A 55860-nucleotide genomic window follows, 5' to 3' on the forward strand; every position below is an offset into this window, starting at 1 on the left:
GCGAACAGACCGACGTAGGGGCCACCGAAGTTCAGGGCATTGCCGATCGACTGGCCCTCGGCCGCGACGATGTCGGCCCCCATCTCGCCCGGCGATTTCAGCAGGCCCATCGACACGGCCTCGGTCACCACGACGATCAGCAGGGCCCCGGCGGCATGGGCGGCCTCGGCAATCTTCGTCACGTCGGTGGCGGTGCCGAAAACGTTCGGGGTCTGGACAACGACGCAGGCCGTGTCCGGCCCGATACGGCTAATCACGTCTGCTTCGGCATCGACGGCGGCGGGCAGAGCTTCGGTCTCGACACCCACGGCATGGACCACGGTCTCGGTCGCCCGGACATAGTGAGGATGCACCCCGCCGGAGATCACCGCCTTGTTGCGGCGGGTCACGCGCGTCGCCATCAGCACGCCCTCGGCCATAGCGGTCGAACCGTCATAGAGTGAGGCATTGGCCACCGGCATGCCGGTCAGGTTCGCGACCTGGGTCTGGAACTCGTACAGATACTGCAGCGTCCCCTGCGCGATCTCCGGCTGATAGGGGGTGTAGCTGGTCAGGAACTCCGACCGCTGGATTACATGGTCCACCGTCGCCGGCACATGGTGCTTGTAGGCCCCGGCCCCGCAGAAGAAGGGCACTGTCCCCGCCGTCGCATTCTTGGCCGCCATGGCCGACAGCGCCCGCTCGACCTCCATCTCGCCCGCCACGCGCGGCAGGTCGACGAAGCCCTCACGCTGCGCCGGTTCGGGCACATCCACGAACAGGTCATCGATGGATTTGGCACCGATCGCGGCCAGCATGGCGGTCCGGTCGTCGGGCGTAAGCGGCAGGTAGCGCATGGCGGGGAGATCCGTGCGGGAGGAAAGGAAGGGTCTTAGAGAGACGAGAGGAAAGCGTCGTAGGCCGCACGATCCATCAGGCCTTCGGTCGCATCGGCGTCCGACACCTTGATCTTGGCGAACCAGCCTTCGCCTTCCGGATCGGCGTTGACGGTTTCCGGCGCACCGGCCAGGGCGGCATTGCCTTCGATGACTTCGCCTGCAACAGGCGCATAGACGTCGGACGCCGCCTTGACGCTTTCCACCACGGCGAAGCTGTCACCCTTGGTGACCGACTTGCCGGCTTCGGGCGTCTCGACGAACACCACATCGCCCAGGGCGTCGGCGGCGTGTTTGGTGATGCCGACGGTGGCGACGTCGCCCTCGAGGCGAACCCACTCGTGATCCTTGGTGAAATGCATGGTCGTCTCTCAGGCTTTGGGTTTGCGATAGTAGCGTTGGGCCACGAAGGGCATGGCGATGACCTCGGCGGCGGCGGGCTTGCCGCGCACGATGACCTTCAGCGCGGTGCCCAAATCGGCAAAGGCAGGTGGCACATAGCCCATGGCGATGTTGCGACCCAGGGTCGGGGAGGGGCCGCCGGAAGTGACCGTGCCGATGACGTTGCCGTCGGCATCGGCGATCTCGGCCCCCTCCCGCGCGGGTGCGCCTTCCTTGACGCTCAGGCCGACACGGACGCGCGACGGGCCAGTGGCCAATTCCTTCAGGATGCGCTCTGCCCCGTTGAAGCTGGCGGCCTCCTTGCGCGACTTCGACAGGGCAAACGTCAGCGCCGCCTCGACGGGCGACGTCGTGACGTCGATGTCGTGCCCATGCAGGGGCAGACCGGCCTCCAGCCGCAGGCTGTCGCGGGCGCCCAGGCCGATCGGCTTGACGCGCGAGTCCTCCAGGATGGTGTTCCAGATGCGCTCGGCCTGATCGCCCGGCACCGAAATCTCGTAGCCGTCCTCGCCCGTATAGCCCGAGCGCGAAACATAGCAGTCGACCCCGAACAGCATCAGACGGGCACAGTCCATGAAGCCCATCTCGGCCAGCAGCGGCTCATGCGCGGCCATGACCTCGGCGGCCTCCGGCCCCTGAATGGCGATCAGGGCGCGGTCTGCCAGAATGGTCAGGTGGGCATCGCCTTCCAGATGGCTGTCCAGGAAGGTGAAGTCGGCGTCCTTGTTGCCCGCGTTGACGACGACGAACAGGCCGTCGTGGTCGGGCTTGCCCGCCATCAGGTCGTCGAGGATGCCGCCCTGGGCGTCCAGCAGGAGGCTGTATTTCTGGCGGCCCTCTTTCAGCGTCGCATAGTCGCCCGGTACGAACCGCTCGAACTGGCTGATCGCGTCCGCGCCGGTGATCTTGCACTGGCCCATGTGCGACACGTCGAACAGGCCCGCATGCTCGCGGGTCCAGCGGTGCTCGGCCAGCACACCCTCATACTGGACCGGCATGTCATAGCCGCCAAAGCCCACCATGCGGGCACCCAGCGCACGATGCGCCGCGTTCAGGGGCGTGGTCTTCAGCATCGCTTCGGTCAGGGTATCGGCCATTCAGGATCTCGCGGTCGCGTGTTGAGGCGGAAAGCTCCGCCGCCGTCTGCGCCCCCGCTGTCCGTGAAGCCTGAGAGATTCCGGTGCCGGAAAGAAGGCACCTTGCTCCGTCGGCGCGATCCGAGGATCGACTTTCCAGCGTCCGTATGTCCTCGCGGTCCGTTTGCCTGAGCGTTTCCGGGGCGGTTGCGCCTTCGGCTCCGACGCCTGAATCAGCCGCCGATCTCTCCCGCGAGAGCGAGCGACTTAAGGCCCCGGAACCGGCGGCAAGTCAAGCTGTGCCAAACGGAACAGGCCCTCGATCCCCGTGTTCTTTCGACACTCCCCGCTAACACAAGGAAATGCTTGCATGTCGATCATCGACAAGATCCTCGGCCGCGATGACGACGCGCCCCGCACCACGCCCGCCAAGCCCGACATGATGATGGGCAAGGTGCTCGACACCCTGGCCGACCTCGGCGGCAAGCCCATCGAAACCCTGTCGCCGCAGGAGGCACGCCAGCAGCCGACGCCGACCGATGCGGTCAAGAAAATCCTGCGCGACACTGTCAAGGACGAGGATCCCACCTTGGGCATCCAGACCCGCGACATCATGATCGATGGAGCCGCCGGCCCCTTGCAGGCCCGCATCTACAGCCCCGATCTCAACGACACCGACCTGAAGCCGCTGATCGTCTATTTCCACGGGGGCGGTTTCGTGATCGCCGATCTGGACGTCTATGACGGTGGCCCGCGTGGCGTGTCACGCTTTGCCGACGCCGTCGTCTTGTCGGTCCACTATCGGCAGGCTCCGGAAAACAAGTTCCCCGCAGCGCACGATGATGCTGTCGCGGCCTGGAAGTGGGCGGTGGCAAATGCCCAGACCATCGGCGGCGATCCCCGCAAGATCGCGGTGATGGGCGAAAGCGCGGGTGGCAACCTGGCCATCAACGTATCCATCGCCGCGCGCGATCAGGGGCTCCAGGCCCCGATGCATCAGGTGCTGGTCTATCCGCTGGTCGGCAACGACCTGAACAACGAAAGCTATGTCGAGAACGCCGACGCCAAGCCGTTGAACAAGCCCATGATCGAATGGTTCGTGAAGCACACCTTTGCCAGCGAGGCCGAAACGGCGGACCCACGCGTCAATGTGGTCGGGGCCGCCAATCTGGCGGGTCTGCCGTCCTCGACCGTCATCCTGGCCGAGATCGATCCGCTTCGGACCGAGGGCGAAAAGCTGGCCGAGAAGCTGGAGGCTGCGGGCAACGACGTGCGCCACAAGACCTTCCATGGCTCGACGCACGAGTTCTTTGGCATGGGTCTGGTCGTGCCCGACGCGGCCGTCGCCCAGCAGTTCGCGGCCCACAATCTGAAAAAGGCCTTCGGCACAGCCATACTGCCGATCTGATCTGATCGCGCCCTTATCGACACCATAAGGTTTTCGTTCGCAGGGCCCCTTATTCGCAGAAGTCCTCGACATCGGGAATGCGGGTGAAGGCGATCTTGGCCCCGATATAGTCTGGCAGACCGGCGTTCGGGCCGATGCTGACGGTATCCTTGCCAAAGCGCCGGTTCAGGGCGTCCAGCGCCTGGGACAGTTTCAGCGACGGGGCGGTCCCGCCCTGATCCGGGGCCTCGCCGAACAGGTCCGTCTGCGCCGCACCGCAAGGCTGAAGGTGATGCACCGCCACCCCGACATAGCTCAGCCGCCCGGACTCCAGCTCCGGCTCGACCTTGCGCCACAGGGTGTCCAGCGCGGTCAGAAGCGCAAAGGTGTCCTGCGTCGGGGCGACCGCACAATGAAGGCCCGCCGTCTCCCAGCCGCGCCGCCCGCTTCGGGGCGTTCCCTTCGGCCCCATGTCCAGATGCAGGCTGACGCTGGCCCCCGTCTGGCCCATGCGCCGTAGCCGCGCCCCGCATTTGACGATCAGCCGCCGCGCCACCGCCTTGGCCTTGGCCGGGGTCCGCATGTCCTGCGCCAGCACATGGCTGTGGCTGATGGAGGCGGGAGGATTGGGCGGCGGCACCTCGCTCTCCAGCCCGTGCAGCCCGCGCCAGATGCGCTCGCCCTCGATACTGTTCCACACGGCGCGGGCCTGTTTTCCGCTCATGGCCCACAGGCCGGCGGTGTCGACCACCCCGGCCTTCCCCAGCCGCGCCAGCATGCGCGGCCCGATCCCCGGATATTTCGACAGCGGCAGATCCAGCAGCGGGCCGGGCAGTTCGTTGGCCCTCAGGATCGTCAGCCCGTCCGGCTTCTTCATTCCGCAGGCCGTCTTGGCCAGAAACCGCGATGGCGCGATCCCCACGGACGAGTGCAGACAATCGCCGACATTCTTGCGGATGCCCGACTGTATCCGCTGGGCCAGGGCCACCGCATTGGCCTCCTGCCGCTCCGGACCGATCAGCTCACAGGAGCATTCGTCGATCGACCCGACCTTCCAGACCGGAATATGCCGGTCGATCTCGGCCATGATCTGCTTGTGGAACTGGACATAGAGGTCCGGCCGGGCCTCGGCGACGATCAGGTCGGGGCAGAGGGCGCGCGCCTCCGACACCCGCATGCCGGTGCGGATGCCATAGGGGCGGCTCTCATAGCTGGCCGCGATGGCCCCGGTGTATTCGCTGGGGGCCGGGCGGACGATGACGGGCCTGCCGCGCCAGTCCGGGTTCATCTGCTGCTCGACGCTGGCAAAGAAGGCGTTCAGGTCGACGAACAGCCAGCGCAGGTTTGCGCCCTCATCATCCTGCTGTGTATCGGCCTGCTCCATGACCGGAACATAACAGGAACAACTGCGAGCGAGGAGTCGGATTCAGCGTGCGTAGGCGTCCAGTTCGGCCAGATATCCAGCCTTGGCCTCCTCGGGCAGGAACGACCCCTCGAAACTGTTGCGGGCCATCTGCACAATCTGCTCGCGCGTCAGCCCTATCGCCTCGGCCAGCTGGCGATAGTTCTCGTTCACATAGCCGCCGAAATAGGCCGGATCGTCCGAGTTCAGGGTGACGTGCAGGCCCCGACGCAGCATCTCCGGCACGGGGTGGTGCTTCAGGTCATCGACGACGCAGAGCTTCATATTGGAAAGGGGACAGACCGTCAGCGTCATCTGCTCCGCCACCAGCCGCTCGACCAGGGATTCGTCCTCCATCGACCGGTTGCCGTGGTCCATACGGTCGATCTTAAGCAGGTCTAGCGCCTCATGCACATAGGCGGGCGGGCCTTCCTCCCCGGCATGGGCGCACAGTTTCAGACCCAGGTCGCGGGCGGCGGCGAACACGCGCTGAAACTTGGATGGCGGATGTCCCAGCTCCGACGAATCCAGCCCCACACCGATGAAATGGTGCAGATAGGGCCTGGCCATCTCCAGCGTGGCGAAGGCCTCCACCTCGCTCAGATGACGCAGGAAGCTGAGAATCAGACCGCTCGAAACCCCCAGCTCCGCCTTGGCCCGATCCATCCCCGCGATCAGCCCTTCGACCACCACACCGAACGGCACGCCGCGATCCGTATGGGTCTGAGGGTCGAAGAAGATCTCGGCGTGGCGCACATTGTCCGCCGCGGCCCGCTTGAAATAGGCGAAGGCCAGATCCTCGAAATCCTGCCGCGTCAGCAGCACCGCCGCCCCCGCATAATAGATGTCAAGGAAGTCCTGCAGGTTCGAAAAGTCATAGGCCGCCCGCACCGCCTCGACGCTGTCATACGGGATTGCCACGCCGTTTCGCCGCGCCAGCTCGAACATCAGCTCGGGCTCCAGCGAGCCTTCGATATGCAGATGCAGTTCGGCCTTAGGCAGGCCGGCGATAAAGGCGTCGAGGGACATGAAGGCTCCGCGGTTCGAACCGTCAGCCTAGCCTACATCCGCTCCGGCGTCGCGATGCCCAGCAGGTCCAGCGCGATCTCCAGCTGATCCAGTGCCGCCTTCGAAAGCGCCAGGCGCGAGGCCTTGGTCGCCGCATCCGGCGCGATCAGCACGGGGCAGGCGGCATAGAATTTCGAGAAACTCTGCGCCAGCCGATAGGCGTGCTCGCTGATCAGATGCGGCATGCGCTTGTCATAGGCCTCGGTCACGGCCTGCGAGAACGCATCCAGCGTCAGGGCCAGATCGCGCTCGGCCGGCTCGCCGATGACGATGGCCCCCGGGGCCAGATCCTGGTCACCTGCCTTGCGCAGCAGGGATTTGATCCGCACCGCTTGATACAGCAGATACGGCCCGGTCTTGCCCTCGAAGCTCATGAACCGGTCCAGGTCGAAGACGTAGCTGGTCGTCCGCGCGTTCGACAGGTCAGCGAATTTCAGCGCCGCGATGGCGACCTTGTGAGCGATGTCCTCGAATTCGGCCTCGGGCAGGTCGTCGCCCAGCTTGGCCTCGCGCAGACGCTCGCGTGCCTTGTCGGTGGCCTGGGTGATCAGATCATGCAGCTTCAGCACCCCGCCCGCGCGGGTCTTAAACGGCTTGCCGTCCGTTCCGTTCATGGTGCCGAAGCCGAGGTGCTGCAGACTGCCCTCGGTCGCATAGCCGGCCAGATAGGCCGCGCGGAACACCTGCTCGAAATGCTCGGCCTGCCGCTCGTCGACGACATACAGGATCAGGTCCGGGTCGATCGCTTTGCGCCTGTCCAGAATGGTGGCCAGGTCGGTCGTGCCGTACATGGCCGAGCCTTCGGAACTGATGACCAGCAGGGGAGGTGGCGACGGAGCCTCGATCACCGAGCCGTCGGCCAGCTTCTTCTTGCGCGTCTCGCCGGGGCGGGCGACGTGAACCACGCGCGCACCATCGTCCTCGACCAGCAGGCCCGTCGCCTCCAGATGGGCGATCATCTCGGCCATGACCGGATCGGCGTCGCTTTCGCCGTTCCACAGGTCGAAGGTCACGCCCAGCGCCCCGAACTCCCGCTCCAGCGCCGTGCGGCTGACCGCCACGAAATGCTGCCACAGGGCGCGATAGCCGGGACGCCCCGCCTGCAGTTCCGCCGTCGCCTTGCGCGCGCGGTCGCGAAACGCCGGGTCTTCCTTGGCCTGACCGGCGGCCTGCGGATACAGCCGCTCCAGATCCTCCAGAGTGACCGGACTGTCGGCCGGGAAGGGGCCATCCCCCTCGACCAGAAACGCCTCGGCCTTGCCCTCATCGCCCACGGCGACGATCAGCAGCCCCATCTGGAAGCCCCAGTCGCCGAAATGGGCGTCGCCCCAGACGGTGTCGCCCCGGAAGCGGAACAGCCGCTTCAGGCTCTCGCCGATGATGGAGCTGCGCAGATGGCCGACATGCATCGGCTTGGCCACATTCGGCCCAGCGAAGTCGATCACGACCTTGCGCGGAGCCTCGACGACGGCTGCTCCCGCATGGGCGGCGTCGCCCGCCACCTGCGCCGCGCGTTCGGCCAGGGCCGCGTCGGCCAGCTTCATATTGATGAACCCCGGCCCGGCCACCTCGACCGAGGCCAGGCGCGGATCGCTCGCCAGGCGCTCGGCCACTTTCGACGCCAGCTCGCGCGGATTGGCCTTCAGCGCCTTTGCGGCGGCCAGGGCTCCGTTGGACTGGAAGTCGGCCAGATCGGGCCGGTCCGACGGCGTCACACGGGCCAGCGATGCATCCACGCCTTCGGCGGCGAAGGCGGCGGCGACCGCTTCGCCCAACTGGGTCCGGAGGTCGCTCATCTACTGGGCCGGAGGCTGGGTCGTGGCCGCTGCGGCGGTCGGAGCCGTCCCGGCATTGATACGGAAGCGGCTGCCGTCACGGTTGAACTGGGCCATCTCCGGTGTCACGTCGAAGCCGACCAGGATTTCGAAGTTGTCGCCACTGGTGGTCAGTTCGGCGCGAGGGATGATGATGGTCTGTTCCTCGGTCACCGACGTCCGGTCCGCGCCTTCGAAGGCGACGGGCAGGTCGAAATAGGTCTTGGCCAGCACGGCCTTGTTCCGCTCCGTCACGGCGATCCAGTAGCGATAGGTGCGACCGTCCGTCTGGGCCTGCGGACCACGCCCCAGGTTGAACAGGATGCGTGTGTCCACCGTGATCGGCTGATCGGCCTGATACATGCAGTTGGAGGTCAGGCCCTCGATCTCGCCCGTGAAGCCCACGTTGGCGGCGGACGGCCGGTCGCCGGTCATCTCGACGTAGCGGGCGGCGTCATAGAGGATCTTCACATAGGGGCAGGGGCCGGCCGCGGCGCGGCGGCTCAAGGGCGCAATCCGCGGCGCGCGGGTGGTGCGTTCGGGCTCTTCGGAAGCCCCCTGTTGTTGTCCCGGACGCTGCTGCGGCGATTGCGCCTGGGCGGCCAGCGGCATCAGGGTGGCCGCGACGATGGCCGAGGCCAGGGACAGTTTCAGGACGCGACGCATCGATGTTTCTTCCAGTCAGCAGGGAGACGCGCGGCGACAGCCTGACGCAGCGCGAACGCTCGCCGCTGATAGCGGCTAAAGCGAGGCGCGGCAAACGCGCCGTGTCGTCAAACCGAGGTGGCGTGACCGCGCTGCAATGACTAGGTTCGCGCCATGACCCTGACAACCGTTGTGCCCCTGTCCGGCAAGCGCCCCCTGACCGTGCGCATGGCCACGCCGCGCGGCTTCTGCGCCGGGGTGGATCGCGCCATCCAGATCGTCGAGCGCGCGCTCGAAAAGTTCGGGACCCCCGTCTACGTCCGCCACGAGATCGTGCACAACAAACATGTGGTCGAGCGGCTGAAGGCCATGGGGGCGGTCTTCGTCAAGGAACTGGATGAATGCCCTGACGACCGGCCCGTCGTCTTTTCCGCCCACGGCGTGCCCAAGTCGGTGCCCGCCACGGCCCGCGAGCGCGAGATGCTGTTCCTCGACGCCACCTGCCCCCTGGTCTCCAAGGTGCACGTCGAGGCGGAGCGTCACCACGCCAACGGCCGCCACATCATCCTGATCGGCCATGCGGGCCACCCGGAGGTGATCGGCACCCTGGGCCAGCTACCGCCTGGCTCCATCAGCCTGGTCGAGACGGTCGAGGATGCGGAGGCGTTTCAGCGTCCGGGCGATGCGCCTCTGGCCTATGCGACCCAGACCACGCTCTCGATGGACGACACCGCCGAGATCCTGGCCACGCTGAAGCGGCGCTTTCCCGAACTGCCCGACCCGCACAAGGAAGACATCTGCTACGCCACCACCAATCGCCAGGAGGCGGTCAAACGTCTGGGCGAGGGCTGCGACCTGGTGCTGGTGGTCGGATCGAAGAACTCGTCCAACTCCGTGCGTCTGGTCGAGGTGGCGCTGAAGGCCGGGGCCGGGTCGGCCGAGCTGGTCGATGACGCCTCCCATGTCGACTGGTCCTGGTTCGACGGCGTCCAGACCCTGGGCATCACGGCGGGAGCCTCCGCCCCCGAGCGCCTGATTTCGGAACTGGTTGAGGCCGTCAGCGCCCGCTTCGATGCGACGGTGATCGAGGACGATGGCGCGCGCGAGACGGTCACCTTCAAACTGCCGCGCCTGCTGACGGCCTGACCGCAAGACGCGCGTCCGCAACAAGCGGAGCTTTTGGCCGACTGTGGCGTTTGCCTTGCGTCAGACGGGGAGCCGACATGTCCATCTTCAAGCCTGCTGTTTGCGCCGCCGCCCTGCTCGCTATCGGTATCAGTGCCTGCAACCGCGAGACCGAGCCGGTCCCGCCGCCCGTCGAGCCTGTACCCCCCATCGCCGACGCCGCCCCCGTCACCGCCCGCTATGTCTGCGACAGCGGCCTGACCATCGGCGCGGCCTATCCCGATCCGGAATCGGCCCAGGTGACTTGGCGCGATCAGGTGCGCGTCCTGCGCAGCGCCCCGATCCCGTCCGGCGCCCGCTATATCGATGAAGGCGTGGAATGGACGCTGAGTACGCGTGACAATATCGAGACAGGCGTTCTGACCCGCGTGGCCTCGGCGGGAGGGGAAGTCCTCGAAACCTGCCGCCGAACCCTGCCGGTCGTGGTGACGGCCCCGCCTGTGGACGAGGCTGCGGCGGCCAAGGCCGCTCAGCCCGCGCTTGGCGGTGTCTTGCCCAGCTCGCCGCCCTGCAAGGGTAGCCAACTGGCGCTGTCGTCCGACGGGGGTGATGCGGGGGCCGGCAACCGCGTGGCCATCATCGGCGTGCGCAATACGGGCACCCAGGCGTGCAGTCTGACCGGCTATCCCGCCGTCACCGTTCAGGACCGCCAGAACCGCACCCTCGGTGCCATCCGCTCCGAGACGACGCCCGGCAGCTATCTTCGGGCCGGTCAAGCCCCGGCCCCGGTCAATCTGGCCCCCAATGCCAAGGCCTTCTTCGACATCGCCTGGAATGTCGTGCCGAACGAAGGTCAGGGCCAGACCACCTGTCCATCGGTCACCCGCATCCGCGCCACGGTGCCGGGCGACGACACCGCCGTGACCCTGGCCCAGACGCTGACGCCCTGTGGCGGGCGCATCCGCATCAGCCCGTTCCGCGCCGAGGCCGAGCCGGAACCCGCCTCCGCCGAGTGAGCCGCAAAAAAGTCTCCCCGGCCCGGCGCAACGCTCGCCGGGGCGCGCTATAAGGCCGTCTTCGCCCGCTGCCAGGACCCCTTTGCCATGACCCAGAGCTACGACCTGATCGTCCGGGGCGGCGAGGTCGCCAATCATGCCGGGCGTGGCCTGGCCGACGTCGGCGTACGTGACGGCCGCATCGCCTTCATCGGCGACCTGTCCCAGGCTTCGGCGGGAGAGGTGGTCGACGCCGCCGGCCTGACCGTCCTGCCCGGCGTCATCGACACCCAGGTCCACTTCCGCGAGCCGGGACTGGAGTGGAAGGAAGACCTCGAAACCGGCTCGCGCGCCGCGGCCCTGGGTGGTGTCGTCGCCGTGTTCGAAATGCCGAACACCAATCCCAACACCACAGATCCCGCGACGCTGGAAGACAAGCTGGCCCGCGCCCGCGACCGGATGTGGACCGACCACGCCTTCTACATCGGCGGCACCCACGGCAATGCGGCGTATCTGGGCGAGCTGGAGCGGCTGCCCGGCTGCTGCGGGGTCAAGGTCTTCATGGGGGCCTCGACCGGCGACCTGCTGATCGCCGATGACGACGGCGTGCGCGAGGTGCTGTCCAATGTCAGCCGCCGCGCCACCTTCCATTCCGAGGACGAATACCGCCTGGCCGAGCGCCGCGGCCTGGCCCGCCCCGGCGACTGGACCAGCCACACCGATGTCCGCGACGCCGAAAGCGCCATCATGTCCACCCGCCGCCTGGTCCGCCTGGCGCGCGAGGTCGGCCGCCGCATCCACGTCCTGCACGTCTCCACCGCAGAGGAGATTGCCTTCCTCGCCGACCACCGCGACGTCGCCACCGTCGAGGTGACGCCCCAGCACCTGACCCTGGATGGCGACGAGGCCTATGAGCGGCTGAAGGGCTATGCCCAGATGAACCCCCCAATCCGCAATGCCCCGCACATCGCGGGCCTGTGGCACGGCATTCAGCAGGGGGTGGTGGACGTGCTGGGCTCCGACCACGCGCCACATACCATCGAGGAAAAGGCCAAGCCTTATCCGGCCTCGCCCTCCGGCATGCCCGGCGTCCAGACCCTGGTGCCCGTCATGCTGACGCATGTGGCGAACGGAAAGCTGTCGCTGGAGCGGTTCATCGACCTGACTTCCACAGGTGCCCAGCGCGTCTTCGGCACCGCCAACAAGGGCCGCATGGCCGAAGGCTATGACGCCGACCTGACGATCGTCGATTTGAAGGCAAAGCACACGATCCGGCACGAAGACATGGCCAGCCGCTGCGGCTGGACCCCCTTCGACGGCTTCGAGGCCACCGGCAAGGCCGTCGCCACCATCGTGCGCGGCCGCGTGGTCATGAAGGACGGCGAACTGATCGGCGAGGCGCACGGCCGGCCTGTGCGGTTCATGGAAACCCTGGCCTGAAGGCCTTCAGATCGAGAAGCTGACCCCGCAGCCGCAGCTGGAGGCCGCGTTCGGATTGCGGATCACGAACTGCGCGCCGGCCAGTTCGTCCACCCAGGCGATCTCCGATCCCTTGAGGAAGGGCAGGGACACGGCATCGACCAAAGCGGTCTGGCCGTCATGGGAAATGCGGATATCGTCGGCCTCAGCGGCCTGAACCAGATCCAACCGATACTGGAACCCCGAACAGCCGCCGCCGTCGACCGCGACGCGCAGCATGACCGGATGGCCCTCGACCTCGCCCAGTTTCGCCAGCCGTTTGGCCGCGCTGTCGGACAGCGACAGGCCGTGCCCGCCGGTGGCCGGGGTAATCTGGAACGGGGCGGGAGATTGGACGCTGGTCACGGCCCTCTATATGAGGCGCGGACGGGCGACCGCAACGGTCGGCCCCATCGAATGAGCCGCCATCCGTGTCTTTCGAACGCGCCCCCTATGCCGAATACCCCGAACACAGCCGGGGTCGCCTGACGCACGAGCCCATCAGCCGCACGCGTAACGCCTATGCGCGCGACCGCGACCGCATCATCCACGCCACCGCCTTCCGTCGCCTGAAGGAAAAGACTCAGGTCTTCGTCGCCCATGAGGGGGACCACTATCGCACCCGCCTGACCCACAGTCTGGAGGTCGCCCAGATGGCCCGCTCTCTGGCCCATGCCCTGCGGCTGGACACCGATCTGGCCGAGACCGTGGCCCTGGCCCATGACCTGGGTCATCCGCCGTTCGGCCATGCGGGCGAGGACGAGCTGCAGGCCCAGATGCTGCCTTGGGGCGGTTTCGATCACAACGTCCAGACCTTCCGCGTCGTGACGGAACTTGAGGAACGCTATCCCCAGTTCGAGGGCCTGAACCTCAGCTGGGAAACCATCGAGGGCGTCATCAAGCACAATGGCCCGGTCAGTCACATGCTGGCCGAACCCGCGTGGAAGGCCGTCGCCGACTATGCCCCGCGCTGGGACCTGCGTCTGGGCACCTTCGCCTCGCTGGAGGCCCAGGCCGCAGCCATCGCCGACGACATCGCCTACAACAACCACGATGTGGACGACGGGGTTCAGGCGGGCCTGTTCTCCCTCGACGACCTGGCCCAGGTGCCCCTGATCGGGCCGATCCTGCATCAGACCCGCCGCGACTGGCCCGATATCGACGAGCGGATGATCCGCATCGAGGCTGTGCGTCGCATGATCGGGGCCATGGTCGAGGATGTCCTGGCCGAAACCGAAGCCCGCATCGAGGCCGCCGGTATCCGCTCGACCGAGGATGTGCGCACCGCTGACCGCACCCTGGTGGCCTTCTCGCCACGGATGCTGGCCGATCTGGGGGTGCTGCGCCAGTTCCTGTACCAACGGATGTACCGCCACTACCGGGTCAACCGCACCCGCAGCCAGGCCCGGCGGATACTCGCCGAGATGTTCCAGCTGTTCATGGCCGAACCCGAAACCATGCCGCCTGAATGGTCGGTCAAGGCCGTGGGCGTGGACGAGGCGCGCCGGGCCCGCGCGGTCTGCGACTATATCGCGGGCATGACCGACCGCTACGCCATCGAGGAACACAAGAAGCTGTTCAGCCTCGACCTCGCCCTCGATCTGTGATTCCTGGCTGAGGGGCGGCTAGACTGATCACCCGCGCGTGCGATTCGCGTGGGCACTCTCGAAGGCGCGACCGATGTCACACGAAGATCCCTACCGTCCGAACACGGGCCGCGACCGCGGGGCCTATACGCCGCCGACCGACGACGACCTGCCCTTCGACCGCCAGAGCTATGACCCGCGTCGTCCGCGCGGGGGCGGCAACGGCGGTGGTGGCGGCGGCAAAGCCCCGCCCGTGACCCTGATCGTCAGCGCCCTGGTGCTGCTGGCCCTGATCGTCGGCGTCATCGTTCTGTACAACATGGGCGGCCTGCAACAGTCCGAGGATGCGCCTCCCGCCGTCGGCACCGTCGTCGGCGAGATGAAGACCGCACCGCCCATCGACGCCCAACCCGTTGATCCGGCCGCCGGCATCGACGTCTATGACAATTCCGAGGCCGTGCCGACCACGCCCCCGACCTTCACCGCCCCGCCGGAAGAGGTGCAACCCCGTCCCGAACCTCGTCCGCTGGACACCGCCCCACCGGTGGTCCGTCCGGCGCCTTCCACCCCGCCCGCGACCCGCCCAGCTACGCCGCCCGCCGAAACCCGGCCTTCGACGCCCGCCGCCACCGGCGGCGGCGCCAGCGTCCAGATCGGTGCCTTCTCCACGCCCGGCATCGCAGAGACCCAGTACAATGCCGTCGTCGGCCGCTACTCCCGCTTCACCCAGGGCGGCTCGCGTCGCATCCAGGAGGTCCAGTCCTCCAGCGGCTCGACCCTGTATCGCACCAGCGTGGCGGGCCTCAGCCGCGAACAGGCCACCGGCCTGTGCAATGCGATCAAGGCCTCGGGCGGCGACTGCATCGTGCGCTGACCCCGGTGACCAGCGCCGCCATATACGGCTGTAGCGGCCATCGCCTGACGGAAGAGGAGCGGGCCTTCTTCGCCGAGGTCCGGCCCTGGGGCTTCATCCTGTTCCGGCGCAACATCGACAGCCCGGATCAGGTTCGTGCCCTGACCGCCGATCTGCGCGACAGCGTCGGCTGGGACGCCCCCATCCTGATCGATCAGGAGGGCGGCCGGGTCCAGCGCATGGGTCCGCCGCACTGGCCCAAATATCCGCCGGGCAATGCCTATCTGAAGGCGACCAACGACCCGCTGGCCGCGCGCGAGCTGGTCCGGCTGGGCGCACGGCTGATGGCGCACGATCTGAGGGCCGTCGGCATCACCATCGACTGCGTACCCGTGCTGGATGTTCCGGTGCCGGGGGCTCACGACATCATCGGCGACCGCGCCTATGCGACCGATCCCGCCACCGTGGCCCAGCTGGGCCGCGCCGCTGCGGAAGGGTTGATGGCGGGCGGTGTCCTGCCGGTCATCAAGCACATGCCGGGCCACGGCCGGGCCTTTGCCGACAGTCACAAGGAGCTGCCGACGGTCCACGCCGACCTCGACACCCTGGACGCTTGGGACTTCGCACCGTTCAGGACGCTGTCGGACATGCCGATCGCGATGACGGCTCACATCGTCTTCACCGCCATCGACGAAAAGCGTCCCGCAACCCAGTCGAAGAAGGCCATCAAGCTGATCCGGCAACATCTGGGCTTCAACGGCCTGCTGTTGTCCGACGATCTGGTCATGAACGCCCTGTCCGGCACCCTGACCGAGCGGGCCGAGGCCTCGCTGAAGGCCGGCTGCGATCTCGTCATCCACTGGAACGGCGACCTGGCAGAGATGCGTCAGGTGGCCGAGGGCACCTGCAAGCTGAAGGGCGGGGCCAGGCGCCGTGCCGAGGCCGCCCTGGCCCGCATCGTCCACACGCCCGAGCCGCTGGATGAGTTCGAGGCCCGCGCCCGTTTCGACGCCATGCTGGCCGGAAAGCTGGATGCGGCGCGCGGACCGGCCGTCGGCGAGGCGCAGGCCTAGGTCATGACCGAAGCCTTCCAGCCCAATCTGGACTTCACCGCCGTCGAACAGGTCGATGCGCGCGAGGCCTTCGTGGTCGATCTAGAAGGCTATGAGGGTCCCCTTCATGTCCTACTGGCGCTCGCCCGCACACAGAAAGTCGATCTGCTGAAGCTGTCGATTACCCGCTTAGCCGAACAGTATCTGGCCTTCGTCCATGAGGCGCGGCGCCGGAACTTCGCCCTCGCGGCCGACTACCTCGTGATGGCCTCCTGGCTGGCCTATCTGAAGTCCCGCCTGCTTTTGCCCCGCACCGAAAAGGGCAAGGGCGAGGAACCGCCCGCTGAAGAAATGGCCGCCGCCCTCGCGTTCCGCCTGCAAAAGCTGGAGGCCATGCGCCGCGCGGTCGAGGCGATCACCAGCCGACCCCAGCTGAAGCGCGACGTCTTTACACGCGGCGATCCGGAGGCCACCGTCATCGTCCCGTCCGACCGCATCGACGCCAGCCTGTACGAACTCATGGCCGCCTATGTCACCCAGCGGCGGCGCGAGGAGCAGCGCCGCTACAATCCCGGCCAGCGCGTCGAGGCCTTCGGCCTGGAGGCCGCACGCGACTGGCTGCGTGATATCCTGCCCCGCATGGACCAGTGGACGCCGCTGGACCGCGTCGCGCCCGAACGCACCGACACCGACGGCCCCTCCCAGGCCAGCTTTACCGCCTCCACCCTCTCGGCCAGTCTGGAACTGGTCAAGGAGGGGGCGATGGACGTGAAGCAGGCGACGGCCTTTGCCGAGGTCTATCTGAAGCGGCGGGGGCAGGGGATGCCGCTGGAACTGACGCCATGATCCAGTTCGCGCCCGACGATACCGAGATTGAACGCCGCGTCGAGGCCCTGCTGTTTGCCGCCTCCGGGCCCCTGTCCGCCGCCGAGATCGCCCGCCGCCTGCCCGAGGGGGCCGACGTCGGTGGGGCCATTTCGGCACTGCGCGACCGCTATCAGGGCCGGGGGGTCGAGCTGGAATGCGTCGCGGACCGCTGGCGCTTCCGCACCGCCGCCGACCTGTCCTTCATGATGACCGAAGAGCGTGAGGAGCCGCGTCGTCTGTCAAAGGCCGCGCTCGAGACCCTGGCCATCATCGCCTATCACCAGCCCTGCACCCGCGCCGAGATCGAAAGCGTGCGCGGCGTCTCCCTGTCGCGCGGCACCCTAGACCTGCTGCTGGAGATGGGCTTCGTCAAGCTGAAGGGGCGCAGGCGCACGCCTGGTCGCCCCGTCACCTATGCGACCGCCGACCGCTTCCTGGAGCATTTCGGCCTGTCCAACCTCTACGACCTGCCCGGCGTGCAGGAGATGAAGGCCGCCGGCCTGCTGGACCTGTCCATTCCTGTCGGCTTCGAGGTTCCCGACCCGTCCCGCGCCTCCGACGGCGACGACGAGCCCCTTCTGCCCGGCGACGAGGACAGCCCCGAGTTCGCCCAGGACTTCGTGGCGGAGGATTAGGGGATAAGGAGTACCTTGCGCCGCTGCCCCCGTTTGCTAATCCGCTGGGATGATCGCTCGCCTTCGACCCGTCCCCTTCAATCTCGGCCCGGTGCATTTCGTCGGTATCGGCGGCATCGGCATGAGCGGCATCGCCGAGATCATGCTCAAGATCGGCTATTCGGTTCAGGGCTCGGACGCCAAGGCATCCGCCAATACCGAACGGCTGGAAAAGCTGGGTGCCCGCATCTTCATCGGCCATGACGCGGCCCATCTGGGCGAGGGCGTTTCGGCCGTGGTCTATTCCACCGCGGTTCAGCCGACAAATCCGGAAATGGTCGAGGCGCGCGCCCGCCGCATCCCCCTGGTCCGTCGGGCCGAGATGCTGGCCGAGCTGATGCGGCTGCAATTCTCCATCGCGGTGGGCGGCACCCACGGCAAGACCACGACGACCTCCATGGTCGCGGCCCTGCTGGACGCGGGCGGTCTAGATCCGACCATCGTCAACGGCGGCATCATCAATGCCTATGGGACCAACGCCAAGGTCGGGGACGGCGACTGGATCGTGGTCGAGGCGGACGAGAGCGACGGCAGCTTCCTGCGCCTGAAATCCACCGTGGCCATAGTCACCAATATCGACCCCGAACACCTCGATCACTACGGCGACTTCGACGGGGTGCGAAAGGCCTTCGTCGACTTCGTCGAGAACATCCCCTTCTACGGCTTCGCCGCCGTCTGTCTGGATCATCCGGAGGTCCAGCGTCTGGTCGCGGCCATCGATAACCGCCGCCTGGTCACCTATGGCCTGAACCCGCAGGCCATGGTCCGGGCCGACAACATCGACATGGGCCCCGACGGCTGCCGCTTCGACGTGGTCTTCAAGGGCGCGGGCACAGAGGCGGACGAAACGCGTATCGAGGGCCTGCACCTGCCCATGGCCGGGGGCCACAATGTCGCCAATGCCCTGGCGGCAATAGCCGTCGCCCGCGAACTGGACGTGGACGACGCCGCCATCAAGGCCGGTCTGGTCGGTTTCGGCGGGGTCAAGCGGCGCTTCACCACCACCGGCGTCGTCAAGGGCGTGCGCATCGTCGACGACTATGGCCACCACCCGGTCGAGATCGCCGCCGTCCTCAAGGCCGCCCGCCAGGTGGCCCAGAACGCCGAGGGCCACGGCCGCGTCATCGCCGTGGTCCAGCCGCACCGCTACACCCGCCTGCGCGACCTGATGGAGGAGTTCTCGACCTGCTTCTCCGACGCCGACGCCGTCATCGTGGCCGACGTCTATGCGGCGGGCGAGGAGCCTCTGGACGGCATCGACAAACACGCCCTGGTCGAAGGCATCCGCCGCTTCGGCCACCGCTCGGTCCAGGCCTTGGACGGCGTGGAGGCGCTGGCCACTGTCGTCGCCGGCGAGGCCAGGCCGGGCGACCTGGTCGTCCTGCTGGGTGCCGGCGACATCACCCAGTGGGCCTATGCCCTGCCGGGGCAGTTGGAGCATTCATCGTGACACCCTCTCCCAGCGGGAGAGGGCTTGAGCGCACGACGGCCTTGCCGTCGTTCTTGCGCGAAAGGGTGAGGGGTTACTGTTTGAAATCGGCAAGGCCGCGTCACCTGTCTAATCTGCGGCTTACGCCGAAGGGCGCAGCCGACCCTCATCCGACGGGGCTCCGCCCCGCCACCTTCTCCCAATGGGAGAAGGACAGCATCAGCGAGGCCTGAATGACCTGGCGTAACCATCTCCCCTCCGTCCGCGGCAAGCTGCTGCTCGACGAACCTCTCGCTCCCTTCACTTGGTTCCGCGTGGGCGGAAGCGCCGATGTCCTGTTCATCCCGGCTGATGAGGAAGACCTCAGCCAGTTCTTGCGCGAGCTTGGCGGGGAAGTACCGATCACCGTCTTGGGGGTTGGCTCCAACGTCATCGTCCGAGATGGTGGGGTTGAAGGCGTTGTCATTCGGCTCGCCGGTCGCGCCTTTGCAGAAGTTCATATTGAGCCCGAAGACCAGCAAGTGATGGCGGGGGCTGGTGCGCTCGATGCCATGGTTGCCAGATCTTCTGCCAAGGCGGGTCTCGCTGGGTTGGAGTTCTATGCGGGCATTCCTGGCACGATTGGGGGTGCCATAACGATGAATGCGGGCTGTTATGGGTCTGAAACCAAGGATGTTCTGGTTAGCGCGTGGGGTTTTGATCTGACCGGGGAGATGCGGGTCTTTGAGCTTGAAGATTTTGGCTACACCTACAGGCACAGCCAAGTTCCAGAGGGCCAGATCATCTGGATGCAAGGCGTTTTCCAAGGCACGCCCGATGCGCCCGACGCCGTCGCCGCCCGCATCGCCGAGATCACGAGCCGCCGCGAGCAGACCCAGCCGATCCGCGAAAAGACCGGCGGCTCAACCTTCAAGAACCCGCCCGGCCATTCCAGCTGGAAATTGGTCGACGAGGCGGGCTGGCGCGGCAAGCTGCATCGCGAAACCGGCGGCGGGGCCATGTTCAGCGAGCTCCACTCCAACTTCATGATCAATCCAGGCGACGCGACGGCGGCGGATATCGAAGGATTGGGAGAAACCGTCCGCGCGGATGTGAAAAGTAAACTCGGCGTAAACCTTGATTGGGAGATCAAGAGGATCGGCCGCCCGCTCTGAGTTCATCGCCCCATGACCCGCCCCCTCGCTGATCTGCACGTCGCCGTCCTGATGGGCGGATTGTCGTCCGAGCGCGAGGTGTCGCTGTCGTCCGGCAAGGGTTGCGCCGACGCCCTCGAAGGCCAGGTGGCGCGGGTCAGCTGCATCGACGCGAGCCGCGATCTGGCCCAGGTCCTGACCACGCTTAAACCCGACGTCGTCTTCAACGCCCTGCATGGCGAATGGGGCGAGGACGGCTGCGTCCAGGGCATTCTGGAGACGCTGCAGATCCCCTACACCCACTCTGGCGTGCTCTCGTCGGCTCTGGCGATGGACAAGGACAAGTCCAAGGCCGTGCTGCGGGCCGCGGGCGTCGTCGTGCCGGGCGGCGGCCTGTTCGACCGGTTCGCCGTGGCGTCTGGCCACGTGATCCCGCCGCCCTATGTCATCAAGCCGAATGCCGAGGGCTCGTCCGTCGGCGTCTATCTAGTGCGGGCAGGCGAGGGGCCCTGTGCCGCTCCCGCCGCCGACGACTGGACCTATGGCGACCTGGTCATGGTCGAGCCCTTTATCGCGGGGGCCGAACTGGCCGTCACCGTCATCGGCGAGGCGACCGGCCCACGCGCCCTGACCGTCACCGACATCACCCCGACCAAGGGCTTCTACGACTACGAAGCCAAGTACGCTCCGGGCGGATCGCGCCACGTCCTGCCGGCCCGGCTGCCGCCTGCGGTGTTCGAGCGCGCCCTGCGCCAGTCGGAGCTGGCCCATGTCGCCATGGGCTGTCGCGGCGTGTCGCGATCGGACTTTCGTTATGACGATATTAACGACGATCTCGTCTTGTTGGAGGTCAATACCCAGCCCGGCATGACCCCCACGTCTCTGGTTCCAGAGCAGGCGGCCCATGTCGGTATGGACTACCCAACCCTGGTCCGATGGATGGTGGAGGACGCCTCATGCCCGCGGTAGTGCGCGGCGGCCGGCGACAGAATGCCGGCCAGCCTCCGAAACGCACCGCCGCCCCGAAATCGGGCGGTCGCGGACGTGCGCCTAAAAATGCCCCCGGCGTGCCCGGCAAGATGGCCGTGCTGGGCCGGCTGGACATGTCACCGCGCGCCGTGATCATCGCCATGGTCGCCGGGGTTGTCGTCCTGGGCGGCGTTCTGGCGACCGGCGCGCGGGCCGAGCGGATCGGCAACTCCCTATCCAACGGCGTGGACGGCGCAACCGCCGCCATGGGGCTGAAGCTGGCCCAGGTCGATATTCGCGGCTCATCGCCCGAAGCCAATGCCGCCATCCGCCGGGCCATCGCCGTCACGGCTGATCAGCCCATGACCTCCCTCGACCTCGACGCCATTCGCCAGCGGGTCGAACAGGTCGGCTGGGTCAGGGAGGCGCGGGTCGTCCGCCTGCTGCCCGACCGGCTGGTGGTTCAGGTGATCGAACACGACCGCATGGCCGTCTGGCAGTCCGGTGGCCGTAACTTCGTCGTGGACGCCAAGGGTCAGGTGATCGAAGGGGCCGACGCCGGCCGCTATCCTAATCTGCCGCTGGTCGTGGGAGCCGGGGCTAATGAGACCGCGTCTGAAATTCTGCCCCTGATCGCCGAGCGTCCGCGCCTGCAGAGCCGCGTCGAGGCGATGGTGCGCGTCGACAACCGCCGCTGGAACCTGCTGCTCAAGGACGGCGGCCTGATCCAGCTGCCGGCCACAGAACAGGAAGCCGCCCTGATCCGCCTGGATGCGCTGGATCAGCGCGAGCGGCTGCTGGAGCTGGGCTTTGCCCGCATCGATCTGCGAACGCCCGAGGAGCTGGCCGTGCGCCGCTCCGACAGCGCGACCTGACAAGAACAAGAAGAGACGATCATGGCTGTGCGGACGACGGAAAAGACGATCAACGGTGCCAAGGGCGCGGCCGGGCGCGCGCCCGTCGTGGCCGCACTGGACCTGGGCCAGTCCAAAGTCGCCTGTTTCATCATGAAGCCCGAGGGCGTGCGCCATGCCGACCGCACCATCCGCGTCGCCGGGGCCGGCCACGTGCAGTCGCGCGGCGTGCGCGGCGGCGGCATCGTCAATATGGACGAAGCGGCCCAGGCTATCGGTCACGCGGTCGAACGGGCCGAGAAGGCGGCGGGCTCGCCCGTCTCCGGCGTCGTCGTCACCACCGCCATCGGCCAGATGGCCAGCCATCGGGTGCAGGCCCGCGTCTCCCTAGGCAGCAATCCCGTTGGCGACGCCGACCTGGCGCGCGCCATCGCCATGGCCCTGGCTCAGATCCGCTATCCGAACCGCAGGCCCATCCACGTTCTGCCCATCAACTGGTCGGTCGACGGGGCTAAGGGTGTGCACGATCCGCGCGCCATGCGTGGTACGTCGCTGGGCCTCGACCTGCTGGTCGTCTCCATGGCCGAGAGCGCCTTCAACGGTTTGAGCCACTGCCTGGAACTGGCGCACCTCGACCTGCAGGGCGTGGCCTCGGCACCGGTCGTGTCTTCCCTGGCCGCGCTGGAAGACGACGAAATGGACCTGGGCTGCGTCTGCATCGACATGGGGGCGGGCTCGACCACGGCAGCCGTCTGGGCTGGTCGGTCTCTGCTGCACATCGAATCCATCAATGTCGGCGGTGATCACGTCACCTCTGACATTGCCCGAGGTCTGTCGACGTCCCGCGCCGGGGCCGAGCGTCTGAAGACCCTCCACGGTTCGGCCATGGCCGCCGCTCACGAAGACCGCGAAATGCTGGAGGCCCCGCCGCGTGGCGAGGACCCCTCCGCAGGCTCCGTCGTCGTGCCGCGGGCCATGCTGAAGACCGTCATCGCCCCGCGCGTCGAGGAGACGCTGGAGCTGCTGCGCGACCGGCTAAAGGCCGCAGGCGTGCTGGAGCCCGGTGCCGGCATCGTCCTGACTGGCGGGGCTAGCCAGTTGAACGGCGTGCGGGAACTGGCCGTGCGCGTGTTCGATCGCCCGGTACGCTTGGGCAAGCCACAACGCGCGCCTCACCTGGCCGATGCCGCCTCCGGCCCGGCGTTCTGTTCGGCCGCTGGCGTTCTGCTTAGGGCCGCCTATGGCCCGCGCGAGGCCGTTTCAGCCCGTAAACTCATGTCCCGCCAGATCACGGCGGCCGACGCGCCGCGCGTTCACCAAGGCGGGATTGTGGCGCGAATGGCCGGCTGGCTGCAGAAAAACCTGTAACAGATCGGCACGCTGTGGCTGCCAAGCCCGGTTTGGTCGGGCGTATGACGGCACTGTGTCCAGATTGTAACATCTAGGGCATCGATTGGCCCCCAAGTGGACACAATCGCTTGCCGTGAACGCCGATACTGGTAAGCGTGCAAAATGAAGCGGATTGCACCGTTCGGTGGGATTCGCGTCTTGCATCCTTTATCTGGTTGGGGCCCTACACATGCTTTTGAAGCGCAAGTATCTCTTCGGCACGACGATCCTGGCGGGCGTCATGGCGGTCACGGCTCCGGCCTTCGCACAATCGGCGCCTGCCTCGCAGGATCCCGAAGCCACAGAAATTGGCGAGGTTGTCGTCACCGGTTCGCGCATCCGTCGCGACCCAACCACCGTCGCAGCGCCGATTCAGACCGTTCAGGGCACTGACCTGCTGAACACGGGTCAAGCCACTGTCATCGACTATCTGGCCACCATTCCCGCACTGTCCAACTCGCTGGTGCCGTCCGATACGACCGGCTCTGGCCTGAACGACGGCGGTCTGGAGTTCGCCAACCTGCGCTCGCTGGGATCGGGCCGTACGCTTACGCTGGTCGACGGGCGTCGCCATGTCGGTTCCTCGGCCGGTAACCTGGCTGTCGACGTTTCGACTGTCCCGCGCCTGCTGATCCAGAACATCGAGATCATCACCGGTGGTGCCTCGTCGGTTTACGGCGCTGACGCTGTTTCGGGTGTCATCAACTACACCCTGCGCAAGGACTACGAAGGCCTCGAGATCGACGCCAACTACGGTGAGCTGGTCCAGGGTGGCGATGCAGCGACCCGCCGTGTGTCGGTTCTGGGTGGTATCAACCTGCTGGACGACCGCCTGAACCTGTACGCTTTCGGTGAGTACGAAAAGGCTGACTCGGTCCGCTCGGATCAGATCGACTGGATCTCGCGCAGCCGCGTGTCGCTGGGCATCGACGCCGATCCCACCAACCGGGCCATCGGTCGTCCCACGGACGGATTCATCGACGTTGCCGAGTTCTACAACGCCCGTCGTCTGGACCGCCCGCAGTGGGGTTCCACGACCCTGGCCAACATGCAGCGCCCCAGCCCGACCACCGATCCAGACATTCCGGTCGCGGCCTGCCGTAGTTTCTCGACGTCCGGCAACTGCTTTAACGTCGACCCGGCCTACACCTACTGGTTCGAGGGCACGACCGCCCGCCTGGCCAACTTCGGGCAGCGTATCGGCAACACCGGTGCCAGCCGTCCGTGGAACATCGGCGGTGACGGTGAACTGGCCAACCTGACGGCTTTCGACGCCCTGACGCGCTTCCCCGAGCAGGAATCGCAGCGCTATCAGGTCGGTGCCAACTTCCAGGTCAACGACAACATCCGCGCTTCACTGGAGGCCAAGTTCACGACCGAAGACGCCTTCGACCAGGGCCAGTTCTCGTTCTGGGATATCTTCATCGTCGACGCTGGCCTGGGCTGCGGCGGCACGCCCTTCGGCTCGCCTGCCCGCACGTGTAACAACGGCCTGACCCCCGGCCTGATCGGCGGCACCAGCTCGTTCGCGACGCGCCTGGACAATGCCTTCCTGCCGGCCAATCTGGTCACGGCCATCCGCAACAACACCTTCATCCCCTACGCCGACCCCACGGCGGACGCTCCGGGTGCGCCTGGCGCTCCTGTCGCTGCGCCAATCGCCTTGCACCGCGGTTTCGGTATTCCGCGCCAGCAGCAGAACAACCGCGAAATCGAGCGTTACGTTGCCGCCCTGGAAGGCAGCTACGACCGGATCGGCTTCATCAACAACGCCAACTGGGGTATCTCGTATACCTATGGCGAGATGAACAATACCAACATCGAAACCGGCCCTGACGCGATCCGCTTCGGTCACGCGATGGACTCGGTCGTCGATACCGCCGGTGAAGTGAACGGCCGCCCTGGCGAAGTGGTTTGCCGGGTTCGCCTGCTGGCCGCTCGCGGCATCGCCATCCAGGAGCAGAACCCCGGAACGGCCACCCAGGTCTACACCGACCCGGCGACCAACCCGGAAATCGCTGGCTGTGTGCCTCTGAACGTCTTTGGTGCAGGCAACCAGTCGCAAGCCGGCATCGATTACATCTCGGCCTCGGTCACAGTTGAGGAAACCAACATCCAGGAAAGCGCCGTCGCCACCTTCGGTGGTGAACTGGGCGACTTCTGGGGTGCGGGTGCCATCGGCTTTGCTCTCGGCGCGGAGTATCGCCGCGAGTACACCGACGGCATCGGCCGCAACCGCTCGACCAACGGTCGCTTGCTGCAGCTGAACACCGGTCCCGACTTCTTGGGCATCGAATACGAAACCGAAGAATTCTTCGGCGAGTTGGCCATCCCGCTGTTCCGTGACAGCTGGCTGGGTGAGTTTGCTGAGCTGAGCGGTTCGTATCGCTACTTCGACTACACCACCTCGGGTACGGGCGACGTCTATGGCGTCAGCCTGGTGTATCGTCCGATCCGGGACATCACGTTCAAGACCAGCTTCAACACCGCGTTCCGCGCGCCGAACCTGACCGAGAACTTCCGTCCCAACGTCCAGACGTTCGTCAACCCGCCCTTCACCGATCCGTGCGACTCGCGCGCCATTGCCGCCTTCGCGGGTGACAACGCCGCGACGATCCGCGCCAACCGGATCGCCAACTGTACGGCTCTGGCAGCGCAGCGGGGTCTGACCTACGACTTCAGCAACGCTACCGTCACCACCGCTGACGATTATCGTCCGACCTACGGCTCTGGCATCGCCAGCGTTCTGGGCGGCAACCCGGGCCTGCGTCCCGAAACGTCGGAATCGTTCACCTTCTCGACGGTGCTGCGTCCGCGCTTCATCCCGAACTTCAGCCTGGTGCTCGACTACTACGAGATCACCATCGATGACGTCATCACCACGCCCAGCGGCCAGCAGATCGCCGAGCAGTGCGTGAACGGTGCCCAGCTCGACGCCCTGGCCTGTAGCCTGGTACGCCGCAACAACCCGAACAACGATGCGGATCCGTTCAACGTCTTCAAGATCGGTGGCCCTGTCGGCGATCCGCTGGGTGGCTTCACCCTGCAGACCCTGAACTTCGCCAAGCTGGAAACCCGCGGTCTGGACATCACGGCCAGCTACAGCATCGACACAGAAGAAATGTTCGGTGTGAACCTCGGTCAGATCGGCTATCAGCTGGGTGCCCTGTGGCTGATCGAACAGAAGCAGTTCACCAGCCTGACGAACCCGAACGAGTTCACGGATCTGGCAACGGGCGTCTTCTATCCGCGCTTCGAAGGAACCTCGCGCCTGACCTGGTCGCCGAACGACAAGTTCAGCATCAGCTGGCAGGCCGATTTCATGGTCGCTCAGGATCTCAACAAGATCCGGAACGTCGTGGCCTCGGGCAACCTCGATCAGTCGCCGACCGACTGGTACGACACGGGCAACTTCGTCCGTCACGACGTGAACGTTCGTTACGACGTGACCGAACAGCTCCAGCTGCGGGCCGGCGTGACCAACCTGACGGATGTCGAGCCGCCCATGTACCTCGGCTTCGCTTCGACCTTTGATCCCTACGGTCGTCGCTTCTTCGTGGGTCTGAATTACAAGGTGTTCTAAGAAACATCGCTTCCAAGAGGCACGGAAAGGGCGGCTCGCAAGGGCCGCCCTTTTTCATTTGGTTGTGGATTGACCTCTCTAAACTGCGGCCAAGGTTAACGAATTCCGTGGCATGCGTGCCGACTCAAGCTATCCGGTAACCTTCTCTTAAGCAGTTTGGGCGCTTCCTTAACGCGCTCATAACCAATGCGAATCGGCGGGGATTTCGCATCGGAACTGCAGGGCAGGGTCGGATAGGGTCTATAGAATATGTCTCTCTCGCTGGTACGTCCGCAAAGCGCGGATCTGAAACCCCGGATCGTCGTCTTCGGCGTGGGTGGCGCAGGCGGCAATGCCGTCAACAATATGATCGATGCCGGCCTTGAGGGGGTCGAGTTCGTTGTCGCCAACACCGACGCGCAACACCTCAGCTTCGCCAAGACCGACCGCCGGGTTCAGCTGGGCGAGACGATCACGCAGGGCCTGGGTGCTGGTGCCCACCCGGAAGTCGGCATGAACGCCGCGGAGGAGAGCGCCGAGGAAATCTACGGGCACCTTGAAGGCGCCCATATGGTCTTCATCACCGCCGGCATGGGCGGCGGTACCGGCACTGGCGCGGCTCCCGTCATCGCCAAGTGTGCGCGCGACCGCGGCATCCTGACCGTCGGCGTCGTGACCAAACCCTTCACCTTCGAAGGCCGTCACCGCATGCGGCTGGCCGATGCGGGCATCGCCGAGCTGCAACGCTACGTCGACACCCTGATCGTCATTCCGAACCAGAACCTGTTCCGCGTCGCCAATGAGCGCACGACCTTTGCCGACGCCTTCGGCATGGCCGACCAGGTGCTGCACTCGGGCGTCCGCTCGATCACCGACCTGATGATCCTGCCGGGTCTGATCAACCTGGACTTCGCCGACGTCCGCGCTGTCATGTCCGAGATGGGCAAGGCGATGATGGGCACGGGCGAGGCTTCGGGCGATGATCGCGCCCTGATGGCGGCCCAAAACGCCATCGCCAACCCTCTGCTGGACGAAACCAGCCTGAAGGGGGCCAAGGCCGTTCTGGTCAACATCACCGGCGGCATGGACATGACCCTGCTGGAAGTCGACGAGGCCGCCAACGCCATCGCCGGCGAGGTCGATTCCGACGCCAACATTATCTTCGGTGCCGCTTTCGATCCGGCCCTCGACGGCAAGATCCGCGTCTCGGTCGTCGCCACCGGCATGGAAGACCTGGCCGTGGCCAAGGCCCCGCCGACGACGAGCTCCTCGATCATCGACAGCCGCCGTTCGACCCCGACCTATGCGCCCCGTGCCGCCGAGCCCGTCCGCAGCGAGCCGGTTCGCTCCGAGCCGGTCCGGTCCGAGGCCGCGCCCGTCGTACCGACCTTCCAGACGACCCCGTCTTATCAGGCCCCGACCTATCAAGCGCCGGCCCCGGAGCCGGTTCGCGAGCCGGTGATCCACGTCGCCGAAGAGCGCAAGCTGGAGCCGATCGTTGATCCGTGGGTCGAAGAGTACGAAAGCGCTCCGCGCACGGCAGCGGAAGCTCCGGCCCCACAAGGCGACCTGTACACGGATCGGGGATATCAGCAGCCCGCCTCTCAGACGCGCGACGAGCAACCCGCGTATGACGACTATGACGATCGCGACCATCGCAAGAGCGGTTGGAGCCTGTTCGGGCGTGGCAAGCGTCAGCCGCAGCCCCAACAGTCGAACTACGCCCCACAGATGCGGCCGACCAGCTCGGCCCAGCCCGCGCCGGAGCCGGAGGCCCAGGACGACCTGGAGATACCGTCTTTTTTGCGCCGTCTGGCCAACTAGGCCAGCGCAAGGATTGATCGACCGCCTCGGCCAAAGAGCCGGGGCGGTTTTTCTTTGGCCCTTGGCGTCTTTGGCGCTGTGCGACGGTTGCAGACCGAAACAATCCGAAACCGGACTTTGATTTCGCTCTTGCGAAAGGTTGGCTACATCGCTCCTCAGGCGAAATCCGCTAACCATGTCGCCAGTTGGAAAGAGACTGTCTGTGCCCACCCGTTTCGACCACCGCCAGAGGACGACCGTCGCGCCCGCGATCATCGCCGGCGTGGGCGTGCACACGGGTGACCGTGTTCGCCTGGCTGTGCGCCCGGCGGCCGAGGGCACCGGCATCGTCTTCGTGCGTACAGACATCACCGATCGCGACAATCGCATCCTTGTTTCTGGTGAGGCCGTGGTCGATGCCCGCCTGAACACCATGATCGAGAATGCGGCGGGTGTTCGCCTGTCGACCATCGAGCATCTGATGGCGGCGTTCGCGGCCCTGGGTATCTCCAACGCCGTGGTCGAGGTCGATGGCCCGGAGCTGCCGATCCTGGACGGCTCGGCCCTGCCGTTCGTACAACTTCTGGACCGCGCCGGCTTCCGCCGCCAGTCGGCCCCCGTGCGCTACATCGAAATCCTGGAGCCGATCCGGGTTCAGGACGGCGACAAGTCCGCCAGCCTGCTGCCCTGCGATCGCTATGAGATGCGGTTCGAGATCGACTTTCCGACTCCCGTCATCGGCAATCAGGTCGTGGACTTCGTGGTGGACGAGGACACCTTCCGCGCCGAGATCATGGCGGCCCGCACCTTCGGCTTCGCTCATGAGGTCGAGGCCCTGCGTCGCGCTGGTCTGGCCCGCGGCGGCAGCCTTGAGAACGCCGTGGTCATCGACGGCGATCAGATCCTGAACCCCGGCGGCCTGCGCATGGAGCGCGAGTTCGTCCGGCACAAGGCATTGGACGCCATCGGCGATCTGTATGTCCTGGGTGCGCCTCTGCTGGGCCGGTATGAAGGCGTCAAGGCGGGTCACGCCATCAACAACCTGCTGGTCCGCGAGCTGCTGGCCAATCCTCAGGCCTGGCGCGAAGTCACCCGCGTGCCTGAACTTGCGATGGCGGGCTGAAAGACATGCGGCGCTTTGTAACGGCGCTGCTGTTTTCGCTTTTCTGCATATCGAACGCCGCCGCGCAGACGCCGGGAGAACCACGTCGGCTTGAAATACCTCGCGGTGACGGCACCACAATCGATGTCGCCGTCTGGGACCGAGGCGAGGGCGCTCCGGGCGCCATCCTCGTGCTAGGCGGCTCGGACTGTCTGAAGAACGAGTATCGCAGCTGGATGCCTCGGATCATCGACGGCGCGGCGGCGCGCTGGGTCGTCTCCGTCGACAAGGAGGCGGCGTGGGACAACCCGGACGCCTGTGATCCGGCCTATGAGGCGGCGTCGGTCGAATCCCGTCGGGCCTTGGACGTCATCCGGGCCATGACCTGGCTGAAGCGGGACCTGTCGCTGCCCCGGACTGGCGGCTTCCATCTGATCGCAACTTCGGCGGGCGGCATGCCGGCCTGCGCCGCGGCGGGCGCGACGGAAGACGTCGGGGCGCTGGCCCTGATGAGCACCGCCGGCGGCGCCTCGTTCGAGGCCGATATGCGTCAGTTGACCCGGAACGCGGGTCGGATCGGCGAAGAGATGGATCGGGTGCGTTCCGACCCCCGCCTCGGTCAGACCTGGCTGGGCGCCACCAACCCCGAGATCTGGTGGTGGTCGGCCCTGCCGCTGGACTGTTCAGGTCAGATGGAAGGCTGGCGCGGTCCGGTACTTATCCTGCACGGCTCCGAGGACCAGTCCTCGCCGGTAACCTCCGCCCGCCGCCTCGCCGAGGTGCTAAGCGGCCGGGAGGGCGTCGAGGTCGAGTATCGCGAACTGCCCGGGGCTGGACATGACTTGCTCATCGCGTCCGCCACTAAGCCCGACGGCGGAGATGGGCTGGACATCGCTCTGGGATGGCTGGGGCAGCGGACGGCTCCGTGATCAGCCCAGGCTGATCGCGCTCATCATCCGTCCAAAATCCGGCTCGCCCCTCAGAAAGGCCCGGCGGTTGGAGAAAAAGCGCGCCTCGTCTGCCCGAGTATCGTCACCGGTCCAGGCGGCCTCTCCGACACCCGCTTGCTCCAGTCGCCAAAGTACAAAGCCCGGCAGGTCGAACAATCGCTTGTCGGCTGACGCGCCCGCGACAAAGAAGCGTCCGCTGCCAGGCTGGTGGTGCTCGAACTGATCCTGATAGTCTGCCCCTACCTCATAGCTGTGCTGCGCGATACAAGGTCCGACGACGGCGACGATGCGGGATGGCTCGGCCCCCAGGGCCTGCATGGCCGACACGGTAGAATGGACGATTCCGCCCAGCGCCCCCTTCCACCCCGCGTGGGCCGCACCGACGATGCCTGCCTCAGTATCGGCCAGAAGCACGGGCGCGCAGTCGGCGGTCAGGACGGCGCAAATCGGGCCGCTTTTGGCGGTGACGACGGCATCACCCTCGGGCCGGTCGCCACGCCAGCCGACCTCGGCCACGCGGGCAACGGCGGAATGGATCTGATAACAGGCGGCCAGATCCTCGGGCGTGCCGCCCAGGTGCACGGCGATCCGGCGGCGGTTCTCCTGGACGGCGGCGGGATCATCGGACGAGCCCACACCGGTGTTGAGGCTGTCGTAGAGGCCGGTCGACACCCCGCCCTGACGTGTAAAGAAGCCGTGACGTATGCTGGCCTTGTCCAGCAATGGGTGGGTGACAGGAGCGAGCAGGGCAGCGTCGGTCATGTGTCGAACCCCGGCACGACCAGAGTGCGCGGCGAAAAGATCGCGCAGACCTTGAACAGTGTGCCCATCTGATCGTCGGCGGTCAGGCGTTCCATCTGGCGGTCGATGACGGGGGCGGCTTCGGGTCGACCCTCCTTCAGCCGGTCGGCGCGCGCCTCGATGCCAAGCAGCTTCAGGAACTCGCCCTGACCTATGCAGCCCGTGACGTCGGCCCCGGCGCGGATGGCGGCGTCCAGGACCGCTGGAAAGTCGGCCCACTGCGTAAGGTCGGTCTGGCCGGGCGTATCCAGTGGATCGACCTTCTGATGTCGCCGCAGACCTTGCAGGGTATCGCCCGCTTCGGGCCGCGACCGGCCATAGTCGATCAGCAGGGCCGCGCCTGACGCCTCTTTAACAAGGGTCGCCACATCGCGTCCGAATGCCGCCTGCTGGTCGGAGATCTCCACCGTTTGGCCCGGCTCGACCGCGAAGTCGGGTCGCTTGAACCCACCGCTGATGGCTACCAGTCCAAAGGTCAGAGCACCGTCGTCGGTGACGCCCACCCGTCGCTCGGCCCAGCCGTCCTCCGTCTTCACGAACTGTCGCGCTGGCAGACAGTCCAGCACCTCATTGGCGATCAGAATGACCGGCGCATCAGTCTCGACCTTTCCCAGATCAGAGACCCAGCGCGGATGCACGTCGCTATCGGCCAGCATCCGCGCCTGAGCGGCACGTAGCGGGGGACTGGGCTCGATCAGCACGACATCCACCGCCTGCAGAAACGCCGGGGCAAGTCGCGCAGCCCGCAGGGCATCGGCCATCAGGGTGCCGTCGCCGGGCCCGACCTCGACCAGCTTCACCCGCTCGGGCGCGCCCAGACGCTCCCACGTCTCGACCGCCCAAAGGCCGATCAGCTCGCCGAACATCTGGCTGATCATCGGGGCGGTGATGAAGTCACCCGTCGCCCCGATGGCGGGACGGGTCGCGTAGTAACCTTCCTGCGGATCGTGCAGGCAGCGGCTGACATAGTCCGCGATCGTCATTGGCCCCGTCAGGGCGATCTCGCGGGCCAGACGCTGGGCCAAGTTGGTGGCCGTCTCCATGGATCAGGCCGCGGCCTGAATCGGCGGGCGGCTCCAGGCCCTCCAGATCAGCCAGGCTCCGATCAGCATCATCGGAATGGACAGCGTCATACCCATCGTCAGACCCAGCGGCAGGTTTTCCAGCCCCGCATCCGGCTGGCGCACCGTCTCCAGCGAGGCCCGAATCAGGCCATAGCCGAACAGGAAGATGCCTGTAACGTATCCCGGCTTTTTCAGAAGCTTCCACTTGTAGACCGCCAGCGCCAGCACGCCGAACAGCACGATCCCCTCAAGCCCGGCTTCGTAGAGCTGGCTGGCGTGACGCACCACGTCGCCGGGGCCGACGATCAGACCCTCGCTGGTCACCGCCTGACAGGTGGGGCCAAAGATGTCGCGCATGCGGTCGTTGCAGAAGTTGACGCCCCACGGCACGGTCGTCTCGCGGCCGTACAGCTCGCCATTGATGAAGTTGGCCAGACGGCCGAAGCCCAGGCCGATCGGCACGACCGGCGCGACCAGATCACCGAGGCTCAGCAGCCTGATCTTGTTTCTCCAGCTAAACCACAGGATCGCCAGGCTGACCCCGATCAGCCCGCCGTGGAAGCTCATGCCACCATCCCATAGCCGGAAGAGGGCGAAGTTGTCCGGTCCGCTGACGAGCTGACCGTACAGGTGCGGCTGATAGAAGAGGGCATAGCCTAGACGCCCGCCCAAAATGATACCCAAGGTGATGTAGAGCACCAGATCGTCGACCTGCGTCGTAGTGGCCGGCGGCTGGCCCGGAGCCCAGATGGCCGCGTTCTTTGCCAGACGATTGGCATACCACCAGCCCAGGACGATGCCCGCCACATAGGCCAGGGCATACCAGCGCAAGTCCAGCGGACCGATGCTGATCAGGACCGGGTCGAAATCGGGAAAGGGCACGCGGCCTCCTTCAAGGCTGTTGTCACTCTGGCTTTAGCAAGCACCGCTGCCAGCGTCGCGGCATTTTGCACCGGGACACACTGATGCCATCGGCGGCATGGACATCAAGGTTTCGTTTACCATAACGGGCCGACCATCATCACACTCGGCACGGCTGAGTCGGAGAGAATTTCCATGCAGACGCGTAACCCCATCCTCGACGAATTCGCCAAGCTGACGACCGGTGCGATGGGCCTGGCCCAGGCGGCGGGCGAAGAGGCCAAGACCGCCTGGCGCGCCCAGACCGACCGCATGGTCGCCGAGATGGATCTGGTGCGCCGTGACGAGTTCGACGCACTGAAGGCCGAAATCGCCGCCCTGCGCGCCGAGATCGCCACCCTGAAACCCGCCGCAAAGGCTGCCAAGAAGCCTGTCGCGGGAACGTCCACAGCGTCGGTTCCCCCTACGGACGCAGCCGGTTGAGCCGAATCTGCGAACCCGCCTACGGTTGCCGCATAGGGTGTGAGTCGCGCCCGGAGTATTGTTGATGGACGCAGTCCGCCCTGAAGAAGTCGATGTCCCGCACGATCCGCTGGATGTCGTCGAACACGTCCTGGTGGCGGAAAACCTGCCGTTCGATCGTACGGATGAGGGCGATGTCGCCTTCTCGCTCGCCGGCGATTGGAAGGATTATGAGCTGTGGTTCGCCTGGCGGCCCGAGGGCGACTGCCTGCAACTGTGCTGTGCCCTGGACCTCCAGGCGTCCAAGACGCGCCGCGCAGCCGCCTATGAGCTGGTGGGCCTGATCAATCAGCGCACCTGGATGGGGCATTTCGAGGTGTGGGCCGAGGATGGCGAGATCGTCTTCCGCCACTCCCTGGCCCTGCCATTCGGCGAGCGCCCGACGCTGGCCCAGGCTGCATCCATGATCGATGCGGCGCTGGAGGCGGCCGACCGCTACTACCCGGCGTTCGACTTCATGATCCGGGGTTCCAAGAAGCCCCAAGATGCCATCGCCGCCTGCCTTTTCGAGACCGTCGGCACGGCCTGATCCGATGTGTGAATCCGCCCAAACCGGCCCCGTAATTCTGCTGGGTTGTGGGCGTCTAGGCTCCGCTGTTCTCGAAGGCTGGCTGAACACCGGAGCGGTGGTACCCAAGAACATCATTGTCCTGACACCATCGACCAAGCCTATGGCTGAAGACGCCGCAGCACGCGGGGCGCGTCTCAACCCGCCGGTAGGTGACCTAGCCGAGGCCAGCGCACTGGTCATTGCGGTCAAGCCGGCGAAATGGCGGGACGCTCTGCTGCCGCTGCTCCCTCATCTCGCAGCCGATGTGGCTCTGGTCTCGGCCATGGCTGGAGTCAAGGCCGACGACATCGCCATGGCTACCAATCGAGCCGTTGTCCGCGTCATGCCCACCACAGCGGTGGCTCAGGCCAGCGGCGTGGCGGCGGTTTGGGCCGAGCGCGAGCACACTCGTGCCGTGGCCCATTCCCTCTTCGAACCACTGGCCGATGTCGTGGATCTCGCGGACGAAGACCAAATGGACGCCGCCACGGCTGTGGCGGGATCAGCGCCGGCTTTCATCTACGCCTTTGCCCGGGCCCTGGCGCGCGCTGGAGAGGCGAGGGGACTGTCGCCAGACGCCGCCGCGCGTCTGGCCACCGGGGCCTTGCGGTCTGCAGGCGCAGGAGCGGGAACAGGCGCGCCGCTCTCGGACCTGATCGCCCGCATCGCCTCGCCGGGTGGCACGACGCAGGCGGGCCTAGAGGCTATGGGCGCAACCGGCGATCTTGACCGCGCCGCAGAGGCCGCGGTCAAGTTTGCCGTGTACCGCGCGGGCGAACTCAGCGCGTGACGTAGCGTCCATCGGCCAGGTTCGCGGCCAGGCGGCGATAGGCGCGGTCCGCATCCTGCCAGACGCCAAAACCGCGGACCTCTGCGATATTGCTGCTGTACCAGTCGTATTTCACCGGCTGCACCTGACCGTCCGCCGTAGTGATGGTGCCCTCGATGGTCGCGCCCCCGATGGAAAGGCTGCGGATGCCATCCAAGCCGGGGCGCTCCACCTGCTGCTGAAAGGTCGGGCGGTTGGGCTTCAAGTCGGTAACGATGAGGTCGATGGTCGCGCCATCCAGCGCCCCGCGCCGGGCGAGTGTCGATTGGACCACTTCCATCAGGCGGGTCGTCTGTTCACTGACGTCGCGTTCGCCCAGTTCCTCGACCTTTGCTTGAAGGTCGCTGCCCAGCGCGACATTGATCGTCGGTGCCTGGGCCAGAGCCGGGCTGGCGGCGAGGGCAACGACCGCGCCCAGCGGTGCAAAGAAGGCAAGTCTACGCATGATCTTTCGCTCCAAAACCCCTGTACGGGGAGGATGCGCCCTATGGTGGCGCTTCGCCAGTCCCCGCCCTGTAATGTGATCGCCTCTACTCCGGCAGGCGGATGATCGCTTTCAGCCCGCCCAGGTCGCTGCGGTCCAGGGTGATGTCGCCGCCATGACCGCGGGCCACGTCGCGGGCAATGGCCAGTCCCAGGCCGACCCCCTTGCTGTTTTGGTTGCGTGAGGGATCCAGCCGCGAGAAGGGCCTGAAAGCCTCCTCATACATATCCTCGGGAATACCGGGGCCGTCATCCTCGACGATCACCTCCAGCCCGCCGGACGGCAGTGCGCGGGCGCTCAGGCGGACCGTCTCGCCGTGCGACGCCGCATTGCCCGCCAGATTGGTCAGGGCCCGCTTGAAGGCCAGTGGACGCAGCGAGGCGGTAAGGCCGTCGGGAGATGCCACCTCGACCTCCGCTCTGGCGCGTCGCGCGTCCTCGGCTGCGGCCTGCAACAGGTCGCCGATCCTGACGGTCTGGGTCGCCTCGCCAGCCTCGCCGCGCGCGAAAGCCAGGTATTCGTCGATCATATGCTCCATCTCATCCAGATCGCCCTTCATGGCGGCCTGGCGCTTGAACGGCGGAGCGAGGGCCAGTTCCAGCCGCAGACGGGTCAGGGGGGTGCGCAGATCGTGGCTCACCGAGGCCAGCATGGCGGTTCGCTGATCGATGTGGCGCTGGATTCGCTCGCGCATGGCCATGAAGGCGGTGGCGGCGGCACGGACTTCGCGGGCGCCATGCGGTTTGAACCGCTCTCGCGCCTCGCCCCGGCCAAAAGCCTCAGCCGCATCGGCCAGCCGCTCGATGGAGCGGACCTGATTGCGGATGAACAGCACGGCGATCGACATCAGCAGCACGGTCGCGATCAACAGCCACAGTACGAAGATATGCGCCTGGGTCGCTACCGCCCGCTCACGCGGCGCGATGATCCGCAGCACGCCCTGTGGCTGCTGCACGCGGATATCGACATAGGCGGGGTAGCGGGTGGTATCGAACCACACAGGCCGGTCGACCCGTGTCTGCAGAGCCTTGCCCAAGGTCCGGTCGATGACGCCGATCGGTCCGCGCCGGGCATCTACCGGGAGGGTTTCGCCTTCTCTCATGGCGATGGACAGCGACATGGAACGTTGCGCCCGGTCCGCGATCACGGCCAGGTTCTGGGGTGTCGGATCGTCGGCATAGCTTTCCGCCGCCCAGGCCACGTCGCCGGCCAGGCCGTCGGACAGGCGGGCCGTCACCGTCTGCCAGTGCATGTCGAAGAAGGCCCAGGTGACCGCCACCTGCATGACCAGTACCGGCAGGACGATGATCAGCAGCGACCTCCCCCACAGCGAGGTCGGCAACCGCCGCTTGAGCATCCGCGCCCAGACGTTAAAGGGCATCAGCCTCATGCGTCGTCAGTCCGGGGCCAGCATATAGCCTATGCCGCGCACGGTCTGGAGATAGCGGGGGTTCTTGGGATCGACCTCCAGCTTGCGACGCAGGCGCGTGACCTGGACATCGACGGCGCGGCCGGTGATGTCGGCGGTATCGGGCGACAGGCTCATGCGCTCGACCGGGGCATGGGCATGGATCGCAAGCGTCTTAAGAAGTTGTGCCTCGGCCTCGGTCAGCCGCAAGGGCGCGCCATCTCGCGAAAGCTCCAGCCGCTCCATGTCGAATACCGCCGGGCCCAGCTTGATCTCGCGCGGAGTCAGGGGCTTGCCGCCCGTCCGGCGCAGGATGGCATCCACCCGCAGCGCCAGCTCGCGCGGGTCGAAGGGCTTGGACATATAGTCGTCGGCCCCGCGCGACAGTCCCTCGATCCGGTCGTCGGGATCGCCCTTGGCGGTCAGCAGCATAACGGGGGTTTTGGAAGTCTCGGCCTGGGCCCTGATCCAGCTGGTCAGGTCAAACCCGCTCTCGCCCGGCATCATAACGTCGAGCACGATCAGGTCGAACTCGATCAACTCGACCAGGCGACGTGCGGCGGCGGCGTGGGCGGCCCCGGTGACCCGATAACCCTCCCGCGCCAGGAATTCCTTCAGCAGGTCGCGGATGCGGTCGTCATCATCGACGACCAGCAGATGGCGGCCTGCGCCGGGGCCGGCGATGGGGCCAGAACGGCCGGTGCTGCGCGAATCGGTCATGAGGATGCGCTTCCGCCATGCCGACAGGCGTTGACCTGAGGCGTTCGGGCGGGTCTAAAACCCACATCGCTACGGGAGACGTTATTCAATGGCCTTCGTTCCTTTCGACGATCGTGACGGCTGGATCTGGATGGACGGGCATTTCGTGCCCTGGCGGGACGCGAAAACGCACGTTCTGACCCATGCTCTCCACTACGGCTCGTCGGTCTTCGAGGGTGAGCGTATGTATGCGGGCGAAATCTTCAAGCTGACCCCGCATAGCGAACGCCTCAAGCGTTCTGCAAACCTGCTGGACTTCGACCTTCCCTATAGCGTGGCCGAGATCGACGCCGCCTGCAAGGAAACCTGTGCCAAGATGGGTCTGGACGACTGTTATGTGCGTCCGGTCGCCTTCCTGGGGTCGGAACAGGTCAGCGTCACGGCCAAGAACTCCAAACCGCATCTGGCTATCGCCGCCTGGGAATGGCCCTCCTATTTCGATCCCGAGACGAAGGCAAAGGGCATCCGCCTGGAGTGGGCCAAGTGGCGCAGGCCCGACCCGGCCACGGCCCCTTCGGCGGCCAAGGCGGCGGGTCTCTACATGATCTGCACCATGTCCAAGACGGCGGCCGAAAAGCGCGGCTTCTCCGACGCCATGATGCTGGACTGGCGCGGCTATGTCGCGGAGGCGACCGGGGCCAATGTCTTCTTCGTTCAGGACGGCGTCCTGCACACCCCGCCCATCGACGCCATCCTGGACGGCATCACGCGGCAGACCATTATCGAAATGGCCAGGGCCAAGGGGATCGAGGTCATCGTGCGCCACATCCGGCCCGAGGAACTGTCGACCTTCAGCGAATGCTTCCTGACCGGCACCGCGGCAGAAGTGACGCCCGTCAGCGAGATCGGCGAATACCGCTTCACGCCCGGTGCACTCAGCCTGGGCCTGATGGAAGACTACGGTCGGCTGGTGCGCAGGCAGTAGATCAGACCTCATCTGCCGAGTTGAAGCCGTTCGTTTCCCATCGCGCTCATCTGGATGAGCTCGAGGCCGCCGCTCGCCTGCGCGGTTTGCGAGCGCGTGCGGGCGTGGACTTCTCCTCTAACGACTATCTGGGGCTGGCGGGGTCGTCCGCGTTGCAACAGGCGGTGGTCGAGGCGCTGGATCGAGGGGTGCCGGTCGGCTCTGGCGGCTCACGGCTGCTGCGCGGCAATCATCCGGAGCATGAGGCGCTCGAGGCCGAGGCGGCCGCGTTGTTCGGCAGCGAGGCGGCCCTGTATTTCTCGTCCGGCTACGCGGCCAATGCAGCGCTGTTGGCGACCCTGCCCCAGCGGGGCGATCTGGTCGTCCATGACGCCCTGATCCATGCCAGCGCGCATGAAGGCATGCGGCTGGGCCGGGCCGAAGCCTTGTCGGCAGCCCACAACGACGCGGGTGCGATCGAAATCGCCATCGCCCACTGGCGTGCCAGCGGCGGCAAGGGTCAGGTCTGGATCGCGGTCGAGAGCCTGTATTCCATGGACGGCGACCGGGCGCCGCTGGTCGATTTGGCCACAATCGCTAATCGCCATGACGCCGTCCTTTTGATCGACGAGGCCCATGCGACCGGCGTGTTCGGACCCGGCGGGCGTGGGCTGGCGGCGGGGCTGGAGGGACGCTCCAACGTCATAACCCTGCGGACCTGCGGCAAGGCTCTGGGATGCGAAGGGGCGCTGGTCTGTGGCGACCGGACGGTCATCGACTTTCTGATCAATCGCGGCCGCGGCTTCATCTTCTCGACTGCGCCATCGCCTCTTATGGCCGCCGCCTGCCGGGCGGCCTTACGACGGATGCAGGACGACGGGCTGCGGGTCCAGCTACATGGCCTGATCGCCGATGCGGGGGCTCTCTTCATCGACAGGCTGGGCGTGGCAAGCACGGGGTCCCAGATCGTGCCGGTCATCCTGGGCAACGATGCCCGCACCATGCGGGTCGCCGCCGCGCTGCAAGCGCAAGGCTTCGATGTGCGCGGCATCCGCCCACCGACCGTGCCCGTCGGGACCGCCCGCTTGCGGGTCTCGCTGACGCTGAACGTGAACATGGCCGATGTACAGGCGCTGGTCGCCGCGCTGGACCCGCTGCTGGAGGCCGCATGAACCGCTTCGTCGTAACCGGCACCAATACCGACATCGGCAAAACGGTCTTCGCGGCCGCCCTGACTCAGGCTCTGCACGGATGTTACTGGAAACCGGTGCAGGCGGGTCTGGATGGCGGCACGGACGCCCAGCGCGTGGCGGCGCTGATCGGTCTGGCATCCGATCGCATCCTGCCCGAGATCTGGCGGCTGCAGACACCCGCCTCGCCTCACCATGCCGCCGATCTGGAGGGCATCCGGATCGATGAGGACGTTCTGACCCCGCCGCCCTGCGACCGGCCCCTGATCATCGAGGGGGCGGGCGGCGCGCTGGTGCCATTGAACCATGACGTCCTGTTCGCGGATGTTTTCGCGCGTTGGGGCCTGCCCACCATCGTCTGCGCCTCGACCGCGCTCGGCACCATCAACCACAGTTTGCTGACGCTGGAGGCGCTGAGATCACGCAATGTGCCCGTTCTGGGCATCGCCTTCATCGGCGAGTCTAACGCCAGTTCCGAGGCCGCCATCGTTCGCTTCGGCCAGATCCGGCGCCTGGGGCGTCTGCCATGGCTCGACAGCCTGACGCCCGATACCCTGCGTAGCGCCTTCGCCGCCGGTTTCGATCTGGGTGATTTCCAGTGAGCAGCCCTGTTTGGCATCCCTTCACCCAGCACGGGCTGAACGAACCCATCCCCGAGGTGGCGCGCACAGAGGGCGCGGCCATCCATACGGCCGACGGTCGCCGCGTGATCGACGCCATCTCCAGCTGGTGGGTCATCACCCACGGCCACAGCCATCCGCGCCTTCAGGCCGCCATACGAAAGGCCAGCGAGCGCTTCGATCAGATCATCTTCGCCGGCTGGACCCATGAACCGGCGGAGACCTTGGCGTGCGGTCTGATCGACATCACGCCCGAGCCCCTGCAACATGTCTTCTATTCCGACAGCGGCTCGACGGCGGTGGAGGTGGCGCTGAAGATGGCGCTGGGCTTCTGGACCAACATCGGACAGCCCCGCCACCGCATCGTGGTCATGCAGCACAGCTATCACGGCGACACCATCGGCACGATGTCGGTGGGCCAGCGCGGCGTGTTCAACCAAGCCTATGCGCCCCTGCTGTTCGACGTGGCTACCGTCCCGTTTCCGACAGCCGGAGCGGAACGGGCCAGCGTAGATGCGCTCGACGCCTTCTGCCGTCAGGAGCCGAAACCCGCCGCCTTCATCGTCGAGCCGCTGATCCTCGGTGCGGGCGGGATGCTGATCTATTCCGCAGAGACCTTGCGAGCCCTGGCCGATGTCTGCGCCCGGCACGGCGTCCTGTTCATCGCCGACGAGGTGATGACGGGCTGGGGTCGCACCGGCACACTCCTGGCCTGCGAACAGGCGGGCGTGTCGCCCGACATCCTGTGTCTGTCCAAGGGGTTGACCGGCGGGGCCCTGCCGCTGGCTGCCACCCTGGCGACGGCCCCGATCTTCGAGGCGCACCGGTCGACCGACCGGGCGAAGATGTTCTTCCACTCATCCAGCTATACCGCCAACCCCATCGCCTGCGCCGTCGCCGCCGAGAACCTGTCCATCTGGCGCGAAGAGCCCGTGCTGGATCGCGTCGCAGCCCTAGGTCAGGCGCAGCAGGCGCATCTGGATCGCCTGTCCGCCCATCCGGCCCTCAGCAACATCCGTCGCCTCGGCACGATCGCGGCGGTCGATTTCGAGGGCGCGCGGGGTGGCTATCTGTCCGGACTGGGGCCGTGGCTGCTGAAGTTTTTCCGTGAGCGCGACTTGCTGATCCGGCCCTTGGGCGACACCGTGTATGTCATGCCGCCCTATTGTATCGATGATGCCGATCTGAGCCGCGTCTGGGCCGCGATCGAAGAGGCAGCAGAAGTCGTTCACGCTGGCATCTGACTGACGTTTTCATAGCGATCTGCAGATCGATCCTGGCGTCCGATCTGAATGCCGCCGTCCACGAACATTTCAGACAGATCGATCGACCCGTTAGCCGAGCCGAGATTGCGGACCGAGCAGAAACTTGAAGCTCGAGAGAAAGTGAGGCCTTTTTGACAGACACACACTTCGCCTCTTGCCAGAGCTTCATCGGCGGCGTTCAAGCGATGTCAGGGACCGGCGGGGCCGGGGTGGGGAAGATTGCGCGTCATGTTCAGCCTGCTGAACCTTCAGAGCCTGCTGGGTCTGGTCGTCATCGTGGCGGCCTGTTGGGGCCTGTCGGAGAACCGCAAGCGGTTTCCATGGCGGCTGGCGTTGGGGGCCATTGCGGTTCAGGCGGCGCTGATCCTGGCCCTGTTCGCCATTCCGGGTTCGCAGAGCGTGCTGGCGGCGATTACCGGTGCCGTCGATGGACTGGCCAAGGCCACAGCGCGAGGGACCCAGTTCGTGTTCGGCTATCTGGCCGGGGGCGACCAGCCCTATGCGGTGACCAATCAGCAGGGGCTGTTCACCTTCGCGTTTAACGTCCTGCCGCTGATCCTGGTCATTTCGGCCCTGTCGGCGCTGCTGTGGCACTGGCGCATTCTGAAGTGGATCACGCTCGGCTTCGGTTTTCTGTTTCAGCGCACGATGGGCCTGGGAGGAGCCTCGGCCTTGGCCGTCGCGGCCAACATCTTCCTGGGCATGATCGAAAGTCCCATCGTCATCCGCGCCTATCTGGACAAGCTGACCCGGTCGGAGCTGTTCCTGATGATGGTGGTGGGTCTGGGCACCGTCGCGGGTTCGACGATGGTGGCCTACGCCTCGATCCTGGCACCCGTCCTGCCGAATGCCGCGGGCCATGTGCTGGTCGCCTCCATCGTCTCGGCACCGGCCGGCATCCTGCTGGCGCGCATCATGATCCCGGAGACGCCGGGGCAGGGCGGCGAGGTCGCGGATTATGGCTCGGCCCTGAAATACGACAGCGCCATCGACGCGATCGTCAAGGGTACGGCCGACGGCCTGATGGTGGTGCTGAACATCTCGGCGGTGCTGATCGTGTTCGTGGCCCTGGTCGCCCTGGTCAACATCATGATCGGCGGCGTCTGGCTGTTCGACGCCCCGATGACGGTCGAAAGACTGCTGGGCTGGTTTTTCACGCCCGTCGCCTGGCTGATCGGCGTCAATGGGTCGGAGGCGGGCAAGGCCGGATGGCTCTTAGGTGTCAAACTGACCCTGACCGAGTTCGTCGCCTTCATCGAATTGGGCAAGGTCCCGGTAGCCGAGATGAGCGAGCGGACGCGGATGCTGCTGACCTATGCGCTGTGCGGTTTCGCCAATATCGGCTCGGTGGGCATCACCGTGACCGGTCTGTCCGTCCTCATGCCAGAACGGCGCGAGGAGGTGCTGGGTCTGGTCTGGAAGGGGCTGTTCGCGGGCTTCCTGACCACGCTCATGACGGCGGCGGTTGTCGGGGCCATGCCCGCCGCCATATTCGGCTGAACCGGAGACCGTATCGATGAAGCTCTACACCTCGCACCGCGCCCCAAATCCGCGCCGCGTTCGCTGGGTCATGGCCGAAAAGGGCATCGAGGATGTCGAACTGGTCGAACTGGACATCATGGTCGGTGAGCACAAGACGCCGGAGTATCGCGCCCGCGTCGGCGTGCCCCATGTCCCGTCCCTGACGCTGGACGACGGAACGACCATCTCCGAATCCATCGCCATCGGCCGCTATCTGGAGGCACTGTATCCGGAACCCAATCTTTTTGGCCGTGACGCGCGTGAGCAGGCGATCGTCGAGATGTGGATGCGCCGTGGCGAATTTTATCTGGCCAATCCGATCATGCTCAGTGTGCGCCATTCGCATCCTGCCTTGGCCGCGCTGGAAGCGACCCAGCTGCCGCAGGTTGCGGACTACAACAAGGTCTCGGCCGAGCGCTTCATGAAGACGCTGGACCGGCATCTGGTCGATCGCGAGTTCATGGCCCTGGACCGATTCACGATCGCCGACATCGTGGCCGTGGTAGGTCTGGATTTCGCCCGACTGGTCAAATACCGCCCGCCGGAAGAGTTCACCCATCTGGCCCGCTGGCTGGAGGCCTGCCGCGCCCGCCCGGCGGCGAAAGCGGGGGCCTGACGCACAGTTCCTGTTGCGTCGCGGCAAGGCGACCTGTTGGATGATCCGATCAACCTTCGGACCGCCCATGCCCGCCGCCGCTTCGATCTACATCAGTACCCGAGGACTCAGCCCCGCCGTCGATTTCAGCGAGGCCCTGCTGCGCGGCGTGGCCCCGGATGGTGGCCTCTATGTGCCCAGCCGCTGGCCTGCTCTGGCTCCCGAGGCGATGACCGCCCATTCAGCGCGAGAGACGGCCCATGTAGTGCTGCGTCCCTTCATCGGCGATGCTTTGCCTGAAGAGGCCCTGACGCGGGCGACCTGGCGGCTGACAGAGGGGTTTCTGGAGGCGGAGGTGACGCCCCTGGTCCAGATCGGTCCGAATCTGCACATGCTGGAGCTGTTCCACGGCCCGACGGCGGCCTTCAAGGACTACGCCATGCAGATGGCGGCCGTGCTGTCCGAGGCGGCGCTGAAGCAGAGCGGTCAGCGGCTGCTGCTGATCACGGCGACCAGCGGCGATACGGGCGCGGCGGCGGCGCGGGCCTTTGCGGGCATCAAGGGCGTTGAGTTGGTCATCCTGCACCCGCTCGACCGCGTCTCGCCCATCCAGCGCCTGCAGATGACCACCACGGGCTCAGACAATGTGCGCAATCTGGCGGTGCGGGGGGACTTCGACGATTGCCAGCGGCTGGTGAAGGCTCTGCTGGCAGACGAAGGCCTGCGTGACGGGCGCCGGCTCAGCTCAGTCAACTCTATCAACTGGGCGCGGCTGGCGGGTCAGATCCCCTACTATGTGACGGCCGCGCGCGCGCTGGGCGATGCGGCTCCTAGAGCGACCTATGTCGTGCCGACCGGTAATTTCGGCGACGCCTTCGCTGGCTGGGGGGCTCAGCGGATGGGCCTGCCGATGGACGGTCTGGTCGCCGCTACCAACCGCAACGACGCCCTGGTCCGAGCGCTGGGCACCGGCGTCTATGAGCGCACCACGGCCACCCCGACCGCCAGCGTGAGTATGGACGTCCAGGCACCATCCAACTTCGAGCGGCTGGTATTCGAGGCCTCGGGCCGCGATGCGGATTTGACGCGCGGGCTGTTCGAGGACTTTGCGCGGCATGGACGCGTCCAGATCCCCGACGACCTGCTGGGAGCCCTGCGCCGCGAGATTTCGGCGGTGGCTGTCACCGAGGCGGAAACGGCGGAGGAGATCGCTCGCACGCACCGCGAGACAGGCCGCATCATCTGCCCCCATACAGCCGTGGCCCTGACCGTCGCCCGCCGCCTGAACCGTCGCGACGGCCCGGTGGTTGCCTTGGCAACGGCCCATCCGGCCAAGTTTCCCGAGGCGGTAAGCGCCGCCATCGGCATCGAGCCGGAGCGCCCGCAGCAGCTTCAGGGTCTGGAAGGCCGGGTGGAGCGCTTCGAGACCGTCAACGCCGACCTCGCCTCAGTACACGCGGCTGTCGCCTGACATTCAGTCGATCTCTAGGGCCATTTCACCACGGGGGGCATGGAGCTGAGGATCGAGTCGACATTGCCGCCGGTCTTCAGCCCGAACATCGTGCCCCGGTCATAGAGCAGGTTGAACTCGACATAGCGGCCCCGGCGGATCAGCTGTTCCTCACGCTCCTCGGGCGTCCAGGGCTCGACCATGCGGCGGGCGACAATTTCGGTATAGGCGAACAGGAAGGCCTCACCGACATCACGGGTGAAGGCGAAGTCGCGGGCATAGTCGCCGCTGTCGTGGTGGTCGTAGAAGATGCCGCCGGTGCCGCGCGGCTCGTTACGGTGCGCCAGCCAGAAATAGTCGTCGCACCACTGTTTGAACTTCGCATGCCAATCGGGGTCGTGGGCATCGCAGGCGGATTTCATGGCGGCGTGGAAGCCCAGGGTGTCCTTGGCCTCCGGATGCCGGTCCACGTCCAGCACCGGCGTCAGGTCCGCCCCGCCACCGAACCAGCTTTGGGTCGTCGAGATGAAGCGGGTGTTCATATGGACCGCCGGGATGCGCGGGCTGACCGGATGGGCGATCAGGCTTATTCCGGTGGCATAGAAGCGCGGGTCTTCCGCGGCACCGGGCACGGACTTGGCGTAGTCGGCCGGGAAGGTGCCGTGCACGGTCGAGCAGTGCACGCCGACCTTTTCGAATAGCCGTCCGTGCATCATGCCCATGACGCCGCCGCCGCCCTCGGGACGCTGCCAGGGCGTGCGCTCGAACCGGCCGGCCTCGCCGGGGAACAGCTCTAGCGGCGCCTGATCCTCCAGCGCCTCGAAGGCCAGATGGATGCGGTCGCGCAGGGCTTCGAACCAGGCCCGGGTTTCGGCCTGTTTCAGCGTCAGGGGATCGGTGGTGACGTCGCTCATGCGCTGTCTCTAGTCCGTCGCGGGACCGGTAGGGAAGGGACAGGTCAGCGCGGCGTGAGCAGGGCGGTCTGTCTCAGCCCCTCCCAAAGGGCCATGCCCGCGCTGACCGAGAGGTTCAGCGACCGGGCGTCGGGGCGGATTGGGATGACGACGCGGGCGTCGGCGGCGGCATGGACATGGTCGGGGGCTCCACGGGTCTCGCTGCCGAACAGCAGGGTGTCGTCCGGCTGGAAAGCGAAGGCGTCCAGGGGCGTGGCCCCTTTGGTCGTGAACAGGATCAGACGACCGGGGCTGCGATCGGTCTGAAATGCGTCCCAGTCCGCATGGCGGGTCAGGTGGCTGAGGGGCCCGTAATCCAGGGCCGCGCGCTTCATGGCACGGTCGTCGAAATGGAAGCCGGTCGGCTCGATCACATGCAGGTCCACGCCGAAACAGGCGCTCAGGCGGATGCAGGCGCCGACGTTCTGTGGAATGGCCGGTTGAAAAAGGGCGAGACGCATTCTAAGGCCCTCTTTACGCGTGAGCCGGGGGCTTGTCGCGGTCTTAATTGCGACTGTTTCGCAAGTGGCGTCAGCAACTTGCGTCGATGAGCCGCAAAACCAGACCGGGTCAGGCCGAGGGTTTTTCGCTAAAGCGTTCATGCCGCAAAGACGCCGTCGCAGGACGCGCCTGAGACCGGCGTATGAGGAGTATGACGTGGCCGAATCGGTCGTGACTGAGAACAACGAAGGTGGCGAGGCCACCCGTCGGGACTTCATCCACATCGCGGCGGGCGCCGCGGCAGTGGGGGCCGGGGCCATGGTCGCCTGGCCGCTGATCAACTCGATGAACCCGGCCGCCGACACCTTGGCACTGTCGACCATCGAGTTCGACCTGACGAAGGTTCAGGAAGGCCAGCAGGTCGTCATCAAGTGGCAGGGCAAGCCTGTCTTCGTCCGCTACCGCACGCCGGCCGAGCTGCAGCGCGTCGTCAGCGAGGGTGCCGTCGGCAGCCCGGCGCAGACCGACGTCGAGCGCACCAAGCCCGGGCACGAGAAATATCTGGTCGTCATCGGCTCGTGCACCCACCTGGGTTGCGTGCCGACCTTCAACGCCGGGGATTACGGCGGCTGGTTCTGCCCGTGCCACGGTTCGCACTACGATGCGTCCGGCCGTATCCGTAAGGGTCCGGCCCCGTTGAACCTCGTTGTGCCGGAGTACCAGTACGTCTCCGACACCCGCGTGCAGATCGGTTGATTAGGTCAGAAGCATGAGCGATCACGAATCCACCTACGTCCCCAAGACCGCCATCGAGCGATGGATGGACACCCGCCTGCCGATCATCCGCTTCGGGGCCGACTACATGTCGCTGCCGACGCCGAAGAACCTGAACTACTGGTACACCTTCGGAGCCATTCTGGCCCTGTGTCTGGTCGTGCAGATCGCCTCGGGCATCTTCCTGGCCATGCATTATGTGCCCAATACCGAACTGGCCTTCGCCTCGGTCGAGCGCATCATGCGCGACGTCAACGGCGGCGACCTGATCCGCTACACCCACGCCAACGGGGCCTCGATGTTCTTCATCGCGGTCTATGTCCACATGCTGCGCGGCCTCTACTACGGCTCTTATAAAGCCCCGCGAGAAATGATCTGGATCATGGGCTGCGTGATCTTCTTCCTGATGATCGCGACCGCCTTCCTGGGCTACGTCCTGCCCTGGGGCCAGATGTCCTTCTGGGGTGCCGAGGTCATCACCAATCTGATCGGGGCCATCCCGGTCATCGGCGAGCCCGTGCTGATCTGGCTGCGCGGCGGCCCGGCCATCGACAATGCGACGCTGAACCGCTTCTTCTCGCTGCACTATCTGCTGCCGTTCGTGATCGCAGGCTGTGTGGTGCTGCACCTGTGGGCCCTGCACCACGCCGGTCAAAACAACCCCGTCGGCATCCTGATTCCCAAGGATCGGGCCAAGAAGGATATGCTGCCCTTCCACCCGTACTATACGGTCAAGGACGGCTTCGCGATCATCCTGTTCCTGATCCTGTTCGCCTTCTTCGTCTTCTTCATGCCCAATGCCCTGGGTCATGCGGACAACTACATTCCCGCCAACCCGCTGGTGACGCCGGCGCACATCGTGCCCGAGTGGTACATGCTGCCCTTCTACGCCATCCTGCGGGCGGTGCCGGACAAGTTTGGTGGCGTGGTAGCCATGTTCGCGGCCATCGGCGTGCTGTTCGTCCTGCCCTGGCTGGACACGTCCAAGGTGCGCTCGATGCGCTATCGTCCGACGATGCGGACCTTCTTCCTCATCTTCGTGGCCGTGGGTCTGGGCCTGGGCTGGTGCGGGGGTCAGCTGCCCGACGCGCCCGTGATCGGTTCGTTCAAGACCTTCACCCTGATCGACGGTGACCTGAACTCCTATCTGTGGCTGACGCGTTTCCTGACGCTCTACTACTTCGCCTTCTTCCTGGTGATCATGCCGCTGGTGGGCCTGCGTGAGACGCCGCGCCGGATTCCCGCGACCATCTCCGAGCCGGTCCTGGGCACCAGCGACGCCATGAGCGGAGCTGTCCCCGCCTCGGCCGAGAAGAAGGGCTGATCGCGACCATGAGCTTGAAGACGAACACCATGAAGAAGACCCTGGTCATGATCGCCGCCGCTGTCGGCCTGGCCGTGGCGGCTTCGCCCGCCCTGGCCGCCGGTGGAGCCAAGCATCCGCGCTCGGGCGGGTTCTCGTTCGAGGGGCCGTTCGGCTCCTTCGACCAGGGCCAGCTGCAGCGCGGCTACAAGGTCTATCGCGAGGTCTGCTCGGCCTGCCACAGCATGAACCTGATGCATTTCCGGACCCTGGCCGAGCCGGGCGGTCCGTTTTACGACTCGCATCAGGAAAACCCCGCCGCCAACCGCTTCGTAAAGGTGCTGGCCGCCGAGGTTCAGGTGCCGGACATCGATTCGGAAACCGGCGAGCCCATCATGCGCGACGGCATTCCTGCCGACCGCTTCCCTAGCCCCTATCCCAACGCCGTGGCCGCCGCCGCTGCCAACGGCGGTGCCGCCCCGCCCGATCTGTCTGTCATGGCCAAGGCCCGTCACGACGGAGCCAACTACATCTACTCGCTGCTGTCGGGCTACAAGCCGGCTCCGGCGGGCCTGCAGATCCGTCCCGGCCAGAGCTACAATCCCTATATGGCCGGCGACCTGACGCCGTTCTGGACCGGCGAGGGCCATGCGCCCGAGGGCGGCTTCATCGCCATGGCCGCGCCGCTGCGTGACGGCCAGGTGACCTATGACGACGGCACGGCGCAGACGGTGGATCAGTACTCCAAGGATGTCGCCGCCTATATCGCCTGGGCCTCGGATCCCAAGCAGGTCCAGCGCAAACAGGCCGGCGTCGGCGTGATGGTCTTCTTGTTCCTGTTCGCGGGCTTGACCTACATGAGCTACCGCCGCATCTGGAGAGGCGTGGCCCACTAAGAGTTCGCGGCTCCTTTCGAACGATCAACCCGCCCGGCTCCGGCCGCGGCGGGTTTTTCGTATCGGATGTCCGGGTCGGTCGCATCGACACCGCGTGACCGCTGCCCTAACGTTCGGACATCCAGAGTTTTGAAGGTGTCCTCCATGCGTTTGTCCGTGTCCGCCCCCGCGCTCGCCGCCGCCCTGATGATGTCCGCGCCCGTGCTGGCCCAGCAGGCCCCGACCTTCGACACCGGGCGGCTGTCCGAACACGCCCGCATCCTGTCCGATGACAGCTTTCAGGGGCGCGGCATCGGCACGCCGGCAGAGGAGATGGTGGTCAAATATCTGAGCGAGCAGTATGCCGCCGCCGGCTTCCAGCCCGGGGGCCCGAACGGTCAGTGGACGCAGGACGTGACCCTGAACCGCTTCACCGCCTCCAACATCCAGGCGCAGCTGAAGGTCGGTGACGACACCATTCCCCTGACCCAGGGCCAGCAGATCGTGGTCTCGACCCGCCTGCCCGGCGACCACGTCATGCTGACGGACACGCCTCTGGTTTTCGTCGGCTATGGCATCGATGCGCCGGAACGTCAGTGGGACGACTTCAAGGACGTGGATGTGCGCGGCAAGATCCTGGTCGTGCTGGTAAACGATGCGGATTTCGAGGAGCCCGAGCTGGACACCTTCGGCGGCCGTGCCATGACCTATTACGGGCGCTGGACCTACAAGTACGAGGAGGCGGCGCGTCAGGGCGCGGCGGGCGTCATCATCGTGCATGAGACGGCTCCGGCTTCCTATGGCTGGGCGACGGTGACCAACAGCTGGTCGGGCCCGCAGTTCGATATCGTGCGCCAGAATGCGGCGGCCGAGCGCGTGCCGATGGAGGCCTGGATCCAGCGCGACGTGGCCGTCGATCTGTTCCAGCGCGCCGGTCAGGATTTCGAGGCTTTGAAGGTCGCGGCCCGCAGTCGCGATTTCCGCCCGGTCGAACTGGAAGGCGCGAGCTTCAGCGGCATGTTCGATGTGGCGACCAGCCAGATCACCACCCGCAACGTCCTGGCCCGGCTGGAGGGCACCACCCATCCGGACGAGACTATCCTCTATACCGCCCACTGGGACCACATCGGCGTGGGCGCCCCCGATGCCGAGGGCGACACCATCTTCAATGGGGCGGTCGACAATGCCACGGGTACGGCAGGACTGCTGGAGATCGCCCGCGCCTTTGGAGCCGGGCCACGACCCGAACGCTCCATCGTCATGATCAGCTTCACCGCCGAGGAGAGCGGCCTGCTGGGCTCGGAATTCTATGCCTCCAACCCGGTCTATCCGTTGGCCAACACCGTCGGCGGGTTCAACGTCGATTCCATGAATGTCTACGGTCGCGTCAATCGCTACGGCATCACGGGCTATGGCCAGTCCGATTTTGACGAGCGGATCGGGGCGAAAGTGCAGGCTCAGGGTCGCGAGATTCAGCCGGATGCCAATCCGGCCTCGGGCGGCTATTTCCGCTCTGACCACTTCCCCCTGGCCAAGCGCGGCGTGCCCATGACCTATGGCGGCAGCACGGGCGATTTCCGTGACGAGCCGATCGCCCAGCGCGAGGCAGCACGGTCCGAATATGGCCGCAGCCGCTATCATCAGGCGGCGGACGAATGGTCGGCGGACTGGGACCTGACCGGTCAGGTCGAGGACTTGCAGGTGCTGTACGCAGTCGGCCTGGACTTGGCCAACAGCCGCGACTGGCCCGCGTGGAAGCCGGGCTCGGAGTTTGCGCCCGCCCGCGAGGCCACGGCGGCAGAGCGCCGATAGCCTACATGGACAAACTGTAACGGGCGCAGCAGCCGCTGCGCCCGTATGTCCGCACCAGACCTTTTCGGACGGAGCTTTCCGATGTTTCGCAAGATGATGGGCGGCGTCGCAGCCGCCGCCGTACTGATGGCCGCCGGAGCCGGCCACGCTCAGGATTTTTCGGCCGCCCGCCTGAGCGACGGCATCCGCACCATTAGCGACGACAGCTTCCAGGGCCGCTATCCGGGCACGGAGGGCGAGCGCATGACCCTGTCTTGGTTGCAGGCGCAGTATGAGGCCATGGGGCTGCAGCCCGGCGGTCCGAACGGCCAGTGGCTGCAACCGATCGAACTGAAACGCTATACGCCCGCGCGCCCGGCGACGGCCAGCTGGAGCGGCCCTGACGGCCAGTCGCGCCCGCTGACAGTCGGCACCGACATCGTCCTGCGCGCCGTCAGCAACGACGGCAAGGCGGACGTCCAGAATGCGGGCGTGGTCTTCGCCGGCTACGGTATTTCCGCGCCGGAGCGGAACTGGGACGATTACGGCGACCTCGATGTGACGGGCAAGGTGGTCATCGTGGTGGCCGGTGAGCCTGAGGGCGACCTGTTCAACGGGGCCTATGCCACCAACTACCAGTCCGGCGCCTACAAGGCCGATGAGGCCAGGCGGCGCGGCGCTATCGGCGTGATCACCCTGGTCCCGCGCGTCGGGGGCGGCAACGACCGCCGCCGCACGCTGACGCCCGGTGCGGCCGACACCGAATTTTCGGGTGCCATGACGGTCGAGGCCGCGACGGCGCTCGCCCAGGCGGCCGGTGTCGATCTGGCCGCGCTTCTGCCCACGACGGCGGGGGGGCAGTTCAAGGCCGTGGCCCTGCCGGGGGTCAGCCTGACGGTCAGCGCCGAGGAGACGATCGACACCCTGGTCACCCACAATCTGCTGGCCCGCATCGAGGGCAGCGAGCGACCGAACGAGACCATCGTCTATTCCGCCCATTGGGACCATGTGGGGGGTGAGGAACAGCATCCGGGCATGACCGGCGACAACATCTTCAACGGGGCGTGGGACAATGCGTCGGGCACCATCGGGGTGCTGGAAACCGCGCGCCAGTTCAGCCAGGCCCCGCGTCCAAAGCGCAGCATCGTTTTTGCCCATATGGCCGCCGAGGAGATGGGCCTGCTGGGAGCCTATGGCTACACCGCCGATCCGGTCTGGCCGCTGGAGACGACGGTGGCGGACATCAACATCGATATGCTGCCGCTGTCGGCCCCGACGAAGGACCTGGCCATCTTCGGCAAGGGGCAGAACGATCTGGAGGACCGGCTGGAGGTCCTGGCCCAGGCCGAGGGGCGCTATGTCACCGACGACCGCGAGCCGGAGCAGGGGTACTATTACCGCTCCGACCACTTCCCCTTCGCCCGCGCGGGCGTGCCGGCCCTGATGCCGTGGCACGGCGTCGATCTGGACGAAGGCGGCACGGCGGTGGGCCTGCCCGCCTATCAGGCCAAGTTCGGGGCCGACTATCACAAGCCCAGCGACGAATGGTCCGCCGATCTGGACTTCAGCTCGGCGGTCGAGAACCTGACCCTGCTGTACCGCCTGGGCCTGGACCTCGCCAACGGCACCGACTGGCCGACGTGGAAACCGGCCTCGGAGTTCGGGGCCGTGCGCGCGCGGACGGATAGCGCGCGGCAATAAGCATCAGCGCTTCCTGACGAAGACCGTGCCGGCCGAATAGCCCGCACCGAAGCTGCAGATCAGGCCGGTGTCGCCCGCTTCGAAACCGTCGTGGTGGAGGTGGAAGGCGATGATCGAGCCGGCGGAGGAGGTATTGGCATAGTCGTCCAGGATGATGACGTTTTCATGCGGCTCGGGCTCGCGGCCCAGGACCTTGCGGCCGATGAACTGGTTCATGTTGATGTTGGCCTGATGCAGCCACATCCTCTTGAGGGTCGTCGGGTCGATGCCCAGTTCGCCCGCATGATCGACGATCATGTCCGACACCATGGGCACGACGTCCTTGAACACCTTGCGACCCTGCTGGATGAAGAGCTTGTCGGGCGCGCCGATGCCTTCCGGGGCGGCGTTGTTCAGAAAGCCGAAATTGTTGCGGATGTTGTTGGAGAAGCTGGTCTTCAGCCGCGTGCCCAGCACGTCCCAGCCGCCGGGGCCGGCCGTCTCGGAAGACTCCACGATCACGGCGGTGCAGACGTCGCCGAAGATGAAGTGGCTGTCGCGATCCTTGAAGTTCAGATGGGCCGAGCAGACCTCCGGATTGACCATCAGCACGGCCTTGACCGACCCGCCGGTGATGAAGTCCACGGCCGTCTTGATGCCGAAGGTCGCGCTGGAACAGGCGACGTTCATGTCGAAGGCGAAACCCTCGATGCCCAGGGCCTGCTGCACCTCGATGGCCAGGGCCGGATAGGGGCGGGGCATGTTGGACGCGGCGCACAGGACGGCCCCGATCTCCGAAACCGGCTTGCCCCAGGCGGCGATGGCTTCGCGGGCGGCCTTGACCGCCATCTCCGCCATGATCGACAGCTCTTCATTGCCGCGCTCGGGGATATTGGGGGCCATGCGCTCGGGATCGAGCACGCCGGCCTTGTCCAGCACGAAGCGGGATTTGATGCCCGACGCCTTTTCGATGAACTCGACCGATGACGGCGTCAGGGGGGCGACGTCGCCCTCGACGATCTGGGCCGCATGCTCGGCGTTATAGGCGTCGGCATAGGCGTTGTAGGCGCTGACCAGTTCCTCGTTGGAGATCGACTGGTCGGGCGTGAACAGCCCTGTGGCGGGGATGACGGCGTGTGTCATGTTGAAAACTTGGCCCTATCACGCGACGCGCGGCGTCTCGTTGTTTGAGGATCGTTGACCCTCGGGTGGACGGCGCTGGGGGAGAGCGTCGGTTGCTTTTGACGACGCCCTAAATAGGCGCACACGAGGGCTTGGTCGAGAGGGACGGTCAGTCGGTCGCGGCGTGTTGCGCCAGGATGCGTTCGGCGGCCGCCAGATGCAGCCGCTCGACCATTTGCCCATCGACCTGGATGGCTCCACGACCGGCAGCTTCGACTGCGCTGAACGCGGCCACGATGGCGCGGGCCTGGGCGATCTCGGCCTCGCTGGGCGCGAAGGCGGCGTTGGCCCCCTCGATCTGGGACGGGTGGATCAGGCTCTTGCCGTCGAAGCCGTACAGGCGACCCTGGGCACACTCAGCGGCGAAGCCATCCGTGTCGGCGAAGCGGTTGAAGACGCCGTCAATGGCCAGCAGGCCGTGCGCGCGGGCCGTGGCGACCACAAGGGCCAGCCAGGGCTTGAGCGGTTCGCGGTCGGGGGAGGGGCCGGTCCGGAGCATGGTGCCCAGATCATTGGTGCCCAGCATGAGGGCCTCAAGCGAACCACTGCTGGCGGCGATGTCGTTCAGGGCCAGCAGGGCGCGCGGCGTCTCGATCATGGCCCACAGGGCGGTGTCCTCAGGGAGCCGGCTGGCCACGTTACGCAGCGCCGCCGCATCCTCGACCTTGGGAACGACGACCAGGTCAACGGCTGTGTCTGCGAGGGCGGCCAGATCGTCGGCACCCCATTCCGTATCGAGCGCGTTGATGCGGACGCCCAGGCGCGGGCCGAAGCCGCCCGCTCGAACCGCAGCGACGGCTGCGGCCCGCGCCTCGATCTTGGCTTCGGGGGCGACGGCGTCTTCCAGATCGAGGATGGCGACATCGCAGGCCAGGGTGCGCGCCTTCTCTATTGCTCGCGCATTGGAGGCTGGCAGATAAAGGACGCTGCGCGCGGGTCGCATCACACCCGGCCCGTGACCGGCACCAGCGCCCCTGTCATGGCGCGGCTGTCGGGCGAGGCGAGGAAGAGCATGACCCGGGCCAGATCGGCGGGCGCGACCCAGGTCGAGGGATCGGCGTCGGGCATGTCGGCGCGGTTGCGCTGGGTGTCCAGGATGGAGGGCAGGACGGCGTTGACGGTCACGGAGGTGGTCTTCAGCTCCTCGGCCAGGCTTTCGGTCAGGCGATGCACCGCCGCCTTGGACGCCGCATAGGCCCCCATGCCTGCCGCGCTGCGCAGGGCGCCATTGGCCCCGACATTGACGATCCGGCCTTCGTCCGACGCCTTCAGATGGGGCAGGGCGGCGCGGCTGGCGTTCAGGGCGGTGGTCAGGTTCAGGGCGAACATCTTGTCCCAGGCGGGCTTGTCGTCGTCCGTCGTCTGCCAGACGAAGCCGCCGGCGATATTCAGCAGGGCGTCGATACGGCCAAAGCGGGTCATCACGGCCGCGATCGCCTTGTCGGCGGCCGCAGGGTCGGTCAGGTCGACGCCGCCCAGTTCCTGAACCCCCGCGGGAGCGGCATGGCCCATAGCGTGGTCGATGATGGCGACATCCAGCCCGTCGGCCAGGGCCTGTTCGACCACGG

Annotated in this window: 52 protein-coding genes and 1 riboswitch (2 of these 53 only partly in view); of the genes, 33 read left to right on the top strand and 19 right to left on the bottom strand. The window is 66.3% G+C overall.

Features of this window, described 5'->3' with window-relative positions:
• The 3 genes in view from gcvPA to gcvT are tightly spaced (at most 35 nt apart) and all read right to left on the bottom strand, a layout consistent with a single transcriptional unit that may run on beyond the window.
• A protein-coding gene (gcvPA, locus tag ACE3TH_RS09265) for an aminomethyl-transferring glycine dehydrogenase subunit GcvPA (RefSeq protein WP_374599454.1) crosses the window boundary here: on the bottom strand, window positions 1–836 show its 5' portion. The gene continues 523 nt to the left of window position 1, outside the view; only the first 836 of its 1359 coding nucleotides appear in the window; the start codon lies at window positions 834–836; its stop codon lies off the left edge, out of view.
• Between the two features lie 35 nt (window positions 837–871).
• A complete protein-coding gene (gene gcvH, locus ACE3TH_RS09270; RefSeq protein ID WP_374599456.1) occupies window positions 872–1237 on the bottom strand; it encodes a glycine cleavage system protein GcvH in 366 nt (121 codons plus the stop codon).
• Window positions 1238–1246: 9 nt separating this feature from the next.
• The gene (gcvT, locus tag ACE3TH_RS09275; RefSeq protein WP_374599457.1) at window positions 1247–2374 is read right to left on the bottom strand and encodes a glycine cleavage system aminomethyltransferase GcvT; all 1128 of its coding nucleotides are present in this window, start codon (window positions 2372–2374) and stop codon (window positions 1247–1249) included.
• Between the two features lie 145 nt (window positions 2375–2519).
• Window positions 2520–2616: riboswitch (glycine riboswitch) on the bottom strand.
• 107 nt (window positions 2617–2723) lie between these two features.
• Between gcvT and ACE3TH_RS09280 the strand changes: the two genes are divergently transcribed.
• Window positions 2724–3761, top strand: coding sequence for an alpha/beta hydrolase (locus ACE3TH_RS09280; protein ID WP_374599459.1), 1038 nt, complete (start codon window positions 2724–2726; stop codon window positions 3759–3761).
• 49 nt (window positions 3762–3810) lie between these two features.
• Here ACE3TH_RS09280 and ACE3TH_RS09285 read toward each other — a convergent pair whose 3' ends face one another.
• The 4 genes from ACE3TH_RS09285 to ACE3TH_RS09300 are packed head-to-tail and all read right to left on the bottom strand — an operon-like array spanning window position 3811 to window position 8690.
• Window positions 3811–5124, bottom strand: a complete 1314-nt coding sequence (locus tag ACE3TH_RS09285; RefSeq protein ID WP_374599461.1) for a type VI secretion protein ImpB — start codon at window positions 5122–5124, stop codon at window positions 3811–3813.
• A 42-nt stretch (window positions 5125–5166) separates the two neighbouring features.
• Window positions 5167–6171, bottom strand: a complete 1005-nt coding sequence (locus ACE3TH_RS09290; RefSeq protein WP_374599463.1) for an adenosine deaminase — start codon at window positions 6169–6171, stop codon at window positions 5167–5169.
• Window positions 6172–6203: 32 nt separating this feature from the next.
• Complete coding sequence (argS, locus tag ACE3TH_RS09295) at window positions 6204–8006, bottom strand: arginine--tRNA ligase (protein WP_374599465.1); 1803 nt, start codon at window positions 8004–8006, stop codon at window positions 6204–6206.
• A complete protein-coding gene (locus ACE3TH_RS09300) occupies window positions 8007–8690 on the bottom strand; it encodes a Tat pathway signal sequence domain protein (RefSeq protein ID WP_374599467.1) in 684 nt (227 codons plus the stop codon).
• Between the two features lie 153 nt (window positions 8691–8843).
• Here ACE3TH_RS09300 and ispH point away from each other — a divergent pair, with 153 nt between their 5' ends.
• From ispH to ACE3TH_RS09315, 3 genes are all read left to right on the top strand, one after another.
• Window positions 8844–9815, top strand: a complete 972-nt coding sequence (ispH, locus tag ACE3TH_RS09305; protein ID WP_374599469.1) for a 4-hydroxy-3-methylbut-2-enyl diphosphate reductase — start codon at window positions 8844–8846, stop codon at window positions 9813–9815.
• 77 nt (window positions 9816–9892) lie between these two features.
• Window positions 9893–10810 carry a DUF4232 domain-containing protein gene (locus ACE3TH_RS09310; RefSeq protein ID WP_374599471.1) on the top strand — a complete coding sequence of 306 codons (918 nt, stop codon included), beginning with the start codon at window positions 9893–9895 and terminating at the stop codon, window positions 10808–10810.
• 87 nt (window positions 10811–10897) lie between these two features.
• The gene (locus ACE3TH_RS09315; RefSeq protein WP_374599473.1) at window positions 10898–12229 is read left to right on the top strand and encodes a dihydroorotase; all 1332 of its coding nucleotides are present in this window, start codon (window positions 10898–10900) and stop codon (window positions 12227–12229) included.
• Window positions 12230–12235: 6 nt separating this feature from the next.
• Here ACE3TH_RS09315 and ACE3TH_RS09320 read toward each other — a convergent pair whose 3' ends face one another.
• On the bottom strand, window positions 12236–12613 hold the full coding sequence (locus tag ACE3TH_RS09320) for a HesB/IscA family protein (RefSeq protein ID WP_374599475.1): 378 nt from the start codon (window positions 12611–12613) through the stop codon (window positions 12236–12238).
• A gap of 65 nt (window positions 12614–12678) precedes the next feature.
• Here ACE3TH_RS09320 and ACE3TH_RS09325 point away from each other — a divergent pair, with 65 nt between their 5' ends.
• The 14 genes from ACE3TH_RS09325 to ACE3TH_RS09390 all read left to right on the top strand — a co-directional run bounded on the left by ACE3TH_RS09325 (window position 12679) and on the right by ACE3TH_RS09390 (window position 30449).
• Window positions 12679–13854, top strand: a complete 1176-nt coding sequence (locus ACE3TH_RS09325) for a deoxyguanosinetriphosphate triphosphohydrolase (RefSeq protein WP_374599477.1) — start codon at window positions 12679–12681, stop codon at window positions 13852–13854.
• Window positions 13855–13927: 73 nt separating this feature from the next.
• On the top strand, window positions 13928–14707 hold the full coding sequence (locus ACE3TH_RS09330; protein ID WP_374599478.1) for an SPOR domain-containing protein: 780 nt from the start codon (window positions 13928–13930) through the stop codon (window positions 14705–14707).
• A gap of 5 nt (window positions 14708–14712) precedes the next feature.
• Window positions 14713–15759, top strand: a complete 1047-nt coding sequence (nagZ, locus tag ACE3TH_RS09335) for a beta-N-acetylhexosaminidase (protein WP_374599479.1) — start codon at window positions 14713–14715, stop codon at window positions 15757–15759.
• A 3-nt stretch (window positions 15760–15762) separates the two neighbouring features.
• The gene (locus ACE3TH_RS09340; RefSeq protein WP_374599480.1) at window positions 15763–16584 is read left to right on the top strand and encodes a ScpA family protein; all 822 of its coding nucleotides are present in this window, start codon (window positions 15763–15765) and stop codon (window positions 16582–16584) included.
• On the top strand, window positions 16581–17240 hold the full coding sequence (scpB, locus tag ACE3TH_RS09345) for an SMC-Scp complex subunit ScpB (protein WP_374599481.1): 660 nt from the start codon (window positions 16581–16583) through the stop codon (window positions 17238–17240). The genes ACE3TH_RS09340 and scpB overlap by 4 nt, the downstream gene beginning before the upstream one ends.
• A 49-nt stretch (window positions 17241–17289) precedes the next feature.
• Window positions 17290–18729 (top strand): UDP-N-acetylmuramate--L-alanine ligase, encoded by a 1440-nt coding sequence (gene murC / locus ACE3TH_RS09350; protein WP_374599482.1) that lies wholly within the window; start codon window positions 17290–17292, stop codon window positions 18727–18729.
• A 212-nt stretch (window positions 18730–18941) separates the two neighbouring features.
• A complete protein-coding gene (gene murB / locus ACE3TH_RS09355; RefSeq protein WP_374599483.1) occupies window positions 18942–19862 on the top strand; it encodes a UDP-N-acetylmuramate dehydrogenase in 921 nt (306 codons plus the stop codon).
• Between the two features lie 12 nt (window positions 19863–19874).
• Complete coding sequence (locus ACE3TH_RS09360; RefSeq protein WP_374599484.1) at window positions 19875–20810, top strand: D-alanine--D-alanine ligase; 936 nt, start codon at window positions 19875–19877, stop codon at window positions 20808–20810.
• Window positions 20798–21685 carry a cell division protein FtsQ/DivIB gene (locus ACE3TH_RS09365; protein ID WP_374599485.1) on the top strand — a complete coding sequence of 296 codons (888 nt, stop codon included), beginning with the start codon at window positions 20798–20800 and terminating at the stop codon, window positions 21683–21685. The genes ACE3TH_RS09360 and ACE3TH_RS09365 overlap by 13 nt, the downstream gene beginning before the upstream one ends.
• Before the next feature lie 21 nt (window positions 21686–21706).
• Entirely contained in the window at window positions 21707–23032 is a 1326-nt protein-coding gene (ftsA, locus tag ACE3TH_RS09370; RefSeq protein WP_292175487.1) for a cell division protein FtsA, read from the top strand.
• Between the two features lie 211 nt (window positions 23033–23243).
• Window positions 23244–26636 (top strand): TonB-dependent receptor domain-containing protein, encoded by a 3393-nt coding sequence (locus ACE3TH_RS09375; protein WP_374599486.1) that lies wholly within the window; start codon window positions 23244–23246, stop codon window positions 26634–26636.
• A gap of 249 nt (window positions 26637–26885) precedes the next feature.
• Window positions 26886–28439 (top strand): cell division protein FtsZ, encoded by a 1554-nt coding sequence (gene ftsZ / locus ACE3TH_RS09380; protein WP_374599487.1) that lies wholly within the window; start codon window positions 26886–26888, stop codon window positions 28437–28439.
• A 175-nt stretch (window positions 28440–28614) separates the two neighbouring features.
• Window positions 28615–29541, top strand: coding sequence for a UDP-3-O-acyl-N-acetylglucosamine deacetylase (gene lpxC / locus ACE3TH_RS09385; RefSeq protein ID WP_374599488.1), 927 nt, complete (start codon window positions 28615–28617; stop codon window positions 29539–29541).
• Between the two features lie 5 nt (window positions 29542–29546).
• Entirely contained in the window at window positions 29547–30449 is a 903-nt protein-coding gene (locus ACE3TH_RS09390; protein ID WP_374599489.1) for an alpha/beta hydrolase, read from the top strand.
• On the opposite strand, the gene pgeF is transcribed toward ACE3TH_RS09390, so the two are convergent.
• The 3 genes from pgeF to lgt are packed head-to-tail and all read right to left on the bottom strand — an operon-like array spanning window position 30450 to window position 33217.
• The gene (gene pgeF / locus ACE3TH_RS09395; RefSeq protein WP_374599490.1) at window positions 30450–31232 is read right to left on the bottom strand and encodes a peptidoglycan editing factor PgeF; all 783 of its coding nucleotides are present in this window, start codon (window positions 31230–31232) and stop codon (window positions 30450–30452) included. It lies immediately after the preceding gene.
• Window positions 31229–32314: a class I SAM-dependent methyltransferase gene (locus ACE3TH_RS09400; RefSeq protein WP_374599491.1), complete on the bottom strand. Its 1086-nt coding sequence runs from the start codon at window positions 32312–32314 to the stop codon at window positions 31229–31231. The genes pgeF and ACE3TH_RS09400 overlap by 4 nt, the downstream gene beginning before the upstream one ends.
• A 3-nt stretch (window positions 32315–32317) precedes the next feature.
• Complete coding sequence (gene lgt, locus ACE3TH_RS09405) at window positions 32318–33217, bottom strand: prolipoprotein diacylglyceryl transferase (protein ID WP_374599492.1); 900 nt, start codon at window positions 33215–33217, stop codon at window positions 32318–32320.
• Between the two features lie 174 nt (window positions 33218–33391).
• Here lgt and ACE3TH_RS09410 point away from each other — a divergent pair, with 174 nt between their 5' ends.
• From ACE3TH_RS09410 to ACE3TH_RS09420, 3 genes are all read left to right on the top strand, one after another.
• Window positions 33392–33679 (top strand): accessory factor UbiK family protein, encoded by a 288-nt coding sequence (locus tag ACE3TH_RS09410; protein ID WP_292175619.1) that lies wholly within the window; start codon window positions 33392–33394, stop codon window positions 33677–33679.
• Between the two features lie 64 nt (window positions 33680–33743).
• On the top strand, window positions 33744–34247 hold the full coding sequence (locus tag ACE3TH_RS09415; RefSeq protein ID WP_296165785.1) for a YbjN domain-containing protein: 504 nt from the start codon (window positions 33744–33746) through the stop codon (window positions 34245–34247).
• A gap of 4 nt (window positions 34248–34251) precedes the next feature.
• Window positions 34252–35058: a pyrroline-5-carboxylate reductase family protein gene (locus ACE3TH_RS09420; RefSeq protein WP_374599493.1), complete on the top strand. Its 807-nt coding sequence runs from the start codon at window positions 34252–34254 to the stop codon at window positions 35056–35058.
• Here ACE3TH_RS09420 and ACE3TH_RS09425 read toward each other — a convergent pair.
• The 3 genes from ACE3TH_RS09425 to ACE3TH_RS09435 all read right to left on the bottom strand — a co-directional run bounded on the left by ACE3TH_RS09425 (window position 35048) and on the right by ACE3TH_RS09435 (window position 37709).
• Window positions 35048–35542 (bottom strand): hypothetical protein, encoded by a 495-nt coding sequence (locus tag ACE3TH_RS09425; protein WP_374599494.1) that lies wholly within the window; start codon window positions 35540–35542, stop codon window positions 35048–35050. The genes ACE3TH_RS09420 and ACE3TH_RS09425 overlap by 11 nt on opposite strands.
• An 85-nt stretch (window positions 35543–35627) precedes the next feature.
• Window positions 35628–36971, bottom strand: coding sequence for an ATP-binding protein (locus tag ACE3TH_RS09430; RefSeq protein ID WP_374599495.1), 1344 nt, complete (start codon window positions 36969–36971; stop codon window positions 35628–35630).
• 6 nt (window positions 36972–36977) lie between these two features.
• Entirely contained in the window at window positions 36978–37709 is a 732-nt protein-coding gene (locus tag ACE3TH_RS09435) for a response regulator (RefSeq protein WP_374599496.1), read from the bottom strand.
• An 88-nt stretch (window positions 37710–37797) separates the two neighbouring features.
• Between ACE3TH_RS09435 and ACE3TH_RS09440 the strand changes: the two genes are divergently transcribed.
• The 7 genes from ACE3TH_RS09440 (at window position 37798) to thrC (ending at window position 45314) form a co-directional block, all read left to right on the top strand.
• Window positions 37798–38673, top strand: a complete 876-nt coding sequence (locus ACE3TH_RS09440; RefSeq protein ID WP_292172048.1) for a branched-chain amino acid aminotransferase — start codon at window positions 37798–37800, stop codon at window positions 38671–38673.
• A 104-nt stretch (window positions 38674–38777) separates the two neighbouring features.
• Window positions 38778–39824, top strand: coding sequence for an 8-amino-7-oxononanoate synthase (locus ACE3TH_RS09445; RefSeq protein WP_374599497.1), 1047 nt, complete (start codon window positions 38778–38780; stop codon window positions 39822–39824).
• Complete coding sequence (gene bioD, locus ACE3TH_RS09450) at window positions 39821–40444, top strand: dethiobiotin synthase (RefSeq protein WP_374599498.1); 624 nt, start codon at window positions 39821–39823, stop codon at window positions 40442–40444. Before ACE3TH_RS09445 ends, bioD begins: the two co-directional genes overlap by 4 nt.
• The gene (locus ACE3TH_RS09455; protein WP_374599499.1) at window positions 40441–41706 is read left to right on the top strand and encodes an adenosylmethionine--8-amino-7-oxononanoate transaminase; all 1266 of its coding nucleotides are present in this window, start codon (window positions 40441–40443) and stop codon (window positions 41704–41706) included. The genes bioD and ACE3TH_RS09455 overlap by 4 nt, the downstream gene beginning before the upstream one ends.
• Before the next feature lie 249 nt (window positions 41707–41955).
• Window positions 41956–43227, top strand: a complete 1272-nt coding sequence (locus ACE3TH_RS09460; protein WP_374599500.1) for a NupC/NupG family nucleoside CNT transporter — start codon at window positions 41956–41958, stop codon at window positions 43225–43227.
• A gap of 16 nt (window positions 43228–43243) precedes the next feature.
• Window positions 43244–43864: a glutathione S-transferase family protein gene (locus ACE3TH_RS09465; RefSeq protein WP_374599501.1), complete on the top strand. Its 621-nt coding sequence runs from the start codon at window positions 43244–43246 to the stop codon at window positions 43862–43864.
• A gap of 67 nt (window positions 43865–43931) precedes the next feature.
• Window positions 43932–45314, top strand: coding sequence for a threonine synthase (thrC, locus tag ACE3TH_RS09470; protein WP_374599502.1), 1383 nt, complete (start codon window positions 43932–43934; stop codon window positions 45312–45314).
• Window positions 45315–45328: 14 nt separating this feature from the next.
• Here the strand turns inward: thrC and hemF are convergent, their stop codons facing one another.
• A complete protein-coding gene (hemF, locus tag ACE3TH_RS09475; RefSeq protein WP_374599503.1) occupies window positions 45329–46207 on the bottom strand; it encodes an oxygen-dependent coproporphyrinogen oxidase in 879 nt (292 codons plus the stop codon).
• 44 nt (window positions 46208–46251) lie between these two features.
• Window positions 46252–46707 (bottom strand): tRNA (cytidine(34)-2'-O)-methyltransferase, encoded by a 456-nt coding sequence (locus tag ACE3TH_RS09480; RefSeq protein ID WP_374599504.1) that lies wholly within the window; start codon window positions 46705–46707, stop codon window positions 46252–46254.
• 139 nt (window positions 46708–46846) lie between these two features.
• Between ACE3TH_RS09480 and petA the strand changes: the two genes are divergently transcribed.
• The 5 genes from petA (at window position 46847) to ACE3TH_RS09505 (ending at window position 53131) form a co-directional block, all read left to right on the top strand.
• Window positions 46847–47443, top strand: a complete 597-nt coding sequence (gene petA / locus ACE3TH_RS09485) for a ubiquinol-cytochrome c reductase iron-sulfur subunit (protein WP_374599505.1) — start codon at window positions 46847–46849, stop codon at window positions 47441–47443.
• A gap of 13 nt (window positions 47444–47456) precedes the next feature.
• Window positions 47457–48785: a cytochrome bc complex cytochrome b subunit gene (locus tag ACE3TH_RS09490; RefSeq protein WP_374599506.1), complete on the top strand. Its 1329-nt coding sequence runs from the start codon at window positions 47457–47459 to the stop codon at window positions 48783–48785.
• A gap of 8 nt (window positions 48786–48793) precedes the next feature.
• Window positions 48794–49660 (top strand): cytochrome c1, encoded by an 867-nt coding sequence (locus ACE3TH_RS09495; RefSeq protein ID WP_374599507.1) that lies wholly within the window; start codon window positions 48794–48796, stop codon window positions 49658–49660.
• A gap of 144 nt (window positions 49661–49804) precedes the next feature.
• The gene (locus tag ACE3TH_RS09500; protein ID WP_374599508.1) at window positions 49805–51451 is read left to right on the top strand and encodes a M28 family metallopeptidase; all 1647 of its coding nucleotides are present in this window, start codon (window positions 49805–49807) and stop codon (window positions 51449–51451) included.
• A gap of 81 nt (window positions 51452–51532) precedes the next feature.
• Window positions 51533–53131 (top strand): M28 family peptidase, encoded by a 1599-nt coding sequence (locus ACE3TH_RS09505; RefSeq protein WP_374599509.1) that lies wholly within the window; start codon window positions 51533–51535, stop codon window positions 53129–53131.
• A gap of 3 nt (window positions 53132–53134) precedes the next feature.
• On the opposite strand, the gene ACE3TH_RS09510 is transcribed toward ACE3TH_RS09505, so the two are convergent.
• The 3 genes from ACE3TH_RS09510 to ACE3TH_RS09520 all read right to left on the bottom strand — a co-directional run.
• On the bottom strand, window positions 53135–54253 hold the full coding sequence (locus ACE3TH_RS09510) for a beta-ketoacyl-ACP synthase III (protein WP_374599510.1): 1119 nt from the start codon (window positions 54251–54253) through the stop codon (window positions 53135–53137).
• A 148-nt stretch (window positions 54254–54401) separates the two neighbouring features.
• Window positions 54402–55235, bottom strand: coding sequence for a CoA ester lyase (locus ACE3TH_RS09515; protein ID WP_374599511.1), 834 nt, complete (start codon window positions 55233–55235; stop codon window positions 54402–54404).
• A protein-coding gene (locus tag ACE3TH_RS09520; RefSeq protein WP_374599512.1) for an SDR family NAD(P)-dependent oxidoreductase crosses the window boundary here: on the bottom strand, window positions 55235–55860 show its 3' portion. It continues 52 nt past the right edge of the window; only the last 626 of its 678 coding nucleotides appear in the window; the start codon falls outside the window, past its right edge — the gene reads right to left on this strand; its stop codon occupies window positions 55235–55237. Before ACE3TH_RS09520 ends, ACE3TH_RS09515 begins: the two co-directional genes overlap by 1 nt.

This window comes from Brevundimonas sp. (assembly GCF_041919755.1).
Lineage (GTDB): Bacteria > Pseudomonadota > Alphaproteobacteria > Caulobacterales > Caulobacteraceae > Brevundimonas.

What these genes read in the sequence shown, in the direction of transcription:
- gcvH (WP_374599456.1), bottom strand. Translation starts at nt 1,237, where the DNA reads ATGCATTTCACCAAGGATCACGAGTGGGTTCGCCTCGAGGGCGACGTC.
- gcvT (WP_374599457.1), bottom strand. Translation starts at nt 2,374, where the DNA reads ATGGCCGATACCCTGACCGAAGCGATGCTGAAGACCACGCCCCTGAAC.
- ACE3TH_RS09280 (WP_374599459.1), top strand. Translation starts at nt 2,724, where the DNA reads ATGTCGATCATCGACAAGATCCTCGGCCGCGATGACGACGCGCCCCGC.
- ACE3TH_RS09285 (WP_374599461.1), bottom strand. Translation starts at nt 5,124, where the DNA reads ATGGAGCAGGCCGATACACAGCAGGATGATGAGGGCGCAAACCTGCGC.
- ACE3TH_RS09290 (WP_374599463.1), bottom strand. Translation starts at nt 6,171, where the DNA reads ATGTCCCTCGACGCCTTTATCGCCGGCCTGCCTAAGGCCGAACTGCAT.
- argS (WP_374599465.1), bottom strand. Translation starts at nt 8,006, where the DNA reads ATGAGCGACCTCCGGACCCAGTTGGGCGAAGCGGTCGCCGCCGCCTTC.
- ACE3TH_RS09300 (WP_374599467.1), bottom strand. Translation starts at nt 8,690, where the DNA reads ATGCGTCGCGTCCTGAAACTGTCCCTGGCCTCGGCCATCGTCGCGGCC.
- ispH (WP_374599469.1), top strand. Translation starts at nt 8,844, where the DNA reads ATGACCCTGACAACCGTTGTGCCCCTGTCCGGCAAGCGCCCCCTGACC.
- ACE3TH_RS09310 (WP_374599471.1), top strand. Translation starts at nt 9,893, where the DNA reads ATGTCCATCTTCAAGCCTGCTGTTTGCGCCGCCGCCCTGCTCGCTATC.
- ACE3TH_RS09315 (WP_374599473.1), top strand. Translation starts at nt 10,898, where the DNA reads ATGACCCAGAGCTACGACCTGATCGTCCGGGGCGGCGAGGTCGCCAAT.
- ACE3TH_RS09330 (WP_374599478.1), top strand. Translation starts at nt 13,928, where the DNA reads ATGTCACACGAAGATCCCTACCGTCCGAACACGGGCCGCGACCGCGGG.
- ACE3TH_RS09340 (WP_374599480.1), top strand. Translation starts at nt 15,763, where the DNA reads ATGACCGAAGCCTTCCAGCCCAATCTGGACTTCACCGCCGTCGAACAG.
- scpB (WP_374599481.1), top strand. Translation starts at nt 16,581, where the DNA reads ATGATCCAGTTCGCGCCCGACGATACCGAGATTGAACGCCGCGTCGAG.
- murC (WP_374599482.1), top strand. Translation starts at nt 17,290, where the DNA reads ATGATCGCTCGCCTTCGACCCGTCCCCTTCAATCTCGGCCCGGTGCAT.
- murB (WP_374599483.1), top strand. Translation starts at nt 18,942, where the DNA reads ATGACCTGGCGTAACCATCTCCCCTCCGTCCGCGGCAAGCTGCTGCTC.
- ACE3TH_RS09360 (WP_374599484.1), top strand. Translation starts at nt 19,875, where the DNA reads ATGACCCGCCCCCTCGCTGATCTGCACGTCGCCGTCCTGATGGGCGGA.
- ACE3TH_RS09365 (WP_374599485.1), top strand. Translation starts at nt 20,798, where the DNA reads ATGCCCGCGGTAGTGCGCGGCGGCCGGCGACAGAATGCCGGCCAGCCT.
- ftsA (WP_292175487.1), top strand. Translation starts at nt 21,707, where the DNA reads ATGGCTGTGCGGACGACGGAAAAGACGATCAACGGTGCCAAGGGCGCG.
- ACE3TH_RS09375 (WP_374599486.1), top strand. Translation starts at nt 23,244, where the DNA reads ATGCTTTTGAAGCGCAAGTATCTCTTCGGCACGACGATCCTGGCGGGC.
- ftsZ (WP_374599487.1), top strand. Translation starts at nt 26,886, where the DNA reads ATGTCTCTCTCGCTGGTACGTCCGCAAAGCGCGGATCTGAAACCCCGG.
- lpxC (WP_374599488.1), top strand. Translation starts at nt 28,615, where the DNA reads ATGTCGCCAGTTGGAAAGAGACTGTCTGTGCCCACCCGTTTCGACCAC.
- ACE3TH_RS09390 (WP_374599489.1), top strand. Translation starts at nt 29,547, where the DNA reads ATGCGGCGCTTTGTAACGGCGCTGCTGTTTTCGCTTTTCTGCATATCG.
- pgeF (WP_374599490.1), bottom strand. Translation starts at nt 31,232, where the DNA reads ATGACCGACGCTGCCCTGCTCGCTCCTGTCACCCACCCATTGCTGGAC.
- ACE3TH_RS09400 (WP_374599491.1), bottom strand. Translation starts at nt 32,314, where the DNA reads ATGGAGACGGCCACCAACTTGGCCCAGCGTCTGGCCCGCGAGATCGCC.
- ACE3TH_RS09410 (WP_292175619.1), top strand. Translation starts at nt 33,392, where the DNA reads ATGCAGACGCGTAACCCCATCCTCGACGAATTCGCCAAGCTGACGACC.
- ACE3TH_RS09415 (WP_296165785.1), top strand. Translation starts at nt 33,744, where the DNA reads ATGGACGCAGTCCGCCCTGAAGAAGTCGATGTCCCGCACGATCCGCTG.
- ACE3TH_RS09420 (WP_374599493.1), top strand. Translation starts at nt 34,252, where the DNA reads ATGTGTGAATCCGCCCAAACCGGCCCCGTAATTCTGCTGGGTTGTGGG.
- ACE3TH_RS09425 (WP_374599494.1), bottom strand. Translation starts at nt 35,542, where the DNA reads ATGCGTAGACTTGCCTTCTTTGCACCGCTGGGCGCGGTCGTTGCCCTC.
- ACE3TH_RS09430 (WP_374599495.1), bottom strand. Translation starts at nt 36,971, where the DNA reads ATGAGGCTGATGCCCTTTAACGTCTGGGCGCGGATGCTCAAGCGGCGG.
- ACE3TH_RS09435 (WP_374599496.1), bottom strand. Translation starts at nt 37,709, where the DNA reads ATGACCGATTCGCGCAGCACCGGCCGTTCTGGCCCCATCGCCGGCCCC.
- ACE3TH_RS09440 (WP_292172048.1), top strand. Translation starts at nt 37,798, where the DNA reads ATGGCCTTCGTTCCTTTCGACGATCGTGACGGCTGGATCTGGATGGAC.
- bioD (WP_374599498.1), top strand. Translation starts at nt 39,821, where the DNA reads ATGAACCGCTTCGTCGTAACCGGCACCAATACCGACATCGGCAAAACG.
- ACE3TH_RS09460 (WP_374599500.1), top strand. Translation starts at nt 41,956, where the DNA reads ATGTTCAGCCTGCTGAACCTTCAGAGCCTGCTGGGTCTGGTCGTCATC.
- ACE3TH_RS09465 (WP_374599501.1), top strand. Translation starts at nt 43,244, where the DNA reads ATGAAGCTCTACACCTCGCACCGCGCCCCAAATCCGCGCCGCGTTCGC.
- thrC (WP_374599502.1), top strand. Translation starts at nt 43,932, where the DNA reads ATGCCCGCCGCCGCTTCGATCTACATCAGTACCCGAGGACTCAGCCCC.
- hemF (WP_374599503.1), bottom strand. Translation starts at nt 46,207, where the DNA reads ATGAGCGACGTCACCACCGATCCCCTGACGCTGAAACAGGCCGAAACC.
- ACE3TH_RS09480 (WP_374599504.1), bottom strand. Translation starts at nt 46,707, where the DNA reads ATGCGTCTCGCCCTTTTTCAACCGGCCATTCCACAGAACGTCGGCGCC.
- petA (WP_374599505.1), top strand. Translation starts at nt 46,847, where the DNA reads ATGCCGCAAAGACGCCGTCGCAGGACGCGCCTGAGACCGGCGTATGAG.
- ACE3TH_RS09490 (WP_374599506.1), top strand. Translation starts at nt 47,457, where the DNA reads ATGAGCGATCACGAATCCACCTACGTCCCCAAGACCGCCATCGAGCGA.
- ACE3TH_RS09495 (WP_374599507.1), top strand. Translation starts at nt 48,794, where the DNA reads ATGAGCTTGAAGACGAACACCATGAAGAAGACCCTGGTCATGATCGCC.
- ACE3TH_RS09500 (WP_374599508.1), top strand. Translation starts at nt 49,805, where the DNA reads ATGCGTTTGTCCGTGTCCGCCCCCGCGCTCGCCGCCGCCCTGATGATG.
- ACE3TH_RS09505 (WP_374599509.1), top strand. Translation starts at nt 51,533, where the DNA reads ATGTTTCGCAAGATGATGGGCGGCGTCGCAGCCGCCGCCGTACTGATG.
- ACE3TH_RS09510 (WP_374599510.1), bottom strand. Translation starts at nt 54,253, where the DNA reads ATGACACACGCCGTCATCCCCGCCACAGGGCTGTTCACGCCCGACCAG.
- ACE3TH_RS09515 (WP_374599511.1), bottom strand. Translation starts at nt 55,235, where the DNA reads ATGCGACCCGCGCGCAGCGTCCTTTATCTGCCAGCCTCCAATGCGCGA.